The 57453-nt window shown below is 55.3% G+C and carries 55 protein-coding genes, 6 tRNA genes and 1 pseudogene (1 of these 62 only partly in view); 23 read left to right on the top strand and 39 right to left on the bottom strand.

The annotated features are described in order from the left end of the window. The 7 genes from hcp to DOU50_RS23740 all read right to left on the bottom strand — a co-directional run. Positions 1-121 carry the start of a type VI secretion system effector Hcp gene (gene hcp, locus DOU50_RS23110; RefSeq protein ID WP_023325816.1) on the bottom strand. 371 nt of this gene lie to the left of the window's left edge, so only the first 121 of its 492 coding nucleotides appear in the window; the start codon lies at positions 119-121; the stop codon falls past the left edge of the window. 4 nt (positions 122-125) lie between these two features. Beyond that, the gene (locus DOU50_RS23105) at positions 126-1850 is read right to left on the bottom strand and encodes an OmpA family protein (protein WP_148770424.1); all 1725 of its coding nucleotides are present in this window, start codon (positions 1848-1850) and stop codon (positions 126-128) included. Between the two features lie 3 nt (positions 1851-1853). Then, on the bottom strand, positions 1854-2507 hold the full coding sequence (gene tssL, locus DOU50_RS23100) for a type VI secretion system protein TssL, short form (RefSeq protein WP_048990073.1): 654 nt from the start codon (positions 2505-2507) through the stop codon (positions 1854-1856). Beyond that, entirely contained in the window at positions 2504-3841 is a 1338-nt protein-coding gene (gene tssK / locus DOU50_RS23095; protein ID WP_090420035.1) for a type VI secretion system baseplate subunit TssK, read from the bottom strand. Before tssK ends, tssL begins: the two co-directional genes overlap by 4 nt. Before the next feature lie 18 nt (positions 3842-3859). Beyond that, positions 3860-5404 carry a type VI secretion system contractile sheath large subunit gene (tssC, locus tag DOU50_RS23090; RefSeq protein WP_148770422.1) on the bottom strand — a complete coding sequence of 515 codons (1545 nt, stop codon included), beginning with the start codon at positions 5402-5404 and terminating at the stop codon, positions 3860-3862. A gap of 32 nt (positions 5405-5436) precedes the next feature. Further along, on the bottom strand, positions 5437-5934 hold the full coding sequence (gene tssB, locus DOU50_RS23085) for a type VI secretion system contractile sheath small subunit (RefSeq protein ID WP_148770420.1): 498 nt from the start codon (positions 5932-5934) through the stop codon (positions 5437-5439). A 639-nt stretch (positions 5935-6573) separates the two neighbouring features. Further along, positions 6574-6711 (bottom strand): hypothetical protein, encoded by a 138-nt coding sequence (locus tag DOU50_RS23740; protein ID WP_159427010.1) that lies wholly within the window; start codon positions 6709-6711, stop codon positions 6574-6576. A 12-nt stretch (positions 6712-6723) separates the two neighbouring features. Here DOU50_RS23740 and lpxP point away from each other — a divergent pair, with 12 nt between their 5' ends. Together lpxP and ypdK are read left to right on the top strand one after the other, a co-directional pair. Beyond that, entirely contained in the window at positions 6724-7644 is a 921-nt protein-coding gene (gene lpxP, locus DOU50_RS23080) for a kdo(2)-lipid IV(A) palmitoleoyltransferase (protein ID WP_148770492.1), read from the top strand. Positions 7645-8002: 358 nt separating this feature from the next. Continuing rightward, entirely contained in the window at positions 8003-8074 is a 72-nt protein-coding gene (gene ypdK / locus DOU50_RS23075; protein ID WP_099458937.1) for a membrane protein YpdK, read from the top strand. A 52-nt stretch (positions 8075-8126) separates the two neighbouring features. Here the strand turns inward: ypdK and alaC are convergent, their stop codons facing one another. Continuing rightward, positions 8127-9365 (bottom strand): alanine transaminase, encoded by a 1239-nt coding sequence (alaC, locus tag DOU50_RS23070; protein ID WP_023308710.1) that lies wholly within the window; start codon positions 9363-9365, stop codon positions 8127-8129. Positions 9366-9751: 386 nt separating this feature from the next. Between alaC and DOU50_RS23065 the strand changes: the two genes are divergently transcribed. Both DOU50_RS23065 and DOU50_RS23060 read left to right on the top strand, forming a co-directional pair. Beyond that, a complete protein-coding gene (locus DOU50_RS23065; RefSeq protein ID WP_024907633.1) occupies positions 9752-11458 on the top strand; it encodes a sensor histidine kinase in 1707 nt (568 codons plus the stop codon). A gap of 3 nt (positions 11459-11461) precedes the next feature. Further along, positions 11462-12193, top strand: a complete 732-nt coding sequence (locus tag DOU50_RS23060) for a LytR/AlgR family response regulator transcription factor (protein ID WP_024907632.1) — start codon at positions 11462-11464, stop codon at positions 12191-12193. 35 nt (positions 12194-12228) lie between these two features. On the opposite strand, the gene glk is transcribed toward DOU50_RS23060, so the two are convergent. Next, entirely contained in the window at positions 12229-13194 is a 966-nt protein-coding gene (glk, locus tag DOU50_RS23055; protein ID WP_048029635.1) for a glucokinase, read from the bottom strand. A gap of 205 nt (positions 13195-13399) precedes the next feature. Between glk and DOU50_RS23050 the strand changes: the two genes are divergently transcribed. Next, positions 13400-14635 carry an ion channel protein gene (locus DOU50_RS23050; RefSeq protein ID WP_048990063.1) on the top strand — a complete coding sequence of 412 codons (1236 nt, stop codon included), beginning with the start codon at positions 13400-13402 and terminating at the stop codon, positions 14633-14635. Here the strand turns inward: DOU50_RS23050 and ipdC are convergent, their stop codons facing one another. Continuing rightward, the gene (ipdC, locus tag DOU50_RS23045) at positions 14636-16294 is read right to left on the bottom strand and encodes an indolepyruvate decarboxylase (protein ID WP_148770418.1); all 1659 of its coding nucleotides are present in this window, start codon (positions 16292-16294) and stop codon (positions 14636-14638) included. A 187-nt stretch (positions 16295-16481) separates the two neighbouring features. Here ipdC and mgrA point away from each other — a divergent pair, with 187 nt between their 5' ends. Further along, positions 16482-17480, top strand: a complete 999-nt coding sequence (gene mgrA / locus DOU50_RS23040; protein ID WP_148770416.1) for an L-glyceraldehyde 3-phosphate reductase — start codon at positions 16482-16484, stop codon at positions 17478-17480. Positions 17481-17607: 127 nt separating this feature from the next. Next, positions 17608-17958, top strand: coding sequence for a DUF2502 domain-containing protein (locus DOU50_RS23035; RefSeq protein WP_024907627.1), 351 nt, complete (start codon positions 17608-17610; stop codon positions 17956-17958). Positions 17959-17991: 33 nt separating this feature from the next. On the opposite strand, the gene DOU50_RS23030 is transcribed toward DOU50_RS23035, so the two are convergent. Further along, positions 17992-19230, bottom strand: a complete 1239-nt coding sequence (locus DOU50_RS23030) for an Nramp family divalent metal transporter (protein ID WP_148770413.1) — start codon at positions 19228-19230, stop codon at positions 17992-17994. A gap of 348 nt (positions 19231-19578) precedes the next feature. Here DOU50_RS23030 and DOU50_RS23025 point away from each other — a divergent pair, with 348 nt between their 5' ends. Beyond that, a complete protein-coding gene (locus DOU50_RS23025; protein WP_024907625.1) occupies positions 19579-20766 on the top strand; it encodes a NupC/NupG family nucleoside CNT transporter in 1188 nt (395 codons plus the stop codon). Between the two features lie 45 nt (positions 20767-20811). Here DOU50_RS23025 and DOU50_RS23020 read toward each other — a convergent pair whose 3' ends face one another. The 3 genes from DOU50_RS23020 to DOU50_RS23010 form a co-directional block, all read right to left on the bottom strand. After that, positions 20812-23001, bottom strand: a complete 2190-nt coding sequence (locus DOU50_RS23020) for an EAL domain-containing protein (protein WP_148770411.1) — start codon at positions 22999-23001, stop codon at positions 20812-20814. Between the two features lie 215 nt (positions 23002-23216). After that, positions 23217-23292: transfer RNA gene (locus tag DOU50_RS23015), tRNA-Ala, on the bottom strand. A gap of 41 nt (positions 23293-23333) precedes the next feature. Further along, positions 23334-23409, bottom strand: a tRNA-Ala gene (locus tag DOU50_RS23010). Between the two features lie 217 nt (positions 23410-23626). Here DOU50_RS23010 and DOU50_RS23005 point away from each other — a divergent pair. Both DOU50_RS23005 and DOU50_RS23000 read left to right on the top strand, forming a co-directional pair. Continuing rightward, positions 23627-23989: a YfeC-like transcriptional regulator gene (locus DOU50_RS23005; protein ID WP_048992413.1), complete on the top strand. Its 363-nt coding sequence runs from the start codon at positions 23627-23629 to the stop codon at positions 23987-23989. A gap of 1 nt (position 23990) precedes the next feature. Continuing rightward, complete coding sequence (locus DOU50_RS23000) at positions 23991-24383, top strand: YfeC-like transcriptional regulator (RefSeq protein ID WP_048992414.1); 393 nt, start codon at positions 23991-23993, stop codon at positions 24381-24383. A 38-nt stretch (positions 24384-24421) separates the two neighbouring features. Here the strand turns inward: DOU50_RS23000 and gltX are convergent, their stop codons facing one another. Next, on the bottom strand, positions 24422-25837 hold the full coding sequence (gltX, locus tag DOU50_RS22995) for a glutamate--tRNA ligase (protein ID WP_024907621.1): 1416 nt from the start codon (positions 25835-25837) through the stop codon (positions 24422-24424). 258 nt (positions 25838-26095) lie between these two features. On the opposite strand from gltX, the gene DOU50_RS22990 reads away from it, so the two are divergent. The 4 genes from DOU50_RS22990 to DOU50_RS22975 all read left to right on the top strand — a co-directional run bounded on the left by DOU50_RS22990 (position 26096) and on the right by DOU50_RS22975 (position 26473). Continuing rightward, a tRNA-Val gene (locus DOU50_RS22990) sits at positions 26096-26171 on the top strand. A 41-nt stretch (positions 26172-26212) separates the two neighbouring features. Continuing rightward, positions 26213-26288 (top strand) — tRNA-Val (locus tag DOU50_RS22985). A 29-nt stretch (positions 26289-26317) separates the two neighbouring features. Beyond that, positions 26318-26393 (top strand) — tRNA-Val (locus DOU50_RS22980). A 4-nt stretch (positions 26394-26397) separates the two neighbouring features. Beyond that, a tRNA-Lys gene (locus DOU50_RS22975) sits at positions 26398-26473 on the top strand. A gap of 47 nt (positions 26474-26520) precedes the next feature. On the opposite strand, the gene DOU50_RS22970 is transcribed toward DOU50_RS22975, so the two are convergent. The 3 genes and pseudogenes from DOU50_RS22970 to xapA form a co-directional block, all read right to left on the bottom strand. Further along, complete coding sequence (locus DOU50_RS22970) at positions 26521-27411, bottom strand: LysR family transcriptional regulator (RefSeq protein ID WP_148770409.1); 891 nt, start codon at positions 27409-27411, stop codon at positions 26521-26523. A gap of 67 nt (positions 27412-27478) precedes the next feature. Continuing rightward, a pseudogene (locus DOU50_RS22965) lies at positions 27479-28735 on the bottom strand (nucleoside permease). Positions 28736-28786: 51 nt separating this feature from the next. Beyond that, entirely contained in the window at positions 28787-29611 is an 825-nt protein-coding gene (xapA, locus tag DOU50_RS22960) for a xanthosine phosphorylase (RefSeq protein WP_148770407.1), read from the bottom strand. A 206-nt stretch (positions 29612-29817) separates the two neighbouring features. Here xapA and DOU50_RS22955 point away from each other — a divergent pair, with 206 nt between their 5' ends. Next, a complete protein-coding gene (locus DOU50_RS22955) occupies positions 29818-30156 on the top strand; it encodes a FlxA-like family protein (protein ID WP_032659298.1) in 339 nt (112 codons plus the stop codon). Here DOU50_RS22955 and DOU50_RS22950 read toward each other — a convergent pair. Beyond that, complete coding sequence (locus DOU50_RS22950; RefSeq protein ID WP_148770405.1) at positions 30153-31088, bottom strand: LysR family transcriptional regulator; 936 nt, start codon at positions 31086-31088, stop codon at positions 30153-30155. The two genes, DOU50_RS22955 and DOU50_RS22950, sit on opposite strands and share 4 nt — an antisense overlap. A gap of 89 nt (positions 31089-31177) precedes the next feature. On the opposite strand from DOU50_RS22950, the gene DOU50_RS22945 reads away from it, so the two are divergent. After that, complete coding sequence (locus DOU50_RS22945; protein ID WP_024907615.1) at positions 31178-32173, top strand: bile acid:sodium symporter family protein; 996 nt, start codon at positions 31178-31180, stop codon at positions 32171-32173. Here the strand turns inward: DOU50_RS22945 and DOU50_RS22940 are convergent. The 3 genes from DOU50_RS22940 to zipA form a co-directional block, all read right to left on the bottom strand. After that, a complete protein-coding gene (locus DOU50_RS22940) occupies positions 32170-32385 on the bottom strand; it encodes a DUF3820 family protein (protein ID WP_003861328.1) in 216 nt (71 codons plus the stop codon). The genes DOU50_RS22945 and DOU50_RS22940 overlap by 4 nt on opposite strands. Before the next feature lies 1 nt (position 32386). Beyond that, positions 32387-34402 (bottom strand): NAD-dependent DNA ligase LigA, encoded by a 2016-nt coding sequence (gene ligA, locus DOU50_RS22935; RefSeq protein ID WP_061714685.1) that lies wholly within the window; start codon positions 34400-34402, stop codon positions 32387-32389. A 69-nt stretch (positions 34403-34471) separates the two neighbouring features. Further along, on the bottom strand, positions 34472-35449 hold the full coding sequence (gene zipA / locus DOU50_RS22930; RefSeq protein ID WP_032646698.1) for a cell division protein ZipA: 978 nt from the start codon (positions 35447-35449) through the stop codon (positions 34472-34474). A gap of 230 nt (positions 35450-35679) precedes the next feature. Between zipA and cysZ the strand changes: the two genes are divergently transcribed. From cysZ to crr, 5 genes are all read left to right on the top strand, one after another. Further along, positions 35680-36441 carry a sulfate transporter CysZ gene (gene cysZ, locus DOU50_RS22925; RefSeq protein WP_032646700.1) on the top strand — a complete coding sequence of 254 codons (762 nt, stop codon included), beginning with the start codon at positions 35680-35682 and terminating at the stop codon, positions 36439-36441. A 163-nt stretch (positions 36442-36604) separates the two neighbouring features. Continuing rightward, complete coding sequence (cysK, locus tag DOU50_RS22920) at positions 36605-37576, top strand: cysteine synthase A (protein ID WP_014884739.1); 972 nt, start codon at positions 36605-36607, stop codon at positions 37574-37576. A 317-nt stretch (positions 37577-37893) separates the two neighbouring features. Then, positions 37894-38151, top strand: coding sequence for a phosphocarrier protein Hpr (gene ptsH, locus DOU50_RS22910; RefSeq protein WP_000487600.1), 258 nt, complete (start codon positions 37894-37896; stop codon positions 38149-38151). Positions 38152-38195: 44 nt separating this feature from the next. Beyond that, positions 38196-39923 (top strand): phosphoenolpyruvate-protein phosphotransferase PtsI, encoded by a 1728-nt coding sequence (gene ptsI, locus DOU50_RS22905; protein WP_032646702.1) that lies wholly within the window; start codon positions 38196-38198, stop codon positions 39921-39923. 40 nt (positions 39924-39963) lie between these two features. Further along, entirely contained in the window at positions 39964-40473 is a 510-nt protein-coding gene (gene crr / locus DOU50_RS22900; RefSeq protein WP_003861316.1) for a PTS glucose transporter subunit IIA, read from the top strand. A gap of 44 nt (positions 40474-40517) precedes the next feature. Here the strand turns inward: crr and pdxK are convergent, their stop codons facing one another. The 10 genes from pdxK to DOU50_RS22850 form a co-directional block, all read right to left on the bottom strand. Continuing rightward, positions 40518-41354: a pyridoxine/pyridoxal/pyridoxamine kinase gene (gene pdxK / locus DOU50_RS22895; protein ID WP_024907610.1), complete on the bottom strand. Its 837-nt coding sequence runs from the start codon at positions 41352-41354 to the stop codon at positions 40518-40520. A gap of 5 nt (positions 41355-41359) precedes the next feature. After that, entirely contained in the window at positions 41360-42271 is a 912-nt protein-coding gene (gene cysM, locus DOU50_RS22890; RefSeq protein ID WP_032646706.1) for a cysteine synthase CysM, read from the bottom strand. A gap of 117 nt (positions 42272-42388) precedes the next feature. Then, positions 42389-43483 (bottom strand): sulfate/thiosulfate ABC transporter ATP-binding protein CysA, encoded by a 1095-nt coding sequence (gene cysA / locus DOU50_RS22885; protein ID WP_008501607.1) that lies wholly within the window; start codon positions 43481-43483, stop codon positions 42389-42391. After that, entirely contained in the window at positions 43473-44348 is an 876-nt protein-coding gene (gene cysW, locus DOU50_RS22880; protein WP_032646707.1) for a sulfate/thiosulfate ABC transporter permease CysW, read from the bottom strand. Before cysW ends, cysA begins: the two co-directional genes overlap by 11 nt. Beyond that, the gene (gene cysT, locus DOU50_RS22875) at positions 44348-45181 is read right to left on the bottom strand and encodes a sulfate/thiosulfate ABC transporter permease CysT (protein ID WP_004123378.1); all 834 of its coding nucleotides are present in this window, start codon (positions 45179-45181) and stop codon (positions 44348-44350) included. The genes cysW and cysT overlap by 1 nt, the downstream gene beginning before the upstream one ends. Beyond that, entirely contained in the window at positions 45181-46194 is a 1014-nt protein-coding gene (locus DOU50_RS22870; RefSeq protein WP_032646709.1) for a sulfate ABC transporter substrate-binding protein, read from the bottom strand. The genes cysT and DOU50_RS22870 overlap by 1 nt, the downstream gene beginning before the upstream one ends. A 173-nt stretch (positions 46195-46367) precedes the next feature. After that, a complete protein-coding gene (locus tag DOU50_RS22865) occupies positions 46368-47267 on the bottom strand; it encodes a Dyp-type peroxidase (RefSeq protein WP_148770403.1) in 900 nt (299 codons plus the stop codon). 92 nt (positions 47268-47359) lie between these two features. After that, complete coding sequence (locus DOU50_RS22860; protein WP_048989355.1) at positions 47360-47935, bottom strand: RpoE-regulated lipoprotein; 576 nt, start codon at positions 47933-47935, stop codon at positions 47360-47362. A 63-nt stretch (positions 47936-47998) separates the two neighbouring features. Further along, positions 47999-48448, bottom strand: coding sequence for a DUF2919 domain-containing protein (locus tag DOU50_RS22855; protein ID WP_148770401.1), 450 nt, complete (start codon positions 48446-48448; stop codon positions 47999-48001). Beyond that, positions 48435-48860, bottom strand: coding sequence for a GNAT family acetyltransferase (locus DOU50_RS22850; RefSeq protein ID WP_024907604.1), 426 nt, complete (start codon positions 48858-48860; stop codon positions 48435-48437). The genes DOU50_RS22855 and DOU50_RS22850 overlap by 14 nt, the downstream gene beginning before the upstream one ends. A 212-nt stretch (positions 48861-49072) precedes the next feature. On the opposite strand from DOU50_RS22850, the gene amiA reads away from it, so the two are divergent. Both amiA and hemF read left to right on the top strand, forming a co-directional pair. Beyond that, positions 49073-49948, top strand: coding sequence for an N-acetylmuramoyl-L-alanine amidase AmiA (gene amiA, locus DOU50_RS22840; RefSeq protein ID WP_024907603.1), 876 nt, complete (start codon positions 49073-49075; stop codon positions 49946-49948). Continuing rightward, positions 49948-50847 (top strand): oxygen-dependent coproporphyrinogen oxidase, encoded by a 900-nt coding sequence (hemF, locus tag DOU50_RS22835; RefSeq protein WP_148770400.1) that lies wholly within the window; start codon positions 49948-49950, stop codon positions 50845-50847. The genes amiA and hemF overlap by 1 nt, the downstream gene beginning before the upstream one ends. 108 nt (positions 50848-50955) lie before the next feature. On the opposite strand, the gene eutR is transcribed toward hemF, so the two are convergent. The 7 genes from eutR to eutH all read right to left on the bottom strand — a co-directional run. Further along, positions 50956-52008, bottom strand: coding sequence for an HTH-type transcriptional regulator EutR (gene eutR / locus DOU50_RS22830; RefSeq protein WP_148770398.1), 1053 nt, complete (start codon positions 52006-52008; stop codon positions 50956-50958). A 48-nt stretch (positions 52009-52056) separates the two neighbouring features. Continuing rightward, entirely contained in the window at positions 52057-52587 is a 531-nt protein-coding gene (gene eutK / locus DOU50_RS22825; RefSeq protein WP_148770396.1) for an ethanolamine utilization microcompartment protein EutK, read from the bottom strand. An 11-nt stretch (positions 52588-52598) separates the two neighbouring features. Then, complete coding sequence (gene eutL, locus DOU50_RS22820; RefSeq protein WP_024907599.1) at positions 52599-53258, bottom strand: ethanolamine utilization microcompartment protein EutL; 660 nt, start codon at positions 53256-53258, stop codon at positions 52599-52601. 9 nt (positions 53259-53267) lie between these two features. After that, positions 53268-54164 carry an ethanolamine ammonia-lyase subunit EutC gene (eutC, locus tag DOU50_RS22815; protein ID WP_148770394.1) on the bottom strand — a complete coding sequence of 299 codons (897 nt, stop codon included), beginning with the start codon at positions 54162-54164 and terminating at the stop codon, positions 53268-53270. 20 nt (positions 54165-54184) lie between these two features. Beyond that, complete coding sequence (gene eutB / locus DOU50_RS22810; RefSeq protein ID WP_003038029.1) at positions 54185-55546, bottom strand: ethanolamine ammonia-lyase subunit alpha; 1362 nt, start codon at positions 55544-55546, stop codon at positions 54185-54187. An 11-nt stretch (positions 55547-55557) separates the two neighbouring features. Beyond that, on the bottom strand, positions 55558-56961 hold the full coding sequence (gene eutA / locus DOU50_RS22805) for an ethanolamine ammonia-lyase reactivating factor EutA (protein ID WP_148770392.1): 1404 nt from the start codon (positions 56959-56961) through the stop codon (positions 55558-55560). Then, a partial coding sequence (gene eutH, locus DOU50_RS22800; RefSeq protein ID WP_148770390.1) for an ethanolamine utilization protein EutH occupies positions 56958-57453 on the bottom strand: 496 nt, incomplete at its 5' end. The genes eutA and eutH, both read right to left, overlap by 4 nt.

Below are 57453 nucleotides of genomic sequence, written 5' to 3'. Positions count from 1 at the left end.
TGTACAGGTTATGCTCCTGTGCAACCACTTCGATGCTGCCTTCACGATCCTGAACGTCAACAGACCCTTTGATGTCCGCGCCGCCGTCGTCCTTCAGCCAAAGATAAACAGGAATTGCCATGGAATTACTCTCCATTGTGTAGTGAAGCGCCATCATCCTGCGATGGCGCCGGGTGTTTGCCGGGTATCTGACAGGCGTTGGCCTGCGGTACCAGACTGATTTCGACACGGCGGTTGAGCGCTCGCCCTTCCAGGGTGTCGTTGGTTGCGACAGGACGGCTTTCGCCATAGCCCTGCACCGCAAAACAGCTTTCGGGCACGTCGCCCGTGTCCCGCATCCAGTTGCGCACCGCTTCGGCGCGTTTCAGAGACAGCGTCTGGTTCAGCTGCGGATTGCCGGTGTTATCGGTATGCCCGGATACGACAATCAGCCAGCCCGGTTTCGCTTTGATGCCAACCAGTGAATTCACCAGCATCCTGGTGGAACCCGCTTTCAGCACGAACTTGCCGGAATCGAACAGCGACATGCTGTCGAGGCGAATGGTTCTCGGTCCCTGGATGATTTTCTTAATGACCGGTGGAGGCGGTGGCGGAGGTGCCCAGTCGCTGAGAGCGGCCTCAACGAGCGGAACCAGGCGCAGCCCCTGATATAGTCCCAGGCGATAACGTAGTGGTTCCCCACGACGCAGCCAGTCGTCGAGCAACGCACCATCAGCCCGCAGACGCTGCTGCGCATGCAGTTTCGGTTCAACAGGCTTACCGCTCAGTTGGTGATACAGTGCAAGATGATCGCCAACGTTACGGATGAGGCGCTGGTTGTTCATCCAGGACGCCAGCATCGCCAACGCAAGGAAAATGCCCCCGAGTAGCCCGGCATAACCCCAGAATACCTTCCGACGGCTAATACCATGTCGGCGTGGTAACGCCGGCAGAAGCAGTTCAGGTAGCGGCAGTGGCTCTGTGGTCACGGCCGCATCCGGCGGCAGCGCCGTCACAGAGGTAATGTGCTGTTGCCAGAGATTGCCCGCGATACCGTTCACTCGCACCATGCACATGCCCTGCACACAGGGCTTCATCACGGGTAACTCACCCCGCCGTACCGACAACAAGTCATTCACCGCGCTCTTCTGCCAGGCAAGCAGACTGTCCAGCCACAGGATCTGACTCAGACGGGAAAAACGTCCGTCTGACCCAGTATCCCGGGCCCACTCCGTCAGTGACACATTGCCCTGACCAGGCTGATAGACCTGAATACCGCTCCGCTGGCTTACCGTGGTAAACCAGACAGGCTCGGCTTCCCCATACGCCGCCGGTGGTGACACCCAGGTTACGGTCCATAATGGAGGGAGCGTGCCGAATGCCGCGCGACACTGGACGACAGCACGCTGCCAGCCCCGAAGAGACTGGGTAAAATCATCGCTGGATATGTGCTGCTCAGGCACAACCGCCAGCATGACCGAGATTTGCGACACCAGAGCCGGGCGCACCAAACTCAGGTGCTGTGCAAAGAGCGGTAGTTGCTCTGCATCCTTTACCCACAGATACCAGCCCTGCCGGGTTTCCCGGTAACGGGTTCCGGACACAAAGAGTGGAGCGTTATCACCACAGACAAAGATAACCGCCCCCTGAAAATCTTCCGGCGGCAGGCTTTCATCCACGATCTCACGAACAGCGGTTGCCCTCGCCAGAGAACCCCGACGCTGGCACCAGAAAATAACTCCGGCCGCCAGAGCAACCAGAAGACCGAGTGCTACACGGCTGCCCGTGGACAGTGGCCAGAATCCCAGAACGAGCCACAGCGCCAGAATGGCACCCAGGGCAGTTAACAGACTTCGGTACATATCCCGCATCGCTTACCCCGGCCTGACGATCTGGCTTACCAGTTCGGTAAGCGAAGACGAAAGGAAGAACCAGAGCGCTGCCAGGGCGACAGCGGCCACAACCCAGCTCAGCCAGTACCAGCGACGGCCGCTGCGCAGACGCGATGCGCGGGCAACAATGGGGGCATCTTGTGCCAATGTGAAGGCGGGCACCCGCTCTGCGAGAGCGCGAACAATATCTTCCCTACGCTCATCATCCTGAGCGCGATACTGTCCCACGAACCCCAGTTGCAGAGCCCGGTACATACAGGTCAGGACGGCGGTATCAGGGGCTGTTTCTTTCAGCAGGTTACGGATCCTTTCCCACAGCTCTTCACCTGCGTTGAGGGTACCAAAGAAGTGTGCCTGCAGCGGGTCACGGCGCCAGGTCAGGTAGCCAGCATCGGTGGTTCCCCGGTTCATCACGCTCTCATCAAGCAGTGCACACAGGGTATACACCATATGGTCACGGCTGATGTCGCTGTAACCAGCCTCAGTGAGCGCCGCTTTCGCCTCTTGCACCAGACGGCAGGCCCTCCGGTATAGCCCTTCCCCGTCACGGACTTCCTGACCGCCCCGTATCTGGCTGGCCATCAGCCAGCCCGGGTAGAAAATACGTTCTATCTGGCTGAGTTCAGATTTATTCATGTACGCAGCACCGCAAAGAGTTCGAGATCAACATCCCCCAGCGAGCGCGGGGTATAGAAGGTGCAACAGCCCATCTCAAGCATGGCGCGAGCCGCCTCACTGCTCAGATCCAGCGAGAAATACTGATTCTCAAGGCGCAACGGGATAGCGGCCGGAACATGCGTCAAAGGCTTAATCAGCATCCCACTCAGCGCTACATTCACCACATCCGAAACATCATCAAAGCTGCCCGCTTTACACAACTGCGGGAATTTTGTCTGAAGCTCATGGTTCGGCATGGAAGAACGTACTGAGAGGTAGAAGTCCGCCCCTTCGCGCAGACGCGCGTCGTGCAGGGCACCTTTCCAGATCTGGTCCTGATGCTCGAGGTGGATTCTTACGACCCGCGACGGCAGGCTCGCTTCAAAGAGCTTGTCCAGCAATGCCAGCAAAGGCGGGAATACCCGTTCCGGTGCATCGTGCTGATAAGCAGGAATGTCCCCGGCGTCATGTTCCAGGGAGAATGTCAGCAGGCTGCCGGCAAGACGAGTCAGTTCGCGGTACAGGAGTTCCGGGTGACGATCGGGCGTCTGCAGAAGTTCCGTTAACACCGGCTCGGCGCTGTTCAGCGCATTCAGCAGCCAGAACAGGGAGACATCCGCGACAGCAAAGTCTGCCATCCGCTCATTGCTTTCACGGCGCATAGCCATCAGGCGACGGCGGCGGGCCTGCAGACGAACCAGCAGGTCACCCAGTTCGGTGGCCAGCGACGGGCTTGCAGAAAGGGAAAGCATCGGCGGAATGAAAGCCGGGTCCCGGCTCCACTGCCCCTGAGCATTACGCACCAGGCGGGTCACCGGACAGGTCAGGTATGCCGTATTTTCCTGGCTGGACAAACGCAGGGTCAGCGCATGACGCAAAATGGCCAACTCCCCGCTTTCATGACCAGCCAGTTCCTGCACCACCACACGTTCGGCTTTCCAGCGACGCGGGCGTTCACTGTCCTGTCCGTTATCGAGGTTGCCACCACTGGCGCTCAGCAGCGGCAATGCGGCAACCACCTCAACAGCCTCTGAGCCGTTTGCGGCAGACAAATCACAGACCGGCGGAATATTATCCGCCAGATCCGTATCAACAATCGTGCCATCCTGGAAACTTACGACCAGACGGATGGCATTCAGACGCGAGAGCGCAAGTGCAGCATCATCAAATTCTGCCGCAACCACGCCCCAGGGATGAGAAATACCCATCCGGGCGACCATGCTGGCAACGTGCTCACTCCAGCGGACCTGCTGCTGGAACTGTTGCGGGGCCAGAGCGGCCCCATCCTCCCAAAGTGGGCGGTAAATTTTCATCCCTGATCACCCCTCGCCTTACGATTTCGCTTTCGGCATCTGGGAAACCAGCGACAGGTTTACGTCCATCCCTTCCACCTGGAAGTGCGGGATCGCATACAACTTCACGCGGAAGAAGCCCGGGTTATCCTCAATATCTTCCACCACCACTTTTGCATCACGCAGCGGATGAGATGCCTGCAGTTCGTCGCCCGGATCGGTCATTTCGGTCACCAGACTGCGGACCCAGGTGTTCAGCTCCAGCTCCAGAAGTCGGCGATCCTTGGTGGTACCGATGTTCTCGCGCTGAATCAGCTTCAGGTAGTGGGCAATACGCGACAGCAAGAAGATGTACGGCAGGCGGGCGTTGATGCGGCTGTTGGCCGTTGCATCTGCGGTATCATACAGCGCCGGTTTCTGGGCGGAGTTGGCTGAGAAGAAGCAGGCGTAGTCGCGGTTTTTATAGTAGGACAAAGGAATAAAGCCCAGATTCGCGAACTCGAACTCACGCGTTTCAGGGATCATGACCTCAGACGGGATTTTTACCTGATTGCCGGTACCCAGGTCATAAAGATGGATAGGCAGATCCTGAACCGCACCGCCGGCCTGTGGGCCACGGATTTGTACGCACCAGCCATTATTGATAAAGCTACGCACCATGTTGGACGCGAAGGCAAACGACGCATTCGTCCACAGGTATTTGTCGTGATCCGGACCTTTGACTTCTTCAACATAGTTAAAGCTGCGAACCGGAACGGTATCCGGGCCGTACGGTAAACGTCCCAGTACGCGCGGCATCACCAGACCGATGTAGCGAGCGTCGTCCGTATCGCGGAACGATTTCCACTTGATGTACTCTGCGCGGTCAAAATAGTTACCAATATCTTTAATCGCCGCGACGTCTTCCATTGAATCCTTGAGGAAGAATTTTGGGCCTGCCGAACCGATAAACGGCATATGTGCAGCTGCGGATACTTTAGAGATGTTGCGCAGCAGAGCGACATCCTGAGCTGAAGCATCGAACTCATAAGCGGAAATCAGCGCAGCAATCGGCTCGCCGCCCGGGGTATCATATTCATCAATATAGGCGTGTTTATAGAGACCACTCTGGATGATTTCCGGGCTGTCTTCAAAGTCCTGGCGCAGGTCTTCTTTAGACATGCTCAGAAGCTCAATTTTCACGTTCTGGCGAAAATCCGTTTTATCAACCAGCGACTTTACGCCGCGCCACAGGCTCTCAACCGCCTGAAAATCTTCATGGTGCATAACGGCGTCGAGCTGGCGGCTTATCTGGTAATCGAGCTCAGCGATGTGGTGATCGATCAGGCTTTTATCCAGTTTTTCGACCTTCGAGCCTGCCTTGGTCAGGCATTCCAGAAAGACTTGCATACCTGCGGTGAGACGCTCGTCAGCGGTCGCATCCGACATCGCCTGCGCATCTTGCCAGATATCCAGCGCGCTCAGCTCGGAGACAGGGTTCAGATTGATTTTCTCAAACAGTGAGGCGTATACCCCACCCACACCAGGGCGTTCCAGCACCACGCTTTCCCCGCCAGCAGTATTATTTTGTACAGACATGAGCATTCCTTGATTAATCCGTTAAAACAGCATGATGGTTAAGGTTTTTTTGAAGCCAGTGCGGATAGTTCATTTCGCAACTCAGCACTAAGTGACTGGTCAAGAACGATTTTCTCCAGTTCTTTTCGGAAAGTCTGGTTATCCAGCAGGTTGGCTTTCAGATCGCGGAGCAAGTTGCGCATCGCCAGCATCGCCTTCAGCTGTGGAATTTGGGCTGCCACCTGCTCTGGCGTGAAATCTTTCATGCTCTGGAAAGTCAGCTGAATGTTGTCCTCACCACCATCGTCAGACAGCGTATTTTTAACGGCCAGGTTAACTTTTGGGGAATATTCGGAAAGAACGCTGTCAAAATTATTTTTGGTGATGTTAATCTTTTCGCGCTCAGATATTGTCGCAGATTCCTTCCCATTACTGAAATCACCTGCAACAAGCAATTTCAAGGGTAATTCCATTTTCTTGCTTGCTCCGCCAGTATGCAGGTCAAGCTTCAGGTTAATACGTGCCTTAGGCACCTCATTCTGAAAACTGTCAGCCATCTAATCATCCCTCTTTGTTTTGCTATGCCAACTTCACGGTATCGTTCTTGATGCGCAATAATAGAATAATGATCGGAACAAAATCAAATACACAGATCATTAATCCGATTCAAGAATTTTCTTAAGAATTTTCCACTAAGACATTATCGTAAATAGGCCAATCAAATCAGGAAAAGAAACTGCTCTTTTCGCACAAATCGAATATTTGTATCGCAGAAGGGGTTGTAGCCAGAGAGATGTTTATAAAAACATCTTGTTTTGATTTGCATCACAGCATTACGTCAAAAAGCGAGAAAGAACGACAATATCTTATTGCGGCACGATTAAAAGAAGACAGGAATGGATGAAAGCAGATGACTATTCCATTGATGGTATGAATAACGCTTAAGAATTTTCACGAAGAAAATTCTTATTTATTATGCGGAGGAATAAATAAAGGTGTAAATGTTTAATTTGGCGCAAATCAACTATGCCGTTTTTTTCTTTACGCCTTCCCTCTGAGCGCTAACGCTTTTACCTTTCGCTCAGGCAGGAAAGGCGCTTTCATGCGACTGCCTATAAAATCTGTAAAATCAAGCACCTTCCAAACTGCCGCTTTTTTAATCAATAACGAGTAATAGCACATATCGTATAACGGTGCTACATTACGCCGCCCGCCCAAATCAGCAGTGGCCAGGCAACGCCGTAAAGTTCGGTAAAGCCTGCAACCATCACCTTGAAGAACGGTCTTATCGGCACGTCGTATCGCAAACTCTGCGCTACCTTTACAGGCTTCACATAGGTTTTACTATTTTGTCTCAATCCAAATTTCAACGCGCGTTTTTACACCCGCGTTACTGGTTTACATGGTTTGGTCTTGGCGTACTCTGGCTGCTGGTTCAACTTCCGTACCCTGTTCTGCGCTTGCTGGGATCGAAACTGGGCAGCGCTTCCCGCGTTTTCCTGAAACGTCGCGAATCCATCGCGCGCAAAAATCTTGAGCTTTGTTTTCCGCAGTACAATGCTGATGAGCGCGAGAAACTCATCGCTGAAAACTTCAAATCCATCGGCATGGCGCTGCTTGAAACCGGCATGGCCTGGTTCTGGCCGGATGAGCGTGTCCGCAAGTGGTTTGATGTAGAAGGACTGGATAACCTTAAACGCGCGCAGATGCAAAAACGCGGCGTGATGGTCGTCGGCGTTCACTTTATGTCGCTGGAACTGGGTGGCCGCGTGATGGGCCTTTGCCAGCCAATGATGGCGACCTATCGACCCCACAACAGTGCGCTGATGGAGTGGGTCCAGACGCGTGGCCGCATGCGTTCCAATAAGGCGATGATCAGCCGTAATAACCTGCGCGGTATGGTCGGTGCTCTGAAGAAAGGTGAAGCCGTCTGGTTTGCACCCGATCAGGATTATGGACGTAAAGGCAGCAGCTTTGCGCCCTTCTTTGCGGTGAAAGACGTTGCGACGACTAACGGCACCTTTGTCATTTCGCGTCTGTCGGGCGCCTCCATGCTGACCGTAACGATGGTGAGAAAAGCAGATAAGTCAGGCTATCGTCTGCACATCTCCCCTGAAATGGCTAACTATCCGGAAAACGAGTGCGAAGCCGCAGCGTTTATCAATAAAGTCATCGAAACTGAAATCATGCGTGCGCCAGAGCAGTATCTGTGGATGCATCGCCGTTTCAAAACCCGCCCTCTTGGCGAAGCCTCTCTCTATATTTAAGTCTTTCAGGAAGGTTAGTTTCGCTAAGAAACTAACCTTTTCAATCACCTGTCATCCCGTTGAGAAGCCCTCTTACGTTGCGTCGCCCAAAGTGAATTTATTGCGATGCGAAATCAAACTGTCGCCGTTCCACGACACTCGTAAGTGACGGAAATTATTTAAAAAAATGCCTCTTGTCACCCCTCATTTTTAGGCGTACATTAGCGCCGTCTGGCAACAGGAAAGCACAGAATTCTGAACTGGAGTTAACGGCGTAACGGGAAAATTCTCATTTCCGTTTTGACCGGATTTCAGTTCTCTATAATCAGGTGGACTCTGTTTTTAAATGCGTACCACAAGATACGCGGAGCGATGAAACGTGAAATATTTCTTTATGGGCATTTCGGTGATTGTTTTAGTCTGGGCCGGAACCTTTGCCCTGATGATCTAGTGAAGAACATGCAGTCAAAAAAACAGGAGCCATCGGCTCCTGTTTTTTTATGTCATGACGACGCGGGATGTTCAGCGACGCTCTTTGAAGTGAGAAGACCGTCGGCCCGGAACATACTCTTGATGCCCCTCACCGCCTGACGGATACGATCGCTGTTTTCAATCAGGGCAAATCGCACATGGGTGTCGCCGTAATCACCAAAGCCAATGCCCGGTGACACACACACCTTCGCATCCTGCAGCAGCTTTTTGGCAAACTCCAGCGATCCCATCGCCGCGTACGGCTCCGGAATTTTCGCCCAGACGTACATGGACGCCTTCGGCATTTCCACCATCCAGCCCGCTTCATGCAAGCCCTTTACCAGCACGTCACGGCGGCGCTTATACTGGGCGGCAATCTCGTGAACGCACTGCTGGTCGCCTTCCAGGGCAGCGATAGCCGCGACCTGTAGCGGCGTGAAGGTACCGTAGTCGTGGTAACTCTTAATGCGCGCCAGGGCACTCACCAGCGTTTTGTTACCCACCATAAAGCCAATACGCCAGCCCGCCATGTTGTAGCTTTTTGACAGCGTAAAGAACTCTACCGCCACGTCACGCGCCCCCGGGACCTGCATAATGGAAGGGGCTTTCCAGCCGTCATAGACGATGTCAGCGTAGGCTAAATCGTGAACCACCAGCACGTCATAACGTTTAGCCAGGGCGACGACTTTCTCGAAGAAATCGAGCTCCACGCACTGGGCCGTTGGGTTCGACGGGAAACCGAGGATCATCATCTTCGGTTTCGGATAACTTTCGCGAATCGCACGCTCCAGTTCGTTAAAGAAATCGACACCTTCCACCAGCGGAACGGAACGAACCTGCGCCCCGGCAATCACCGCGCCGTAGATGTGGATCGGATAGCTTGGATTAGGCACCAGCACCGTATCGCCATGATCCAGCGTGGCCAGCATCAGGTGTGCCAGCCCCTCTTTCGAGCCGATGGTGACAATCGCTTCACTTTCCGGATCGATATCAACCTGATAGCGATCCTGATACCAGCGCGAGATCGCGCGACGTAATCTGGGAATACCGCGAGAGGTTGAGTAGCCGTGCGTATCCGGACGCTGGGCAACCGTGCAGAGCTTTTCAACGATATGCGGCGGCGTTGGGCCGTCAGGGTTACCCATGCTGAAATCAATAATATCTTCGCCGCGCCGACGCGCAGCCATTTTCAGTTCAGCAGTGATATTGAAAACATAAGGGGGGAGACGATCGATACGCGTAAAACGGCGTTCAGGACTGAATTCAGCCATAGATTCCTCAGATTAACGTTAGCGCCCGGACCGTCCGAGCGACGCTGCCACCGATGTGGCATGCTTAGAAAATAACCTGAAAAAAATCATGCTGTCGAGAGGGAAATGAAAAAAAAGCGATCGCCTGAAAACCGGAACCCGGCAGTGCCAAAAAGCGGAAGCCCCTGTTTCAGGGTTGGCTTTCTGATAGCCGTTATTTAACAGGATGATATCAAAACAGTTACCTGACGATGCGCTGGCTATAAAAAATAAGGCCGTGTCCGTTACCGCCGGACAATCCCCTTTAAGAATTATGGTTTTTCCTCATTTGATAAACCTGACGGATAGCTGGTCAATACGCGCCAGGTTTTTTATCATGGTTCTTTCCCGTTTTCCCAGGTCTACTCGTGCACGAAATATTCACTATGCTGCTGGCGGTTTTTGACCGTGCGGCATTAATGCTGATTTGCCTGTTCTTCCTCATCCGCATTCGCCTGTTTCGCGAGCTGTTGCACAAATCCGCCCACTCGCCAAAAGAGCTGCTGGCCGTTACCGCCATCTTTTCGCTGTTCGCCCTGTTCAGCACCTGGTCAGGCGTGCCGGTAGAGGGGTCGCTGGTTAACGTGCGCATTATCGCCGTGATGTCCGGCGGAATTTTGTTTGGCCCGTGGGTGGGCGTTATCACCGGCGTGATTGCCGGAACCCATCGCTACCTGATTGATATCGGCGGCGTAACGGCGGTGCCCTGCTTTATTACCAGCATTATCGCCGGGGTGCTCTCCGGCTGGATCAGCCGCAAAATCCCGAAAAAACAGCGCTGGCGCGCCGGGATCGTCGCAGGCATGGTGTGCGAAACGCTGACTATGATCCTGGTCGTCGTCTGGGCCCCCACCACCGCGCTGGGGCTGGATATCGTCTCGAAAATCGGGATTCCGATGATCCTGGGCAGCGTGTGCATCGGTTTTATCGTGCTGCTGGTGCAAAGCGTTGAAGGGGAAAAAGAAGCCAGCGCCGCCCGTCAGGCCAAGCTGGCGCTGGATATCGCCAACAAAACGCTGCCGCTTTTCCGCCACGTTAATGCGGAATCGTTGCGTCAGGTCTGCGAGATTATCCGCCACGACATCCACGCAGACGCCGTCGCCATCACCAATATTGACCACGTGCTGGCCTATGTTGGCGTCGGGGAACACAACTATCGCGATAATGATGACACCATCAGCCCGACCACCAGACAGGCGATCAATTACGGTAAAATCATTATTAAAAACAATGACGAAGCCCACAGAACGCCGGAAATCCACTCCATGCTGGTTATTCCGCTGTGGGAGAAAGGCGTCGTGACGGGCACGCTGAAAATTTATTACTGTCACGCGCATCAGATCACCTCCTCCCTGCAGGAGATGGCGATTGGCCTGTCGCAGATTATCTCCACTCAGCTGGAAGTCTCCCGTGCAGAACAGCTGCGTGAGATGGCAAATAAGGCAGAGCTGCGCGCGCTGCAGAGCAAAATCAATCCCCATTTCCTGTTTAACGCGCTGAACGCGATCTCCTCGTCCATTCGTCTTAATCCGGACACCGCGCGCCAGCTGATTTTTAACCTGTCCCGCTATCTGCGCTACAACATCGAGCTGAAAGATGACGAGCAGATCGACATCAAAAAAGAGCTGTATCAGATCAAGGATTACATCGCCATTGAACAGGCGCGCTTTGGTGACAAGCTCACGGTCATTTACGATATTGATGAAGAGGTCAACTGCGTGATTCCGAGCCTGCTTATCCAGCCGCTGGTCGAAAACGCGATTGTTCACGGCATTCAGCCCTGTAAAGGCAAAGGGGTGGTCACCATCAGCATCACCGAAAGCGGTAACCGGGTACGCATTGCCGTGCGCGATACCGGCCACGGGATTGACCCAAAAGTCATTGAGCGCGTGGAGTCTAACGAGATGCCCGGGAATAAAATCGGCCTGCTGAACGTGCACCACCGGGTCAAGCTGCTTTACGGCGACGGACTGCATATTCAGCGTCTTGAGCCGGGCACCGAAATTGCTTTTTACGTCCCGAATGAGCGTTCTCCCGTTCATTCGACAACATCACTGTTGCCCCAGGTGGAGTAACCCATGAAAGTTATCATCGTAGAAGATGAATTCCTGGCTCAACAGGAGCTCACCTGGCTTATCAACACCCACAGCCAGATGGAGATTGTGGGTACGTTTGATGATGGTCTGGACGTGCTGAAGTTTTTGCAGCATAACCGGGTCGACGCCATCTTCCTGGATATCAACATTCCTTCGCTGGATGGCGTATTGCTGGCGCAAAACATCAATCAGTTTGCCCATAAGCCGTTTATCGTTTTCGTTACCGCCTGGAAAGAGCACGCCGTTGAGGCCTTCGAGCTGGAGGCGTTTGACTATATCCTTAAGCCTTACCAGGAGTCGCGGATTGTCAGCATGCTGCAAAAGCTGGAGGCCGCATGGCAGCAGCAGACCGCCCCCGCTAGCGCCACCCCAACGGTACGGGAAAACGACACCATTAATCTGGTCAAAGATGAGCGCATCATCGTGACGCCGGTCAATGATATCTACTATGCCGAAGCCCATGAAAAGATGACGTTTGTCTATACGCGGCGGGAATCTTACGTGATGGCGATGAACATCACCGAGTTTTGCAGCAAGCTGCCTGCGTCGCACTTTTTCCGCTGCCACCGCTCGTTCTGCGTGAATTTAAACAAGATCCGCGAAATCGAACCCTGGTTTAACAACACCTACATTTTGCGCCTGAAGGATCTGGATTTTCAGGTGCCGGTGAGCCGCAGCAAGGTGAAAGAGTTCCGCCAGCTGATGCACCTGTAAAGAAAAAGCCCTCTCCAGCGGGAGAGGGCTCTACGTCACAGGATTTGACCGAGAACCTGACGCAGATGGGCACCCGAACCCAGCAGGCCAGGGTTATCATGCACGATCAGATAAACCGGAATGTCCTGCACGTAGCTTCTGAAACGCCCTTTATCCTCAAACCCGCCGCGGAAGCCGGAGGCTTTGAAGAAGTCGAGGAAGCGCGGCACAATTCCGCCTGCGATATAAACGCCCCCGAAGGTGCCCAGCGTCAGCGCCAGGTTGCCGCCGAAGCGTCCCATAATCACGCAGAATAGCGACAGGGCACGACGGCAGTCAATGCAGCTGTCCGCCAGCGCTCGTTCGGTGACGTCTTTCGGCTGCAGGTTTTCCGGCAGACGACCGTCAGATTTCACAATCGCACGGTACAGGTTCACCAGCCCCGGCCCCGAAAGGACGCGCTCGGCGGAGACGTGGCCGATCTCAGCGCGTAATTCTTCAAGGATAATGCCCTCTTCTTCGCTGTTTGGCGCAAAGTCTACGTGGCCGCCTTCACCCGGCAGGCTCACCCAGCGCTGAGCAACGTGCACCAGATGTGAAACGCCCAGGCCGGTACCGGCCCCGTAAACCGCAATCGGCTTACCTTCGACAGGTTCAGCGCCGCCAAACTGGATCAGATGCTCCGGCTTCAGCATCGGGATCGCCATGGACACCGCGGTGAAGTCATTGATGATCTCAAGATGCGCAAAGCCGAGGTTTTTTTTCATCTCGGCGATGGAGAATGCCCAGGTATGGTTGGTCATGGCGACCCAGTCGCCGGTTATCGGGCAGGCAATGGCGATGCAGCCATCTTCGACGCTAACCTGATGCTCGTCCAGATAGACGCGGACAACGGCCTCAAGGCTTGGATAATCCAGCCCTGAGTAGGTTTTCGCCCGGGAAATTTCACCGCTACTTACATCGCATAATGCGAGGCGCGCGTTCGTGCCGCCCACATCACCTACCAAAGCATACTTTGTCATTCTTCTACTGCTCCGCTAAAGTCAGAATAAATCTTTGGGACACTGTAAATTCAAGGCGTGATAACAACAACGGCCGTAAGGTGAATGCCCATGGATTATCGATCTTCGTCACAGAATAACTTTACCGTTTCAGCACCTTTTGCACTATTGCCATAAAGCTTAATGTGCAAAGTAACGTAATACCGTTTTGTACAAGGAAATCATCATGCTCCACCCGCGAGCCAGAACCATGCTGTTGCTGGCCATTCCGGCGCTAATCATTGGCGTGGTTTCAAGCCTGGTGCTCATTGTCGTGATGAAAGTCGCGTCGGTGCTGCAAACACTATTATGGAACGCACTTCCTGCAGGACTGGGCGTCACCGCTGACTCCCCTGCCTGGATCGTTGTGATGCTGACGTTGACCGGTATTGCGGTGGGCCTGGTGATCCGTTTCAGTCCTGGCCATGCTGGACCAGACCCGGCACAGGAACCGCTGATTGGTGCCCCGGTTTCTCCTTCGGCACTGCCGGGGCTGATTATCGCGTTGATTCTCGGTCTGGCCGGTGGCGTCAGCCTGGGACCAGAGCATCCGATTATGGCGGTCAACATTGGCCTGGCGGTTTTCCTCGGTTCACGCATTTTGCCCCGCGTCGGTGCGCTGGACTGGACCATTCTCGCCTCCGCAGGCACCATCGGAGCGCTTTTCGGTACACCCGTCGCTGCCGCACTGATCTTTTCGCAGACGCTCAGCAGCAATAACGACGTCCCCCTCTGGGATAAACTCTTTGCGCCGCTGATGGCCGCCGCCGCCGGGGCGTTGACCACCAGCCTGTTTTTCCATCCTCATTTTTCCCTCTCACTCCCCCACTACGGCCAGATGCAAATCGCCGATATTTTCAGCGGCGCCATCGTCGTTGCTATCGCCATCGCGCTGGGGATGGTGGCGGTATGGTGCCTTCCACGTCTGCACCGGCTAATGCATAGACTCAAACACCCGGTGTTAATTCTGGGGGCTGGCGGTTTGATCCTCGGTATTTTAGGGGCAATCGGTGGGCCGGTGACGCTGTTTAAAGGTCTGGACGAGATGCAGCAGCTGGCCTTCAGCCAGGTATTTAGCGTCTCCGACTATCTGCTGTTTGCCGTAATCAAGCTGGCAGCGCTGGTGGTGGCGGCCGCCTGCGGTTTCCGCGGTGGACGCATCTTCCCGGCGGTCTTTGTTGGCGTCGCGCTGGGGCTGATGCTGCACGAACATGTCGATGCGGTGCCGGCGGCGATTACCGTCTCATGCTCTATTCTGGGACTGGTTCTGGTGGTCACGCGCGACGCGTGGCTCAGCCTGTTCATGGCGGCGGTAGTCGTACCGGATTCGACGCTTTTCCCTCTGCTTTGTATCGTGATGTTGCCCGCCTGGCTCCTGCTGGCGGGCAAACCGATGATGATGGCCTGGCGAAACGACAAGTAGTCAGGCGTTATTGCGCGCTTCCAGCGCTTTGGTAAGCGCCCCCAGCAGCGGTGGGATATCTGCTTTCGGCAGCATCACCTCAATCAGCGAGAGCCGCTCGTGGTGCGCTACTTTTTCAAGGACGTCCGCCAGCTGCTCCGCTTCACTGACCCGCCAGCACTGGGCCTGAGGATCAAGGCTCAGTGCCTGCGGGATTTGCGTCCAGTTCCATAGCGCAATGTCGTTATACCGCTGCTCAGGCCCGTGGATCGCCCTTTCTACCGTGTACCCTTCGTTGTTCAGAACCAGAATGATGGGGTGCTGTTTATCCCGCAGCATCGAGCCTAGCTCCTGAATAGTGAGCTGCGCCGCGCCATCCCCCGTCAGCACAATCACGCGCCGGTTCGGGCAGGCCGTTTGCGCGCCAAATGCCGCCGCCAGCGTATAGCCGATCGATCCCCACAGCGGCTGGACGATAAAATTCACGTCAGCCGGCAGACGAAGGTCGATCGCGCCGAAGGCCGAGGTGCCCTGATCCGCAAGAATGATGTCCCCCGGGCGGATAAACGTCTGCAACGTTTGCCAGAAATTCGCCTGCGTCAGCGAGCCATCCGGCTGCGGGTAGGCCATCGAGCTTTGAGAGGCCGGTACCGGCGTATCGTGTACGTGCTGTTTACACAGCTCCACCAGCGTTTCGATTGCCTGGAGCATGGGGATGCCGGTAAACCAGATATCACCGACGCGTGAGGCGTGAGGCTGAATTTCTATCGTTTGAGCCGGGGTAAGCTGATGCGTGAAGCCGGCGGTCAGGGTATCGGTAAATCGCGTGCCGATGCACAGCACGGTATCCGCCCCTTCAATCGCCTCTTTTACCGCGCCAGCGCTCGCCGAACCGCTGTACGTGCCGTAAAAACCGGCGTGACGCTCGTCGAATATCCCTTTGCCCATCAGCATGGTGGCGTGTGCCATCGGCACGTCTTTTACCCATTTCTGTAGCGCATGCTTCAGGCCATGGCGCAGGACAAGGAAATCGGCCAGCAGCGCAGTACGCTTGCTCCTGGCAAGCCTGTTCTCTGCGGCATCCCGGAACGCTTTCAGGCAGGCGCTATCGGCATGCGCGTGCCGGAGCGTGAGAGCGTTTACAGGCGGTGTGGCGGCCTTTTTAGCCACGTCGGCGGGCAGCATCAGATAGCCGGGACGACGTTCCCGAAGCATGGTCGTTAATACCCGGTCGATTTCATAACAGGCGTTTTGTTCGGTCAGGATCGCCTGTGCAGCGGTGATCGGTTCGCTCATATGGTAAAAATGACGAAACTCACCGTCGCCCAGCGTATGGTGCAGCAGTTCCCCTCTTTGCTGTGACGCCGTACCCGGCGCGCCCACAATATGCAGTACCGGAACGTGCTCGGCGTAGCTGCCCGCAATGCCGTTCATGGCGCTTAACTCTCCTACGCCAAATGTCGTCAGCAGCGCGGCGAAGCCCTTACATCTGGCATATCCGTCAGCGGCGTAAGAGGCGTTTAATTCGTTGGCACAGCCCACCCAACAGATATCCGGGCTGTCTATCACATGGTCGAGAAACTGCAGGTTATAGTCGCCCGGCACGCCAAACAGATGATCGGCTCCACAATCTGTAAGACGGTCCAGCAGGTAATCGGCGACGCAGTATGGGGTACGCATAAACAGGTATCCTTCTAATGTTTTGACCTCACCTTGAGTATTAAATAAGCGTGATGGCTGTCCAGAATTGGCGATAAGAAGACCATGGAAAGAATGCTTTACAAAAAAGGCTGCGCTATGCTGCTTTTTTTCACGTAAATGTAAACGCATACACTGATTTTTTACTTCAGCGCCAGAGGTTACGAAAATGGGTTATCAGCCGGATAAAAATCGTTACGGGACAATGGAGTATCGCCGCTGCGGGCAAAGCGGGCTCAGGTTGCCCGCCATCTCGCTTGGGCTGTGGCATAACTTTGGTGACACCACCCTTATCGAAAACAGCCGTCAACTTTTACAGCGTGCGTTCGATCTGGGCATTACGCATTTCGACCTTGCCAACAACTATGGCCCGCCTCCCGGATCGGCCGAACGTAATTTCGGCCGTATTTTGCAGGAGGATTTCCTGCCCTGGCGCGATGAGCTGATCGTCTCTACCAAAGCGGGTTATACCATGTGGGAGGGGCCTTACGGCGACTGGGGATCACGCAAATATCTGCTGGCAAGCCTCGATCAAAGCCTGAAGCGCATGGGGCTGGAGTATGTGGATATCTTCTATCATCACCGGCCAGATCCGGAAACGCCGCTGCAGGAAACCATGAAAGCGCTTGACCATGTGGTGCGCCAGGGAAAAGCCCTGTATGTCGGGTTATCCAACTACCCGGCTGTTCTGGCTCGCCAGGCGATTGATATCCTTAATGACCTCGGTACGCCCTGCCTGATCCACCAGCCGAAATACTCCCTCTTTGAACGTGCGCCGGAAGCGGGACTGCTGAACGTGCTGCAGGAAAAAGGGGTTGGCTGTATTCCCTTCTCGCCCCTGGCCGGCGGGCAACTGACCAACCGCTATCTGAACGGCATTCCGGCAGACTCACGCGCGGCAAGCGGCAGTAAGTTCCTTAACCCTGACCAGATAACCGAAGAGAAGCTGGAGAAGGTTAGAAAGCTGAACGCCATGGCGGAAGAGCGTGGCCAGAAGCTGTCCCAGATGGCGCTGGCCTGGGTATTACGCCATGAGAATGTGACGTCAGTACTGATTGGGGCAAGTAAAGCGTCGCAGATTGATGACGCCGTGGGCATGCTGGCAAACCGCCATTTCTCTGCGGAAGAACTGTCCCGTATAGAAGGCATTCTGAACAGCTCAAAATAGAACCACTTTTAGCAAAAAGTGCTCTCCCTCAGGAATTCGGAGTTGAGGCGATGAAACGAGGCTTTACCAACTCGTAAAATTGCGTTAACAGGCCCCACAAAGGCCCCGATCGTGAAGGAGAAAGAGTATGTTCAGGTCACTGATTCTTGCAGCGGTATTACTGGCTTCAGCCCCGCTGATCGCCACTGCGGGCGAAATCACCCTGTTGCCATCAGTAAAATTACAAATTGGCGATCGTGATGACTACGGCAGATACTGGGACGGTGGCTACTGGCGCGACCGTGACTACTGGAACCGTCACTATGAGTGGCGCGGAGACCGCTGGTGGAAACATGATAACGGCAGACACCGCGGCTGGTATAAAGACAGCGCCTACGAGCGCGGCTACCGTGAAGGGTGGAACGATCGTGATGACCGTCGCGGCGGCTGGGGTCGCGGCAAAGGTCACGGACATGGCCACCACGGTCATGACGATTAACAGCAAAAAGGAGCCTCACGGCTCCTTTTTCTTTTAGAGTCCCAACGCTGTACCAATCAGCAGCCACAGGTTCAGCGCCACCACCACCACCACGATGGCCCACCCGGTCCGTTTCACCAGGGTTGAGTTGACCAGTTCGCCCATCAGTTTTTTGTCGCTGGTAAAGATCAGCAGCGGCACCAGCGCCAGTGCGATACCAAAGCTCAGCAGCACCTGGCTCATGACCAGAATTCGCGTGGGGTCGAGCCCCATCAGAATCACCACAAATGACGGCAGCATGGTGACGGATCGACGCACCCACAGCGGAATATGGAACCGGACAAACCCCTGCATCACCACCTGGCCTGCCAGCGTGCCCACCACCGTAGAAGAAAGACCGGCAGCCACCAGGCTAAGACCAAATATCGTGGCGGCAGCATGGCTCAGTAGCGGCTCCAGCGTGAGATACGCCTGGTCGAGATCGGCAATACCGGTGTGACCGTTAAAGTGAAAAGCGGCAGCTGCGGTAGCCATCATCGCCAGATTGACAAACCCGGCGATGGTCATGGCGATCGCCACGTCCCATTTGGTGGCGGAGTAACGCTCTTTGCGCGTCCCACCGTGGAGATGCTGCGTCAGCGAGGAGTGCAGGTAAATCACATGCGGCATGATGGTCGCCCCTAATACCCCGGCGGCCAGGAACACCGCTTCCGAGGTTGGCAGGCTTGGGATCGCCATCCCTTTAGCGAGCTGCGCCAGATTCGGCTGTGAGAAAATCAGCTCGACGATATAGGCCGCCGCCACAAACAGCAGCAGACCGCCAATGACCTTCTCCAGCGGCTTTTGACCCCGACGCTGTAGCATCAGGATCAGGAACGTGGCAATCCCGGTGAGTACCGCCCCCTGCAACAGCGACACGCCGAGAATCAGCTTAAAGCCGATCGCTGCGCCGATAAACTCAGCGAGGTCAGTGGCCATAGCGATGATTTCCGCCTGGATCCAGTAGAGCCAGACGGCCGGACGCGGATAATGGTCGCGAATTTGCTCCGCCAGGTTTTTGCCCGTGGCAATCCCCAGCTTTGCAGAGAGTATCTGAATCAGCATCGCCATCAGGTTAGCCCAGACGACCACCCACAGCAGCTTATAGCCGAAGCTGGCCCCGGCCTGAATATTGGTCGCAAAGTTACCTGGATCGATATAGCCAATGGCAGCGATGAACGCAGGTCCCATTAATGCGAACCGCAACTTGCGCGCGGCTCTGCCACTGCTACCCTCTACGCGACTGTTTGTCATTTCTGCCTCTGAAATATAGCCTTTGCTATGTTTAATGCTATCAAAATGAGAATGATTATCAAGTTCATTTGTGAAGTTTACAGTGATTTCTCTGATAGCTTTGAACGATAGACGGGCGGGTAAGTGGGGCGATCTAACAGAAACTGAAATCGCGCGCGCTTTTGTGAAGACTAGCACACAAACTTAACTTTTCACTCATTTACCTAACATAACAAAAATGTATTGTGGATCACTATTTTTGAGACTCGTCACAGGATGTAACTATAGTGTGTCCTCGATCTCGTTTTCTTTTCCCTTGTTACATAGAATGTGCACGAAAATTAAACCTGCCTCATATTTGGAGCAAATATGGACCGCGTCCTTCATTTTGTCCTGGCACTTGTTGTCGTTACTGCACTCGCATTGCTGGTCAGCACAGACCGCAAAAAAATTCGTATCCGTTATGTTGTCCAGCTGCTGGTCATTGAAGTTTTACTTGCGTGGTTCTTCCTGAACTCCAACGTAGGCCTCGGCTTCGTAAAAGGCTTCTCCGAAATGTTCGAAAAACTGCTCGGATTCGCCAATGAAGGGACCAACTTTGTCTTCGGAAAAATGAACGACGAAGGCCTGGCGTTCTTCTTCCTGAAGGTTCTCTGCCCAATCGTCTTCATCTCCGCACTGATCGGTATTCTGCAGCACATCCGCGTTCTGCCGTTCATTATTCGTGGAATTGGCTTCCTGTTATCCAAAGTGAACGGCATGGGCAAGCTGGAATCCTTTAACGCCGTCAGTTCCCTGATCCTCGGTCAGTCTGAGAACTTCATCGCGTATAAAGATATTCTCGGCAAAATGTCCCGCAACCGCATGTACACCATGGCGGCAACCGCAATGTCTACCGTTTCCATGTCTATCGTGGGCGCGTATATGACCATGCTGGAGCCAAAGTATGTTGTTGCGGCGCTGGTTCTGAACATGTTCAGCACCTTTATCGTTCTGTCGCTGATCAACCCGTACCGCGTTGACGCCAGCGAAGAGAACATCCAGATGTCAAACCTGCACGAAGGCCAGAGCTTCTTCGAAATGCTGGGTGAATACATTCTGGCTGGTTTCAAAGTTGCGATTATCGTTGCCGCCATGCTGATCGGCTTCATTGCGCTGATTTCTGGCCTGAACGCCCTGTTCGCCGCGGTGCTGGGTATCTCCTTCCAGGGGATTCTGGGCTACATCTTCTACCCTGTTGCATGGGTGATGGGTGTTCCTGCGCACGAAGCGCTGCAGGTGGGCAGTATCATGGCAACCAAGCTGGTATCTAACGAATTCGTTGCGATGATGGATCTGCAGAAAATTGCCAGCACGCTTTCTCCGCGCGCGGAGGGCATTCTCTCCGTGTTCCTGGTCTCCTTCGCGAACTTCTCGTCCATCGGGATTATCGCGGGCGCGATTAAAGGTCTGAACGAAGAACAGGGTAACGTGGTTTCTCGCTTTGGCCTGAAGCTGGTTTACGGCTCTACGCTGGTGAGCGTCCTGTCGGCTTCCATCGCGGCGCTGGTACTCTAACGTTTTACCGTTAAACAAAAAACCGGGAGCTGGCTCCCGGTTTTTTTATGCCCGCAATTCATCCAACGGTTTAGGTTTGCCTATCAGGTAGCCCTGCAGGTAATCCACGCCGAAGCGAAGCAGCATCTCCCGCTGCTCGGGTGTTTCTACATATTCCGCTACAACGCACAGCGATTTCGTCTTCGCCAGATTACACATCGACTGCACGATCATCGCATCCATATCGTCGGTACAAATGTCTTTAACAAAACAGCCGTCAATTTTAATGATATCTGCCTGCAGACGTCTGAGACGCTCGTAGTTGGCGTAGCCAGTACCAAAATCATCAATGGCAATCCGGAAACCGTAATCCCGCAGCTGCTGAATATTGTGGATGCTGCAGCCAGAGTTTGAGAAGGCCTGCTCTTCGGTGATCTCAATCACGACGGCCTGCGGCGCAACGCCGTAGCGTTCAAAGAGCGCGCAAATCTCGTTCGCCACCTCTTTTTGCATCAGCGTGAGCGGCATCAGATTGACGGAAAAACGGGCGCCGGCCTGCGTTGCAGGGTGATCGCGCAGCCACACCAGTAATTTTTCCATGACGCACATATCAAACCGATGGCTGAGGTTGAACTGGGCAATCAGCGGAATAAAGCGGTCAGGGGTAAAGATCTCGCCCTCGCTCTCCATACGCGCCAGGATTTCGTAATACCCGCTCCCGTCCGCCTTCTGGATCGGTTGCGCGTATAAATGGAACTGCCCCGCCTCAAGGGCATGCTTAATTCGCGCCAGCATCAGGACACGCTCTGTCGTTTGGCCTGATGCCGCCTCAAGGCTATTCGTGAGCGCGAGAACGTTTTGCTCTCCGCAGGCCTGCTCTGCCAGCCAGCTCAGCTGTCCCAGCGTGTGATGCAGCTTTTCGCCGTTTTCGACCATTCCCCAGGACGCGCCAAATTCAATATCGAGCCCGGTGTTGTTCCAGAAAATCTTACGGCTGTTCAGCCGATCGACCATGTGCTGGAGACGCTCGGCGGTTCCCGGCCCCAGTAATACCAGCACCAGTTCGCTTCCCGGAAGCTGGAAGAGCGTCTCATCTTTCTGCAAAAGCGGCTGTAGCGACGTGGCGATCGTACGTTTGCAGTGGACCCGCATGATAATCCCGTAGTGGCGGCTCAAAAACTCCAGGTTATCCATACGCAGAATGCACACTTTGGCATCCGGATGAATCTCGAGGTAATCCTCCAGCGCACGAATATTGGGCAAACCGGTCAGCGGATCGGTCAGCGCCCTGCCCTGCCAGCCCCGTTTCAGCCACTCGCTGCGCTGGTAAATTCGTGACATGTAAAGCAGACAGATAGCAAAAGAGATAAGCACGGACAGGATAAAAGAGAGCGAATGGCCCGATTCCACCCCGTTAAGGAAGTTGTAGTTGTAGGTCAACAGCAGGAGCGCGGATGCAGCCCACAGCAGAGAGATAAGCGCATAGCTCAGGCGGCTTATCGCTAAGGTAAAAAGAATAAAAATCAGCGGCATCAAGTAGCCCGCAATGACCGGTGATTCAAAAGGACCACATAAAATGACGAGAATGAAGCCTAAAAGCATCAGCCAGACAAAAATAAATAATAGATTCTTGTGATTAAACACGGGCTTCACGCTTCGCCGCCAGAAGGTCATGGCATAACGAGGATTAATTATCATTCTTAATGGGTAATAGAACATCATGGTAAAAATCAATGCCGCACATATCAGGCTTTGTATATCCACAACGTTATAAATTACCGTTCCTTCGCCGAAAAAGGTGGAAATAGTCACCGGAAAATCAAACAAATAGCCTGCCATATACATCGACAGTTTAATACCTAATGGCACAATAAAACCGAGCCAGAATATACGTAGCCCGATGTGCTTGTTAGGGATGCTGTGACGCCAGCGCTTGCCCAGCATGAGGCGCAGCAGGCCGCACGCCGCAAACAGCGCAAAGGTCTGACAGAACAGTAAAACTGAATATTGTAGCGGTGCTAAATTAACATAAAATAAATTAGTGACAGTAAAACCTAACACAATGGGAAGAATTGCCCTGCGCCCAAATAGCAGAATTACTGCCAGCATAACGCTTAGCGGTAGCCATGCTAAATAAACGTCGTGACCATTAACCATTGCGCGGGGGGAGAGATAACGGGAGACAGGTACCGCAATCAGACAAAGTGTCAGGGCAATTATAAATATCTTTACATTATTGTACGTTTTTCTATTCATTAAGCTGATGAGTATATTATCCGTTCGAATCATTGACCGGGTGGATAATAGGTTTATTAATTGCACGAATCAAGTTCAAGTCTATTTATAGACTGCTTTATTGATGTCGATTGAGGTGAGGTACGAGAATACCTTCTTTTTGATAACAAAATACGGGAGAGGGTGTTACAAACACATAAAAAAAACCCTCGTCTTTTGACGAGGGTTTACAATTTTGGTGGAGCTAAGCGGGATCGAACCGCTGACCTCTTGCATGCCATGCAAGCGCTCTCCCAGCTGAGCTATAGCCCCACATGTTACTTTACTAACCGCACTCTGTTGGGTTCAGAGTTTGGTGGAGCTAAGCGGGATCGAACCGCTGACCTCTTGCATGCCATGCAAGCGCTCTCCCAGCTGAGCTATAGCCCCATCGTAAAGCTGTCATGTTGACGGGCGGCATAATATGAATTCCGCTGCGGAGTGTCAACGGCAAAATCAATGACCGTCGTTCGATCGCCGAAAAATCATGCAAATGAATCACTTTGCGAGCGTGCTCGTAATCAGGAGTTAAGCCTGTCACGTTTTCACGTAAAACGGTGCTATAAAATGAGCCGTTAATTAACCCTACAGATATTCAGGAAATTGCATGATCAAGGAACGAATGACGCCAGAAGAGTTAGCCCTGCTCACTGGCTATAGCCGCCAGACCATCAATAAATGGGTACGCAAAGAGGGTTGGATTACATCACCAAAGCCAGGCGTCCAGGGCGGGAAAGCGCGCCTGGTGCATGTGAACGAAAAAGTCCGTGACTTTATCCGCAGCGCACGTCGGGCAAGTGAAACGTCCGAACTGCCGGAAGGCACCAGCCATGACGGTTCGCTTCACACCCTACTCCTGACGCTGGCCAATGAAATGACGCCGGAAGAGCAGAAGCAGATGACATCGCTGTTAATGCGGGAAGGGATTACCGGATTGTTGCAACGTTTAGGGATTCGCGATCAGAACTGATATGAAAAAATTACGTAGCAAAATGACCACGGAAGAGCTGGCGGAGTGTTTAGGCGTTGCCAGACAAACGGTTAATCGCTGGATACGCCAGCAGGGGTGGAAAACGGAAGGACTCAACGGCGTAAAGGGGGGTCGGGCTCGGCTCATTCATGTTGATGCGCGCGTGAAGGAACATATTATAAGCCTTCCGGCGATCCGTAACCGTCAGGCGGTTTACCATCTCGCTGAGGCCACGTCTGCCTATAATGGACCCTCTTCAAACCTGTCTCCGGGCATTATTGAGACGCTGGAGAGTATGACTCCGTCAGAGCAGAAGCGTCTGGACGCTTTATTGAAACGCGAGGGTATACACGGTTTTCTTACACGTCTGGATATCGCGGAAAAAGAGGCATAAAAAAACGGCAGGTTACCCTGCCGTTTTTGTAGACGTGATTACTGCTGATTTTCACGTTCAGCGATGAAGTCCAGCGCCTTGTTAATGCGCGCCACGCTGCGCGACTTGCCGATGGCATGAACCGTTACGTCCAGCGCCGGAGACTGACCCGCACCGGTCACCGCGACGCGCAGTGGCATACCGACTTTACCCATGCCGACTTCCAGCTCGTCTGCCGTCGCCTGAATGGCGTGATGCACATTCTCAGCGGTCCACTCGGTGAGGGCAGCCAGCTTATCACGCACCACTTCCAGCGGCTGACGCGCAACCGGACGGAGGTGTTTCTTAGCGGCGTCCGCGTCGAACGCATCAAACTCTTCATAGAAGTAGCGGCAGCTTTCGGCAATCTCTTTCAGGGTTTTGCAGCGCTCGCCGAGCAGTTTCACCAGATCCGCCAGCTCAGGGCCAGTGCGGGTATCAATATTTGCCTGCTCAATGTGCCACTGCAGATACGTCGCCACATATTCTGGCGGCATGGTATTGATGTAGTGATGGTTCAGCCACAGGAGCTTGTCGGTATTAAATGCGCTCGCTGATTTGCTCACAGAGCTCAGAGAGAACAGTTCGATCATCTCTTCGCGGCTGAAGATCTCCTGATCACCGTGGGCCCAGCCCAGGCGCACCAGATAGTTCAGCAGCGCTTCCGGCAGATAACCGTCGTCACGATACTGCATGACGCTCACCGCACCGTGACGTTTAGACAGTTTTTTGCCGTCATCACCGTTGATCATGGAGACGTGCGCATAAACAGGCACCGGCGCGTTCAGCGCCTTCAGGATGTTGATCTGACGTGGCGTGTTGTTGATGTGGTCTTCACCGCGCACAACGTGGGTAATTTCCATATCCCAGTCGTCAACCACAACACAGAAGTTGTAGGTTGGGGAACCATCGGTGCGACGGATGATCAGATCGTCCAGCTCCTGGTTGCTGAATTCGATCGGGCCACGGATCTGGTCGTCAAAGATCACCGAGCCATCCTGCGGGTTAGCAAAACGCACGACGCAAGGCTCATCAGCAGCATGCTCGCTGTGGTCGTGGCGGCAGCGGCCGTCATAACGCGGCTTCTCACCGTTCGCCATCTGCTCTTCGCGCAGCGCATCCAGACGCTCTTTTGAGCAGTAGCACTTATACGCCGTGCCCGCGACCAGCATCTCATCAATGACGGCGTTATAGCGGTCAAAGCGTTTGGTCTGGAAATACGGGCCTTCGTCCCATTCCAGATTCAGCCAGTTCATCCCATCCATAATGGCTTCAATTGCTTCCGGCGTGGAGCGCTCAAGATCGGTGTCTTCAATACGCAGCACGAACTCACCTTTGTTGTGGCGTGCGAAAAGCCAGGAATAGAGAGCGGTACGTGCACCACCGACGTGCAGATAGCCTGTCGGGCTCGGCGCGAAGCGAGTTTTGATTTTCATGAAATGGCCTTACGTTATAAAGATGCCGGCAATCGGCAAATCCTGGGGAAAAAACGATGGGCAATATTCTATCACTGTGGGGGGAATCCTCAATGTTGATCCCTTTATCATGACCGGGTTTGCGATTTTTGTTTAGAAATCATGCGCCACAGCCCGTTTCGCGATCGTTTTGTTTAATTTTACGACGAACGAATAAAAACTTTAGAAAATGCGTTGACTCATTTTCAACTCTCCCTATAATGCGACTCCACACAGCGGGGGTGATTAGCTCAGTTGGTAGAGCATCTCCTTTACACGGAGGGGGTCGGCGGTTCGAGCCCGTCATCACCCACCATCTACTTCGGTAGACTCGCAGTGTAGATAAGAATTGAGATTGGGCGATTAGCTCAGTTGGTAGAGCATCTCCTTTACACGGAGGGGGTCGGCGGTTCGAGCCCGTCATCGCCCACCATTCTCACCTTATCGCAGCAGTTCCGAAATGGGCGATTAGCTCAGTTGGTAGAGCATCTCCTTTACACGGAGGGGGTCGGCGGTTCGAGCCCGTCATCGCCCACCATTTCGGGTCGTTAGCTCAGTTGGTAGAGCAGTTGACTTTTAATCAATTGGTCGCAGGTTCGAATCCTGCACGACCCACCAATGTAAAAAAGCGCCCTAAAGGCGCTTTTTTGCTATCTGCGATTTGTCTACTTCCCAGCCGTCAACGTCGCAATTAACGTCTTCACCGCTGGCGTCGCCTGCTTCTCGTCATACACCACATATAAATCTGCCGGTATCCGCTCTTTCAGCGGACGGAACACCACGCCCGGCCACTGCATTTGCGCGTAGCTGTCTGCGGCGAGCGTAATCCCCATGCCCATGCTGATCATCGCCAGCACCGTTTGCGGTTCAACGGCTTCGCGCACAATCATCGGCGAAAAACCGGCCTGCTGGCAGACGCGATATAAAAATGCCCAGTCAGAATGGGCCGACGGCATCGTGACAAAATACTCGTCCTGCAATTCTGCGAGCGCAATTGAAGGTTCCCTGACCAGCCGGTGATCTTCCGGCATCGCCACCAGAAAAGCCGCCTCACGTAACCGCACGCTGGTAAACCCCGTGGTAGGTTCCGTTGCCATTCGCCAGATCCCAACATCCAGCTCCCGGCGCTCAAGCAGCGCCATCTGCATGACCGGGGATTTCTCGCGGAATACGACATCTACATTCGGGTGCGATTTCAAAAAAGCGCGCATCACCGTGCGCACCTCACTCCACATGGCGGTGCCCACAATCCCCAGCTCAATGCGCCCTGCTTCCCCTCGGCCAATTTGCTCGACGCGAGCCAGGGCCTGGTTTGCGCTGGCGAGCAGCCGTCGTGACTCTTCCATCAGCACTTTACCGGCATGCGTCAACGCGACGCTCCGCGAGTGGCGAATAAACAGTAACGTGCCCAGCTGGCTTTCCAGCTCTTTAATATGCAGGCTTAACGGCGGCTGAGACATATTGAGACGGGCCGCAGCCCGTCCAAAATGCAGTTCCTCCGCCACGGCCAGAAAATAGCGCAGCAGCTTGAGATCGGTCCGATAGACGCGTTCCATCAAAACATATCCTGGCGATAACACTTATGCGCCTACCTTAAAGCCTTTCCGCGTCAGGAGGGGAAATTTAGTGCGCAACTGTGCGCATCCCGCTGTTTTTACAGGTGTGGTGGTAGTTAAAGCTGAAGTAAAATACCACCGCGAGCACCAGGGCATAGGCCGCAAACACCAGCCAGATCGTCTGCCAGTCCTTCACCCCGTCCACCGAGAAATAATCAACGGCCATACCGCTCAATACCGAACCGAAATACGCCCCGATACCGTTAACGGTCGTCATAAACAACCCTTGCGCGCTGGCGCGGATATCGGCGCTGACCTCCTGTTCAACAAATACCGAGCCGGAAATATTGAAGAAGTCGAACGCGCAGCCGTAGACAATCATTGAGAGCATGAGCAGCACGAAGCCCGTCGCGGACGGATCGCCAAAGGCAAATAAACCGAACCGCAGCATCCAGGCCACCATGCTCATCAGCATGACGGCTTTAATGCCAAAGCGTCCGAGGAAGTACGGAATGGTCAGAATGAAGAACACCTCAGACATTTGCGAAACGGAGAGCAGGATGGACGGATAGTTGACGATAAAGCTATCGGCATACGCCGGATTACGCGCAAAATCATGCAGGAAGGGGCTGCCAAACGTGTTGGTTATCTGCAGCACGGCGCCCAGCAGCATCGCGAATAAAAAGAACACCGCCATGCGGGGCTGTTTAAACAGGATAAACGCATTGAGGCCCAGCTTGCTGGCCAGCGACGTAGACGTTTTTGTTTTCGCCACCGGAATGGCTGGCAATGTCAAAGAATAGAGCGCCAGCAGCAGGGACGCGGCAGCCGCAATATAGAGCTGCACGTTGCTCAGCTCCGCCCCCATCAGGCTTATGGCCCACATCGCGGCAATAAAGCCCACGGTGCCATACACCCGTACTCACGGAAAATGGCTCACCGTATCCAGCCCTGCCTGTTCAAGACAGGAGTAAGAAATCGTATTCGACAGCGCAATCGTGGGCATGAAGGCCATCGCATTCACCAGCATGACCCAGAACATCAGGCCAGGCTCATTGACCTGTGCGGCATAGCAGAGCGCGACGGCGCAGACGAGGTGGCAAATCACGTAAGCACGGTCTGCCCGCAGCCATTTGTCGGCAATAATTCCCACCAGCGAGGGCATAACAATCGCGGCAAGTCCTTTGGAGCTGTACACCATGCCCACGTCGGAGCCGGTAAAGTGTAGGGTGTTAATCATGTAAGCGCCGAGAGTTACCAGCCAGCTCCCCCAGATAAAATATTGCATAAAGGACATCAGCTTTAAGCGAGTCGTGATGTTCATAACCCATTCCTTATAGCAGTGTGGCCCTGACGGGCCACTTTATTGTTTTACTCAGGCAATATGGCGAAGAAAACCGCAGATAAGATTGATAAAGTTCTGGCGGGAGAGCTCGGCGGCAGCGAGGGTTTGTTCATGCGAGAGTTTGACCTCCCCCAACCCTTCGGCGAGATTGGTAATTGCAGAAACGGCCACGACCTTCAGGCCGCAGTGGCGCGCGGAAATCACTTCCGGCACCACGGACATCCCCACCACATCGCCGCCGATAATTTGCATCATGCGGATCTCGGCCGCCGTCTCAAAGTTCGGGCCGGGATAAGAGACAAACACCCCTTCATGCAGCGGGAAGCCTTCTTTCGTTGCCACGGTTTGCAGAACGGCACGGTAATCCGCGTCGTAAGCATTGGCCAGAGAGAAGAAACGATCGCCAAAGCGCTCATCGTTCAGCCCCACCATCGGCGTGCCCGGCATGGTGTTGATATGGTCGCTCAGGGCAACCAGGCTTCCTGGCTGAACCTCCGGGCGCAGTGAGCCCGCCGCATTGGTGCTAAACAGCAGCTCGCACCCCAGCAGCGTAAAGGTGCGGATCGCATCGGTCATGATGGTCATCCCGCGCCCTTCATAGAAATGGCCGCGCCCCTTCATGCAGGCAACCGGCACCCCGGCCAGATGCCCGAGCACCAGCTCGCCGGCATGGCCATTCACGGTGCTCACCGGGAAGCCCGGCAGCTTTTCGTAGCTCAGGGAAACGGCGTCATCAATCTGGTCGGCAAGTGCGCCCAGGCCAGAGCCGAGAATAAACGCCACGCGAGGCGTGAAGTTCGGCTTAGCGGCGCGAATGATATCGGCGCAGTACCACGGATTATTCGAGAGGGTCATAGAGGCTCCTTAAGGATGAAGATCGCGATGCGGGGATCGCATGACTTACGTCTTATATCCGCAGCCTGCCGGTGACCTCCAATACACTTTCACCGCACCATCAATACTGATTGTGTATCGATGCAACTCCCTGCCAGATATGGCAGTTTTGCTCAAGCTAATCCCGTAGGTGCCGATACCTCTGTTTTATAACGCGAGGAAAAAGTATGACGACCATTCAGGCTTCAACCCAACAGATTCAAACCAGCGGCGCGAGTGGCACTTCGAGCAGTAACGATATCTCTGCGCAAATCACCCGCATTCTCGACAAGATCAAAAAGCTGACCCAGCAGTTAAAAGAGCTGGCGAACAGCCCCGTCAGCACGGATGAGAAGAAGAAGCAGCAGGAACTTATTCAGACCCAGATCAAAGTGCTGCAGGCGCAGCTCGCCGCACTGCAGCGCCAGCAGGCTGAAGAGGCCCAGAAGAAGCAGGATCAAAAGCTGGGCAAAGTGGAAGGGGTGAACAGCCCGTCAGACAATAATCAGATCGATATCTACATCTAATCTTCTGATGCGTTAAACAGTGGGTCGCGTATGCGGGCTTCGGTTAATCGTTGTGCCTGGATACGCACCACTTCCCAGATAGCCTGCGCCGCCCCCGAGAGTGAACGATTTTTTCGCCGCACCAGCATCAGCTTTCGCTCGACAACGGGTGTTAATCGCTTGACGGCCAGCCGGCTTCCCTGCGGCAGGGGAAGCGCCAGGGCTGGCAACACGCTGATGCCAATCCCGGCTTCCACCATCGGAAACAGCGTCGCCGGGTGACCAATCTCCTGGACAATCGTTGCCTTTACGCCCTGATTCACCAGCGCGGAATCAATCAGCGGACGGCTGCCCGAGGCATAATCCTGTAAAACCAGGTTCGCGCCCTGCAGGGACTGCCAGCTGACTTCCGGCAATGTGGCCAGCGGATCGTCGTCACGACAGAGCAGCAAAAAGGGCTCCGAAAGTATGCTTTCGCACGTCAGATCGCTCACCTGACCGGGATCGATAACAATACCAAAATCCACATCTCCCTGACGGATGCTCTCCAGCACCCACTGTTGCGGCCTGTCATGCAGGACAAAATCAATGTCCGGGTAGCGATGACTGCCCTCGGCTATACACTGCGGAATAAGGTGCGCAGAGATCGTCTGGCTGGCCGCGACCCGCACGGTACCCGAAAGCTGCTGCCCCAGCCTCCCCACGTCTCTGAGCGTGCTGTTCAGCTCATCCAGCAGCCGCTCGAGGCGCAGGGCCAGCTGCTGACCTGCTTCGGTCAACACCACTTCGCGCGTGGTACGGTCAAGCAACTTCACCCCGGTCTGATTCTCCAGCTCTTTCACGCTGTGGCTGACCGCCGACTGGCTCAGGCCAATCATCTCCCCTGCCCGGCTAAAACTACGAGCCTGCGCCACGGTGACAAAAACACGAAGCTGACGTAATGAATAATTCATCTATTTAATTCATGAATGGATGCAATAAATCAATTTTATTTCTCAAACGGAAGAAAGCACAATAGCGACATCTGTTTTCAGGAGAGATTATGAAACTTTTTCGTATCCTTGATCCGTTCACGCTTACCCTGGTGGTTACCGTTTTACTGGCCTCATTTTTCCCGGCTCGCGGCGGTTTCGTCCCATTCTTTGAAGGGCTGACCACGGCGGCCATCGCCCTGCTGTTCTTTATGCACGGTGCCAAACTCTCCCGCGAAGCCATTATCGCAGGCGGCGGACACTGGCGACTGCATCTGTGGGTGATGTGTAGCACCTTTATTCTGTTCCCGATCCTCGGGGTGCTGTTTGCCTGGTGGGCACCGGTTAATGTTGACCCGGCACTCTACACTGGCTTCCTGTATCTCTGTATTCTGCCGGCCACCGTGCAGTCCGCCATCGCTTTTACCTCGCTGGCAGGCGGCAACGTGGCGGCCGCGGTCTGCTCGGCATCCGCATCCAGCCTGTTAGGGATTTTCGTCTCTCCGCTGCTGGTGGGCCTGCTGATGAACATGCACGGTGCGGAAGGTAACCTTGAGCAGGTGGGCAAAATCTGTCTGCAGCTGCTGCTGCCGTTTGTCCTGGGCCATCTCTCCCGTCCGTGGACCGGCGCATTTGTGGCGAAGCATAAAAAGTGGATCTCAAAAACCGACCAGACCTCGATTCTGCTGGTGGTTTACTCTGCCTTCAGCGAAGCGGTCGTGAACGGGATCTGGCACAAGGTGGGGGCAGGCTCGCTGCTGTTTATCGTGGTGGTCAGCATTGTCCTGCTGGCGATTGTAATAGCGGTGAACGTCTTTGTGGCACGCAAGTGCGGCTTCAACAAAGCGGATGAAATTACGATTGTGTTCTGCGGTTCGAAGAAGAGTCTGGCTAACGGTATCCCGATGGCCAACATTCTGTTCCCGACCTCGGTGATTGGAATGATGGTGCTGCCGCTGATGATTTTCCATCAGATCCAGCTGATGGTCTGCGCGGTGCTGGCGCGTCGCTACAAACGCCAGACCGAAAAGCTGGCGCAGGAAGAGACCCGCGCCGCGAAGGCTTAAGGACGTTTCAGGGGCTGCACCAGCTGGGTCAGCCCCTCGGTTTTGATCAGTAACGTGATAGCCATCAGCTCGCCCAGTCGCCCTGCCGGGAATTCATCCTTGCGGGCAAACCACAGCAGATACTCCTCCGGCAAATCGATCAGCCTGCGGCCCTTGTATTTACCGAACGGCATCTCGGTATTGGCGATCTCAACGAGCTGCTCTTTCTCCACGTTACTCTCCTAACAGACGCATCATTTCCGCTTCGTCGATAACCTCAATGCCGAGCTCCTGGGCTTTCGCCAGCTTCGAACCCGCCGCTTCCCCGGCGATCACCAGGTCGGTTTTCTTCGACACGCTGCCCGCCACTTTTGCCCCCAGCGCCACCAGACGCGCTTTTGCATCGTCGCGTGAAAGCTGGCTCAGGCTGCCGGTCAGCACCACCGTTTTACCGGCGAACGGGCTGTCGATCTCTTCGGCGTTGACCACTACCGGTGCAGGCCACCTGATGCCCTCTTCCAGCAGTTTGCCGATGACTTCGCGGTTGCTCTCTTCGGCGAAGAAGTTAAAGACGTGCGTGGCGACAACGATGCCGACATCCGGAACTTTCTGCAGCTCCTCGATGCTCGCCTTTTCCAGCGCCTCCAGCGTACCAAAGTATGCTGCCAGACCTGCTGCGGTTGCTTCACCCACTTCACGAATGCCCAGCGCGTACAGGAAACGGGCGAAGGTGGTCTCTTTGGCGGCTTCCAGCGCGTTAACCACGTTCTGGGCTGACTTCGGCCCCATGCGGTCCAGACCAGTCAGTTTGCCCGCCGTCAGTTTGAAGAGATCCGCTGGCGTGTGGACATACTCTTTCTCAACCAGCTGATCGATAATTTTATCGCCCATGCCGTCGACGTCCATCGCCCGACGGGAGACGAAGTGCTTCAGTGACTCTTTACGCTGTGCGCCACAGATTAAGCCCCCCGTACAGCGCGTCACCGCTTCACCTTCCACACGCTCTACGTCAGATCCGCACACCGGGCAATGGGTCGGGAAGACAATTTCGCGCGTATCATCAGGACGTTCTGACTCCACAACGTTAACCACCTGCGGGATCACGTCGCCCGCGCGGCGAATCACCACTTTGTCACCAATGCGCAGGCCCAGGCGTTCGATTTCATCGGCGTTATGCAGCGTGGCATTACTCACCAGCACGCCCGCAACCTGCACAGGCTCCAGACGGGCAACCGGGGTAATGGCGCCCGTACGGCCGACCTGGAACTCCACGTCGCGGACGAAGGTCATCTGCTCCTGAGCCGGGAACTTAAACGCCACCGCCCAGCGCGGCGCGCGCGCCACAAAGCCCAGCTGCTCCTGCAGCGCCAGTGAGTTCACCTTGATGACCACGCCATCAATATCAAACCCGAGCGTCGGACGGTCCTCTTCCACTTTGTGGTAGAACGCCAGTACCGCTTCCGGCGAGTCGCAGAGCTGAACGCGGTTGCTCACCGGGAGGCCCCACGCTTTAAACTGCAGCAGACGCCCGAGATGGGTATCCGGCAGCTCGCCGCCCTCCAGAATACCGACGCCGTAGCAGAAGAAAGTAAGCGGTCGCTTCGCGGTGATACGCGGGTCAAGCTGGCGCAGAGAGCCCGCCGCCGCATTACGCGGGTTAGCAAACACCTTCCCACCGGTGCGACGCGCCTCTTCGTTAATTTTCTCGAAGCCCGCCTGGGGCAGGAACACTTCGCCGCGCACTTCCAGACGCGCAGGAATGTTGTCGCCCTGCAGCTTCAGCGGGATCGCTCGGATGGTACGCACGTTGGTGGTGATGTCTTCACCCGTCGTGCCGTCGCCACGCGTCGCGGCGCGTACCAGCACGCCGTTTTCGTAGAGAAGGCTGACGGCCAGGCCATCCAGCTTCAGCTCGCAGCACCAGGTGAGGGAGTCGCTGCTTTTCAGGCGATCCTGCACGCGCTTGTTAAACGCGAGGAAGCTCTCTTCATCGAAGACGTTATCCAGCGACAGCATCGGCACTTCATGACGCACCTGGCTAAAAGCCCCCAGCGGCTCAGCGCCGACGCGCTGGGTGGGGGAATCCGGTGTGATGAGGTCAGGATGCTGCGCCTCTAATTCGCGCAGCTCGCGCATCAGGCGGTCATACTCCGCATCCGGAACTTCCGGTGCGTCCATAACATGATAGAGGTATTCATGATGGCGAAGCGTGGTTCGCAGTTCAGTGAGTTGTTGTTCGATTGAGTCCATATCGCACCATCAATGAGAAAAAACCCCCGACAGGCGGGGGTTGAGGAGGAGTTGAAGTCAACGCGGCGATTACGCGTTGGCTTCCTTAACTTCGCGGATGCGGTCCTGATACTCGCGCAGTTTCTGCGGGGTCATCATTCGACGCTGATCGTCGAGCACCACACCGCCGACTTCGTCAGCGATATGCTGGGCAGACTGCAGCATCAGCTTAAAGTTTTGCAGTTCGTCGCCGTAGGACGGCACCTGCATAAAGATAGTCACACCCGGGGTCACGAAATCACCGGTCATTTCCGGATCAAAGGTGCCAGGGTTAACCATGTTGGCCAGGCTGAACAGCGCCGGGCCGCTACCGTCAGGACTCAGGTGGCGATGGAAAATGTTCATATCGCCAAACTTGAAGCCTGCCTGTTGAATACTGTTAAGCAGCACGTCACCGTTGAGATGGCTACCGTGATGCGCGGCCACGTTCATAATGATCACCGCCTCTTTACGCTGCGGTTTTTCAACAACCGGCTCTGGCTCTACAACGGGCTCAGGCTCAACGTGCGGTGCCGGAGCGGGCTGAGGCGCAGGCTGTACATGAACAGGCTGCTGCGGTTGTTGTACCGGCTGAGCAGGCTGTTGTTGCACGGGCTGCTGCACCGGTTGCTGTTGAACCGGCTGGGCAGGCTGCTGATAGACAGGCTGTTGCGGCGGCTGGCGCACCGGCTCTTCCACAGGCTGCTGCGCTGGCTGGCGCGGCTGTGCGGAAGCATACGGCGGTTGATACTGGTGCTGCGAAGGACGAGGTGCTTCTTGCTCCCCATGGCCTGCGCCGGGCGCAGTATTGACCCGATGAACACGAACTTCACCCACGCCGTCGTCGTCGCTGCCGTCGATGTCATCTTCACTGTCATCGTCATCACGACTGGACTTCATGCGCTTCAGTGGGCGATCGCGAAACATCGAGGAACGCTCTTTACGGCTGGTCCAGAAACCATGTACCAGTAAAGCGATTATGGCGATCGCGCCAACAATGATTAATATCAGACGCAAATCCTGCATCATTATATTCTCTGTTGTTCTAACACCTTGCCACCACGGCAAACATTTACTCACTAAGAGTATTTGCCGTTTACGTCAAGTGCAAGTGTGTGCAGAGCATTCACAGCATAAAGATGAAGGAAATCGTGCTTTTTGCTGGTTTTTCGAACATTTCCGAACTGGTCATTGCTCCGTAAGTGGATAATATAGGCGGGCAATTCCACTGGTTGTGTAAAAAGGAGTACAGCCTGGCTATGGTTTCAACATCTTCTTCTCCCCCGCGCAGCGGCGTCTGGTATTTTTCTCAGGGCTGGAAACTGGTCTCCCTGCCGGGGATTCGACGCTTCGTCATTCTCCCACTGTTGATCAACATTATTCTGATGGGCGGCGCGTTCTGGTGGCTGTTCACCAAGCTGGAGAGCTGGATCCCGTCGCTGATGAGCTACGTGCCAGACTGGCTGCAGTGGCTTAACTACCTGCTCTGGCCGGTGGCGGTGATTTCCGTGCTGCTGGTGTTTGGCTACTTCTTCTCGACGATTGCAAACTGGATAGCCGCACCGTTTAACGGTCTGCTGGCGGAACAGCTGGAAGCGCGGCTTACCGGCGCGACGCCGCCGGACACGGGCATATGGGGGATCATGAAAGACCTCCCTCGCATTATGAAGCGTGAATGGCAGAAGTTTGCCTGGTACCTGCCCCGCGCGGTTGTGCTGCTTATCCTCTATTTTGTGCCCGGCATTGGCCAGACGGTGGCACCCGTGCTGTGGTTCCTGTTCAGCGCCTGGATGCTGGCCATCCAGTACTGCGATTATCCGTTCGATAACCACAAGGTGCCGTTTAAAACGATGCGCACCGCCCTGCGCAGCCAGAAGGTCGCCAATATGCAGTTTGGCGCGCTGACCAGCCTGTTCACCATGATTCCGTTCCTGAATCTGTTCATCATGCCCGTCGCCGTCTGCGGCGCGACGGCGATGTGGGTGGACTGCTACCGTGCTAAGCACGCGTTATGGAAATAATGCAAAAATGTGTAAAGCAGGGGTGGCTTATGCCGCCCCTTATTCCATACTGATCCCCATTATTTCCTTGCAGTATATAGATATGCGAATTCCTTACTTCCCCCTACCTGCTTAGCAGGTATGCTGGGTCGGTATCCCAATTTCATACAGTTAAGGACAGGCCATGAGTAAGATTTATGAAGACAACTCGCTGACTATCGGTCATACGCCCCTGGTTCGACTGAACCGTATCGGTAATGGACGCATTCTGGCGAAGGTCGAATCACGTAACCCGAGCTTCAGCGTAAAATGCCGTATCGGTGCAAACATGATTTGGGATGCTGAAAAACGTGGCGTACTGAAGCCAGGCGTTGAGCTGGTGGAACCGACCAGCGGCAATACCGGTATCGCCCTGGCCTATGTGGCTGCCGCGCGCGGCTACAAGCTGACGCTGACCATGCCAGAAACCATGAGCATCGAGCGTCGTAAGCTGCTCAAAGCGCTTGGCGCGAACCTGGTGCTGACCGAAGGCGCGAAGGGCATGAAGGGCGCCATTCAGAAAGCCGAAGAGATTGTGGCCAGCGATCCGGCGAAATATCTCCTGCTGCAGCAGTTCAGCAACCCGGCTAACCCGGAAATTCACGAGAAGACCACCGGTCCGGAAATCTGGGAAGATACCGACGGCCAGGTTGACGTCTTTATCTCCGGCGTGGGTACCGGCGGTACGCTGACCGGCGTGTCGCGCTATATTAAAGGCACAAAGGGTAAAAAAGACCTGATCACCGTTGCCGTTGAGCCAACCGACTCACCGGTTATCACCCAGGCACTGGCGGGTGAAGAGCTCAAACCCGGCCCACACAAAATTCAGGGTATTGGTGCAGGCTTCATTCCGGGCAACCTGGATCTGAAGCTGATCGATAAAGTGGTTACCATCACTAACGAAGAAGCCATCTCTACCGCGCGTCGCCTGATGGATGAAGAAGGCATTCTGGCGGGTATCTCTTCCGGTGCGGCCGTTGCGGCAGCGCTCAAGCTTCAGGAAGATGAAGCCTTTACCAATAAGAATATTGTGGTTATCCTTCCGTCCTCGGGTGAGCGTTACTTGAGCACCGCACTGTTTGCCGATCTGTTTACCGAAAAAGAGCTGCAACAGTAGTGCCAGCATGTTAATAACGCGTAAAAAAGCACCTTTTCAGGTGCTTTTTTGTGGCCTGCTTCAAACTTTTACCCCTCCTGGCATTGCTTCACCCCGAAGGGTCTGGTATTTAAACCAGCAATTATTTTGATGCGTGAAATTAATCGGCAAACGAAATAGCCTTGCTGAATCGATTTTATGATTTGGTTCAAGTCTTGCTTTCGCTGCATAATGTTTAATGACGATCGAAACGTCAGCGCTAACAATACAGGCTAAAGTTCAGTCGCCAGGCTAGACTTTAGTTCCACAACACTAAACCTATAAGTTGGGGAAATACAATGTTCCAGCAAGAAGTTACCATTACCGCTCCGAACGGTCTGCACACCCGCCCTGCTGCTCAGTTTGTTAAAGAAGCAAAAGGCTTCACTTCTGAAATCACTGTGACTTCCAACGGCAAAAGCGCGAGCGCAAAAAGCCTGTTCAAACTGCAGACTCTGGGCCTGACTCAGGGCACCGTTGTCACCATCTCTGCAGAAGGTGAAGACGAGCAGAAAGCAGTTGAGCATCTGGTTAAACTGATGGCTGAGCTCGAGTAAGTTTCCGGGTTCTTTTAAATATCAGTCACAAGTAAGGTAGGGTTATGATTTCAGGCATTTTAGCATCCCCGGGTATCGCTTTCGGCAAGGCACTGCTGCTGAAAGAAGACGAGATCGTCATCGACCGGAAAAAAATTTCTGCCGACAAGGTTGATCAGGAAGTTGAACGTTTTCTGAGCGGTCGTGCCAAGGCATCTGCGCAACTGGAAGCAATCAAAACTAAAGCTGGCGAAACTTTCGGTGAAGAAAAAGAAGCCATCTTCGAAGGGCACATCATGCTGCTCGAAGATGAGGAGCTGGAGCAGGAAATCATAGCCCTGATTAAAGATAAAGGCATGACGGCCGACGCGGCTGCGCATGAAGTTATCGAAGGTCAGGCAACTGCCCTGGAAGAACTGGATGATGAATACCTGAAAGAGCGTGCGGCTGACGTACGTGATATCGGTAAGCGCCTGCTGCGCAACATCCTGGGCCTGGCCATCATCGACCTGAGCGCGATTCAGGATGAAGTGATCCTGGTTGCCGCTGACCTCACCCCGTCTGAAACCGCACAGCTGAACCTGAAAAAGGTCCTCGGTTTCATCACCGACGCGGGCGGCCGTACCTCCCACACCTCTATCATGGCGCGTTCTCTGGAACTGCCTGCCATCGTGGGTACCGGTAGCGTCACCTCTCAGGTGAAAAATGGCGACTATCTGATTCTGGATGCCGTAAACAATCTGGTTTACGTCAACCCAACCAATGAAGAGATCGACAAACTGCGCGCGGTTCAGGAGCAGGTTGCGACTGAAAAAGCGGAACTCGCTAAGCTGAAAGACCTGCCAGCCATCACCCTGGACGGCCATCAGGTTGAAGTGTGCGCAAACATCGGTACCGTCCGCGACGTTGATGGCGCTGAGCGCAACGGTGCGGAAGGTGTCGGTCTCTATCGTACAGAATTCCTGTTCATGGACCGCGACGCGCTGCCAACGGAAGAAGAGCAGTTTGCTGCTTACAAAGCCGTGGCTGAAGCGTGTGGCTCTCAGGCGGTTATCGTCCGTACCATGGACATCGGTGGCGACAAAGAGCTGCCGTACATGAACTTCCCGAAAGAAGAGAACCCGTTCCTGGGCTGGCGTGCCGTACGTATCGCGATGGATCGTAAAGAGATCCTGCGTGACCAGGTTCGTGCGATCCTGCGCGCCTCTGCTTTCGGTAAACTGCGCATCATGTTCCCGATGATCATCTCTGTTGAAGAAGTGCGTGCACTGAAGAAAGAGATCGAAATCTACAAACAGGAACTGCGTGACGAAGGTAAAGCGTTTGACGAGTCAATCGAGATCGGCGTGATGGTGGAAACACCGGCGGCGGCGACCATTGCGCGTCATTTAGCCAAAGAAGTTGATTTCTTTAGTATCGGTACCAATGATTTAACGCAGTACACCCTGGCAGTTGACCGTGGTAATGATATGATTTCACATCTCTACCAGCCAATGTCACCGTCCGTACTGAACTTGATCAAGCAAGTTATTGATGCTTCTCATGCAGAAGGTAAATGGACTGGCATGTGTGGTGAGCTTGCAGGCGACGAACGTGCTACACTTCTGTTGCTGGGTATGGGTCTGGACGAATTCTCTATGAGCGCCATTTCCATCCCGCGCATTAAGAAGATTATCCGTAACACGAACTTCGAAGATGCGAAGGTATTAGCAGAGCAGGCTCTTGCTCAACCGACAACGGACGAGTTAATGACGCTGGTTAACAAGTTCATTGAAGAAAAAACAATCTGCTAATCCACGAGATGCGGCCCAATTTACTGCTTAGGAGAAGATCATGGGTTTGTTCGATAAACTGAAATCTCTGGTTTCTGATGATAAAAAAGACTCCGGAACTATTGAGATTGTTGCTCCGCTCTCCGGCGAGATCGTCAACATCGAAGACGTGCCGGATGTAGTGTTTGCTGAGAAAATCGTTGGTGATGGCATTGCTATCAAACCAACTGGCAACAAAATGGTTGCTCCAGTTGACGGCACCATCGGTAAAATTTTTGAAACCAACCATGCGTTCTCTATCGAATCTGATAGCGGTATCGAACTGTTCGTTCACTTCGGTATCGACACCGTTGAACTGAAAGGCGAAGGCTTCAAACGTATCGCGGAAGAAGGCCAGCGTGTGAAAGTTGGCGACCCGGTGATTGAATTCGATCTGCCACTGCTGGAAGAAAAAGCCAAGTCTACCCTGACGCCGGTTGTTATCTCCAACATGGACGAAATCAAAGAACTGATCAAACTGTCTGGCAGCGTCACCGTGGGTGAAACCCCGGTTATCCGCATCAAGAAGTAATTCTTGCCGCACAGAAAAATGGCGCCTTCGGGCGCCATTTTTGTTTATGCGGGAAGAATGAGCTCGTCGTAGCCTTTCGACTGGGTATAAAGCATCACGTCCGTCACCCGATCGCCGGCCATGCGAATGGCATCGGCAACGGTTTTCCCCTCAACAATGCCGCTCACCAGCTCTGAACAGAACAGGTCTCCCGTCCCTTTCAGATCGGTTTCTACCCGCGGATGCGCGCTGACGGTCACGCCTTCATTCGTCACCAGCACCACGTGGATGTTTTGCGGGTCGTCAGCGACCGGCGCGCTGGTGATCGCCACCCATTTCAGGCTATCAGAGAGCAGTCCCTGTGCCGCCGCGATGGCGCTTTCCGGCGTGCGGCACGGTTTGCCGCTTAACACTTCCAGTTCATAGACGTTTGGCGTGATCCCCTGCGCCAGCGGCAGCAGGTGCTCCCGATACGCTTCGGGGATCTCGGGCTTCACGTACATTCCGCTGTCGATATCGCCGATGACCGGGTCGACCAGCACCAGCAGGTCAGGATGCTGCGCTTTGACCCCCTTCAGCCACTGCGCCAGCAGGACGATCTGGCTGGCACTGCCCATATAGCCGGTGGTGACCGCTTTAAGCTCGCGCAGGATCTCGCGCTCTTCCAGCGCCTTAAGGTAGCCGCTGAACCACTCGTCGGGGATCACTCCACCATAAAATGTGTCGTAGTGCGGCGTGTTGCTAAACAGTACCGTCGGCACGGCGGTAACGTTCAGCCTGTGGGTTCGAATATTCGGTACCGCAATGCTGTTCCCCACGCTGCCGTAAACCACCTGCGACTGCACGGCGACAATATCGGTTTGCTGCGCCCGGGTATTATCCCGGAATAGAATCATCTCCATGACGCTTAAATCCCCGCCCCCTGCGAATAACTCTCTTCACCAAAGACGCCGGTAGACAGATAGCGATCGCCGCGATCGCAAATAATCGCCACCACCACCGCGCCCGGATTTGCCTTTGCTACCCGAATCGCACCCGCTACCGCGCCGCCCGAGCTGACGCCGCAGAAGATGCCTTCGCGCACGGCCAGCTCACGCATGGTATTTTCCGCCTCGCGCTGGTGAAGATCCAGCACCTGGTCCACAAGCTGCGCATTAAAGATGCCGGGCATATACTCCGCAGGCCAGCGGCGAATGCCCGGAATGCTGCTCCCCTCTTCCGGCTGCAGGCCGACAATGGTGACGGCTTTATCCTGCTCGCGCAGAAAACGCGATACCCCGGTAATGGTGCCGGTAGTGCCCATGCTGGAGACAAAATGGGTGATACGCCCGTCGGTTTGCTGCCAGATTTCCGGGCCGGTGGTGGTGTAGTGCGCGTACGGGTTGTCCGGGTTATTAAACTGATCGAGCAGTTTACCTTCGCCGCGCTCGGCCATTTCTAACGCCAGGTCGCGCGCGCCTTCCATCCCCTGCTCTTTGGTCACCAGAATCAGCTCGGCTCCGTAGGCACGCATCGCGGCGCGGCGCTCCTGGCTCATGTTGTCCGGCATCAGCAGCTTCATGCGATAGCCTTTCAGCGCCGCAATCATCGCCAGCGCGATACCGGTGTTGCCGCTGGTGGCTTCAATCAGCACGTCGCCCGGCTTAATCTCGCCGCGCTTTTCGGCCTGGACAATCATCGACAGCGCCGCGCGGTCTTTCACCGACCCCGCCGGGTTATTGCCTTCGAGTTTGACCCAGATTTCGCTGCCGTTGTCTGGCCCCATGCGCTGAAGCTTGACCAGAGGCGTGTTGCCGATGGTGTTTTCGAGTGTATTCACGTTTTTTACTCAATAAAAAAGCCGGGCGCGCGCAGCGATCCCGGCCTACAAGACGCAGTGATAACTGTAGGCCCGGTAAGCGCAGCGCCACCGGGCGATAAACATCCTAATAACCTATCAGGCTGACTCCGCCAGAGCAATATCCTCGCGCGTCTCGATGCGCTCCTTGCCGTGATAGATACGGGCGTGCTGCAGACCGACAAACAGGCGCTCTCCCCGGTGCGGCGGCACGTCGTCGCGCATGACCACCGTCAGCGGCTCGGTATACCAGCCCAGGGGCTGTACCACCAATTGGGTGTAGTGACCTTTAGGGCTAGCTTCCAGCACCTGCACCGGCAGCGGTGAATCCAGGCTGGTTCGGCGGCTCACGTCCACTTCCCACGGACGCAGGAACAGATCGACCGGTCCCTGATGCGCGGAGGTGTAGCCCAGCGGCCAGCGGTGCGCGCCCACGTGGAACTGCCCACCGCGAATAGTACCCTGAAGACGGTTTACCTCGCCCATAAACTCCAGCACGAAGCGGGTTGCCGGTTCGCGCCAGAGCTGCTCCGGCTCGTCAACCTGCTCAATGTTACCCTGGCTCATGACCACCACGCGATCCGCGACTTCCATCGCCTCTTCCTGGTCATGGGTCACGAAGACGCTGGTGAACTTCAGCTCTTCATGGAGCTGACGCAGCCAGCGGCGCAGCTCTTTACGCACCTGTGCATCCAGCGCGCCGAAAGGTTCATCCAGCAGCAGAATTTGCGGCTCAACGGCCAGCGCACGCGCCAGCGCCACACGCTGTTTCTGCCCACCGGACAGCTGGGCCGGGAAACGGTCCGCCAGATGAGCCAGCTGCACCATCTCCAGCAGTTTGGTCACCTTCGCCTTAATGGTTGCCGCATCCGGGCGCTCGCGACGCGGCAGCACGGTCAGGCCAAACGCGATGTTGTCGAACACGGTCATGTGGCGGAACAGTGCGTAATGCTGGAACACAAAACCTACTTTACGATCGCGGGCATGCAGGCGGCTCACGTCGGTGCCGTGAAAGCGGATATGCCCGCTGGTCTGATGCTCAAGCCCGGCGATAATACGCAGCAGCGTAGTTTTACCCGAGCCAGACGGCCCCAGCAGCGCCACCATTTGTCCGGAAGGGATATCCAGCGAGATATCATTCAGCACCTGGGTGCGACCAAAAGACTTCTTAATATTGGCAATCTCAATGCTCATGATTTCCCTCCTGATGCTGACGTTTTTCCTGATTTTCTAAACGCCACTGCACCACACTCTTCAAAAACAGGGTCAAAATCGCCATCAGCGTCAGCAACGCTGCGGCAGTAAACGCGCCGATGGTGTTGTAGTCCTGCTGCAGCAGTTCAATCTGTAGCGGCAGCGACAGGGTTTCACCGCGAATCGACCCGGAGACAACGGAAACGGCACCGAACTCACCAATCGCGCGGGCGTTGGTCAGCACCACGCCGTAAAGCAGCGCCCAGCGAATGTTCGGCAGCGTCACGCGACGGAACATCTGCCAGCCCGACGCGCCCAGCAGCACCGCCGCTTCGTCTTCGTTGCTCCCCTGGCTTAACATCACCGGCACCAGCTCGCGCACCACAAACGGACAGGTCACGAAGATGGTGACCAGCACCATACCCGGCCAGGCGAACATGATCTGCAGGTTATGCGCATCCAGCCAGCCGCCCAGCGGGCCGTTGGAGCCGTAAAAGAGCAGGTACACCAGACCCGCCACCACCGGCGATACGGCGAAAGGAATATCCAGCAGGGTCAGCAGCAGCTGACGTCCCGGGAAGTTAAAGCGCGTCACCAGCCAGGCCAGCAGAGTCCCGAATACGAGGTTCACCGGCACGGTGATCAACGCAATCATTACGGTCAACCAGATGGCATGCAGCATATCCGGGTCTGCCAGGTTTTCCAGCGCGGGCATCAGGCCCTTGCTGAACGCCTGAACGAAGATATAAACCGTCGGCACGACGAGAATGAGGGCGGAAACCAGCACGCCCGCCCCAATCAGAAACCATTTACCCCAGTTGATGCGGGGTGCATCGTATCGCTTCAATTGCGTAACTTCCGCCATCAGTGACCTACCACACGTCGACCAAAGCGACTTTGCAGAGTGTTAATTGAGTACAGCAGCAGCAGCGAGGCTGCGAGGATCACCGAGGCAATTGCGCTCGCCGCCGGATAATCAAACTCCTGCAAACGGATGAAAATCATCAGCGAGGTCACTTCCGTTTTCCAGGCGATGTTCCCGGCGATAAAAATCACGGCGCCGAACTCGCCGAGGCTGCGGGTAAACGACAGCGCGACGCCCGCCATCAGCGCCGGAGAGAGCTCCGGCAGCACCACCTTGCGGAAGCTCTGCCAGCGCGTGGCGCCCAGCGTTTCCGCCGCTTCTTCGTATTCCGGCCCCAGCTCTTCCAGCACCGGCTGCACGGTACGGACCACAAACGGGATGCTGGTAAAGGCCATCGCCACCGCGATACCGAGCCAGGTATAGGTCACCTTGATGTCAAATTTCGCCAGCCACTCGCCGTACAGCCCGTTCACGGAGAAGAGCGACGCGAGGGTTAAGCCCGCCACCGCCGTCGGCAGCGCAAACGGCAGATCCATCAGGGCGTCAAGCAGCGTACGGCCCGGGAAGCGATAGCGGGTTAAAATCCACGCCATCAGCAGGCCAAACACGCCGTTAAAAATGGAGGCGACAAACGCCGACAGCAGCGTCACCTTATAGGCCGCCACCACCTGCGGGTTGGTGACCACGTCCCAGTACTGCGCCCAGCTCATCTGCGCAAGCTGCATCACCAGTGCGCTGAGCGGCAACAGCAGGATCAGGCAGACGAACAGCAGGCTGGTCCCGAGGCTTAAGGTAAAGCCCGGCAGCACGCGTTTTGTCGATACTGCAAACATTACTTATGCCCCGCCGCCAGCAATTTATCTAACTCACCGCCGCTGGCAAAATGCGTTTTCATCACGTCTGGCCAGGAGCCAAAATGATCTTCCACGCGGAACAGCGCGGTCTGCGGGAATTTATCTTTCAGTTTGTTCATTACGTCCGGGTTGTTCACGCGGTAGTAGTAATCGGTAATGATGGTCTGCGCCTGAGGGCTGTACAGGTAGTTGAGATAGGCTTTTGCCGCTTTCTCGGTACCGTTTGCCTGCACGTTTTTATCCACCCATGCGACCGGGAATTCGGCCAGAATGTTGGTTTTCGGGATAACCACCTCGAAGCCCTGCGCTTCGTACTGTTTGCGGATGTTATTCACTTCCGATTCAAAGCTGATCAGCACATCGCCGAGACCGCGTTCTGCGAAAGTCGTGGTCGCCCCACGGCCGCCGGTATCAAACACTTCGACATTTTTCAGGAACTGGGTCATGAACTGCTCGGTTTTGGCTTTATCGTTACCGTCAGCCTTGTCCGCCGCGCCCCACGCGGCTAAATAGGTATAACGCGCGTTACCGGAGGTTTTTGGGTTTGGGAAAATCAGCTTCACGTCGGAACGGACCAGGTCGCTCCAGTCGTGGATATTCTTCGGGTTGCCCTTACGCACCAGGAAGCCCATGGTGGAGTAGAACGGCGAGCTGTTGTTCGGCAGACGGCTCTGCCAGTCCGCCGGAAGCAGCTTGCCTTTGTCGTGCAGGATCTGCACGTCAGTGACCTGATTGTAGGTCACCACATCCGCTTTCAGGCCCTGCAAAATCGCCAGCGCCTGCTTGGACGACCCGGCATGGGACTGCTTGATGGTCAGCTTATCGCCGTTATTGTCTTTCGCCCACTGCTGTTCGAACGGTGGGTTAAGGGCGGCAAACAGCTCGCGGGAGACGTCATACGAACTGTTTAACAGTTCAGTCGCCTGCGCCTGTGCCACCAGCAGTAAACCTGCCAGCGCCAGAGTTCCTTTTTTTAGTACAGTAACGGCCATTGCGCACCCTTATAAATGTGATGACTATCTTATAGTCATAATATTTATAACGGGGATGAAAGGAGTAACGGTTTTATATACCGTTTGGTGATTTAGAAGCAGAAAAGGGAATAAGGAGTGCGGCCTGATGCCCTCACCCCAGCCCTCTCCCACAGGGAGAGGGAGAAAGGCTATTACAGCGCCAGCAGACGCTCAACGGACGGCGCAAAGTAGTAGCCGCCGGTCACCGGTTTGGTGAAGCGCAGCATGGCGTCGCGCTTACCGTCGGTATCGCCGAACATGCTCAGCAGCTGCTGCTCAATGTTATACAGGCGCGCGCAGTAGGCGCAGAAGTAGAGGCCGTGCGTGCCGCTTGCGGTACCGTACGGCAGGCTCTGGCGAACAATCTTCAGCCCTTTGCCGTCTTCCTTGAGATCAACGCGGGTCAGGTGAGAGGTAACGGGACGGTCGTCGCCGTCGATCTCTTCGTTGGCTTCTTTAGTACGACCAATCATCATCTCCTGGTCGTGCACGCTCATACGGTTAAGCTGCTTGAGGTTGTGCTCCCAGCGCTGCACGAACACGTAGCTGCCGCCCGCGTCCACGCCGTCTTTAATCACCGCCACGTCGCGACGAACCTCTTCACCCGCCGGGTTTTCCGTCCCGTCGACGAAGCCGCTCAGATCGCGCTCTTCGACCCAGCGGAAGCCGTGAACCTCTTCCTGCACCTCAATGCTGTCGTCAAAGGCCGCCACAGCGGCCTGGGCAACGGAGAAGTTCACGTCGTGACGCAGGGAGAGAATGTGGATCAGCACGTCGTACTGAGTCGCAGGTGCCAGACCTTTGCCGTAAGGGATGAAGTCTTTCAGCTCTTCCGCCCCTTCGCCACCGCTCAGCTGACGCCAGACGTTATTGCCAAAGGCAACAACGGCGCCGAGGTGGGCTTCCGGGAATTTGGCCTGGAAGGTGGCCAGCTTATCAACAAACGCTTTACTGGCCGCACGCAGGGCATCCACGTCCCCTTTAACATTGGCTTCAATCCAAATCGCCGCGCGGCAATGTTCTGGCAAAATGCCACTCTGAACCTGAGACATCGCTCCTCCTGAAATAAAGATGCCACGTCAGCGTGGCATTGATGGCGGGTATTATACCCGGATTTCAGCGAGGCGGTTTGTTCAGGCGCAAATTACTGCTTCCAGAGTATTTTGCTCACTTTCCAGCTCTTGAGCGTGTCGTCAGAGGGCATCAGTCCCTCCGGTCCGCTCCAGGTTCCGGTGAAGACATAGCTGATGTGCTGGCTGCCTTCCGCCTTACATTCCACCGCGACCTTATCGTCAGACGGCAAGCTGGTGCAATTGCCAAAAGCCTGCTTATAAAGATCGCTAAACGGGGTCCCTACTTTCACGCCGCTAGCGGTCGGAATATCTTCATCCATCACCGCAATTCGGTTTACCGTGCCTTTGTCACCGTTGATCACCAGCGCCAGCTTGTCGCCCTTCAGCGCTTCGTAATAGCGAACAATATTGCCGTTCTCCGTTTTCATGCCGCTGCGCAGACGGTAATCGCTGCTGAGCGCATCCTGAATAGCATTCTGATCCAGCGCCGTCGCGGCGGTAATTTTCCCCACGCCCTGCTCGGTCACTTCCGTTGCTGAGCCAAACCAGTTCCACGGATACGCGGCGGACCAGTTAATAGAGGAGAGCGTCGAACAGCCGGTCAACGCCAGCGGGAGAGCGCATAAAAGTAAACGCAGCGATTTCATTGAAACGTCCTTTCTAATTAAATCAACGCTTGTTGGAGTGCGACATCGGCAAAAAGTGCCGGATTAATCATCCTGAGGCGCAAAACAGGCGCGAAGACGCGGATTCGTCAGCAGCCACAGCAGCGCCACAATATCGGCAACCACCAGCGCAATACCGATGCCCGTCAGCGGTTCACCGTACCACCAGAGTACCGGCTGCCAGAGGAGCAGCGCAATCTGGGCAAGGATCAGCAGCCCGCGAAGCGCGCGCCACATACGCGGGATCGCCTGCCGCCGGCCGCTGCACAAAAACGCCACCACCGCCGGTACGCCCGGCAGTAGTCCGAGCCAGAAGGCGTCGTGATCGGGATAAAAGAGATTCAGCAGCGTGTCGCCCTGCCCGCGCGACGCGGCGGCCATCACAAACAGCACCCAGGTCCGGGCCTGGAGCAGCAGAACGCACCAGAATAAAAAGGGCAGCCTGACGCGGCCCTGCGCGTCATAGTCAGCCGGATGGATCTCAGTACTCTTCATCTTCGATCAGACGCTTGCCCAAAGTCAGCACGTCAGCATGTTCATAGCCCAGACGCTCATACATGCCCAGCACGACGTCGTTATCTTCCCGCACCATGATCTGGATTTTTGGGCAGCCGCGGGCGATCAGCTTCTTCTCGAGTCGGTTCAGCAGCGCATTGGCAATGCCGCGGCCACGGTATTCCGGGTGAACGCCCAGATAATAGGCCGAGCCGCGGTGGCCGTCGTAACCGCCCATTACCGTCCCCACAACCTCGCCATTAACTTCCGCGACCAGAAACAGACTGACGTCGTGATTCACCTTACGTTCGATATCCATTTCCGGATCGTTCCACGGACGCAGCAGATCGCAGCGCTCCCAAAGGGTGATCACCTCTTCGAAATCTTCCTGGCGAAAAACGCGTATCTCCATGGTATTAACCGCCTTTTCGGGTTTAAAAACAGTGATTATGGCGCGAAGCACGCCTTTAGCCAATAACCGGGGAAAATCTCGCCAAAATTTGGCATAATGTCACTTTGTCACGTATTGAAATGAAAAGTAAAACAATTCTCAATATGGACTGTCGTAACGGGAAACACGATACGATATAACACCAGGACCCCATTTTTTAGTATTCAGGCCGCATGAGCACATTCAAACCATTAAAAGCACTCACATCGCGTCGTCAGGTTCTCAAAGCGGGGCTGGCGGCCTTAACGTTAACGGGCATCGCAAAGCAGGCTCAGGCGAAAGACGAGAGCACGCTCAAAACCAGTAACGGACACAGCAAACCGAAAGCCAAAAAGCCGGGCGCCAAGCGTCTGGTGATGCTCGACCCAGGGCACGGCGGCATTGATACCGGCGCCATCGGCAAAAACGGGTCGAAAGAAAAACACGTCGTGCTGGCAATTGCAAAAAATGTGCGCGCAATTTTACGCAGTAACGGCATTGACGCCCGTCTGACGCGCTCTGGCGATACCTTTATTCCGCTGTATGACCGCGTAGAGATCGCCCACCAGCACGGGGCGGATCTGTTTATGTCGATCCACGCCGACGGCTTTACCAACCCTTCTGCGGCCGGTGCCTCGGTGTTTGCGCTTTCCAACCGTGGCGCCAGTAGCGCCATGGCGAAATACCTCTCCGACCGCGAAAATCGGGCGGATGAAGTCGCCGGGAAGAAAGCCACCGACAAAGACCACCTGCTACAGCAGGTGCTGTTCGACCTCGTGCAGACGGATACGATCAAAAACAGCCTGACGCTCGGCTCGCATATTCTGAAGAAGATTAAGCCAGTGCATCGTCTGCACAGTAAAGGCACCGAGCAGGCAGCGTTCGTGGTGCTGAAATCACCGTCCATCCCGTCCGTGCTGGTGGAAACCTCCTTCATTACCAACCCGGAAGAGGAGCGACTCCTCGGCACCACGGCGTTTCGTCAGAAGATCGCCAACGCCATCGCCTCCGGCATTATCAGTTACTTCAACTGGTTCGATAACCAAAAAGCGCACTCCAGGAAACGTTAATGAAACCCGATGCTCAACTGGTCAAAACCTTCCTGCTGCAGCTGCAGGATGAGATCTGCCAGAAACTGGCCGCCGCAGACGGCGGTGAATTTCAGGAAGATACCTGGCAGCGCGAAGCCGGAGGCGGCGGGCGCAGCCGCGTGCTGCGAAACGGCGGCATCTTCGAACAGGCGGGCGTGAATTTTTCCCACGTTCACGGCGACGCCATGCCTGCGTCTGCGACGGCACATCGTCCCGAGCTCGCAGGCCGCAGCTTCGAGGCGATGGGCGTCTCGCTGGTGGTGCATCCGCACAACCCGTTTGTGCCCACCAGCCACGCCAACGTGCGCTTTTTCATTGCGGAAAAAACGGGCGCCGACCCGGTCTGGTGGTTCGGCGGCGGTTTCGACTTAACGCCCTATTACGGCTTCGAAGAGGATGCCGTGCACTGGCACACCACCGCGCGGGATCTTTGCCTGCCGTTTGGCGAAGACGTCTACCCGAAATTTAAAAAGTGGTGCGACGACTACTTTTACCTGAAGCACCGCGACGAGCAGCGCGGCATCGGCGGGCTGTTCTTTGACGATCTCAACACGCCGGATTTTGATACCGCGTTCAGCTTTATGCGCGCGGTGGGTGAAGGCTATACCGACGCGTACCTGCCGATTGTCGAACGCCGTAAAAACACCAACTATGGCGTGCGCGAACGTGAGTTCCAGCTCTACCGTCGGGGGCGCTACGTGGAATTTAATCTGGTGTGGGATCGCGGGACGCTGTTCGGCCTGCAGACCGGCGGACGCACGGAGTCGATTTTAATGTCGATGCCGCCGCTGGTGCGCTGGGAATATGACTGGCAGCCGGAAGCGAACAGCCCGGAAGCCGCCCTTAGCGAGTTTATTCAGATCCGCGACTGGGTGTAGTTTACCTGACCTGATGACGGCTAGCGCCTTATCAGGCCTGCAACGACTGAGGCACCGCCCCGCAGGCTGGATAAGGCGCAAAGCGTCGTACCCGGCACAATAATGTTATCACGCCCACTGGCGCATACGCTGATGCAGCGTCAACGACGGTTTCTCCGCAAACAATTTCTGATAGTCAGTGGCAAACTGCCCCAGATGCCAGAATCCCCAGTGCATGGCGGCGTCTTTTACCGTCACGCTTTGCGACCACGGGCTTATCAGCTCGCGACGCACGGCGTTCAGACGAATACGTTTTAACCAGGCATTCGGACCAATTCCGAGTATCGTGTGAAAGGCGTTTTGCAGCGTCCGACGGCTGACGTGCAACTGATTACACAGGTCAAGTACGGTCAGCGGCTCTGACATATTTTCCAGCACATATTCGCGCGCACGCGACAGCAGGCGACGATAGCTCTGATGGCTGATACTCTCGGACGTGATTATCGGCTGTGCTTCTTCCAGCATTGTGCCCATCGCCAGCAGCAGGTTATCGCCCAGCACTTTGCGTACCGCAGGTTGATGGAGGTTTACCGGATTCTCGCTAAATGTCGCCAGCGCCTGCTGCACAAAGCCCCATAGAGCAGCTTTGTGTTGTTCTTTCACTTCCAGCGCCGACTGGTTACGCAGCATATGCATCACCCTTTCCGGGTTATGCAGGAAGTTGGCCTGACGGGCAATCGCCTCTTCCGAAATAACGACGCCCAGAATGGTGTAATCATCCGGCGTACTCAGTTCAAACTCCGTCCCGCCCGGGCGGGTGGCAATTTCAGCGTTACCCAGACACTGGGTGCCAATAAATCCCTGTTCGCAGCGCGTGGCCGGAATACCAAACCAGAACGAGTTCGGCCAGACAAGACATGACTGACGCAGCGCCAGTCCGGTGTATTCACGGAACACCTGAATATCGTCGAGCAGGATTTCCGTGAACTCGCCATGAAATTTTCCCGGATGTAGCTGGTCGTAGATTTGCTGCCAGGCGGTAATCGTCAGCGCATGCTCATACACATCCGTTGTGCGCCGCTGATGAACGTTGTCCACCTCCACTTTCGGCGTAAGTTTAACGTCTTCGGGTAATGCTTCATGATAAAGATGGTGCAGGTTTGCAGTTCGGGTCTTTTTCATGATCTTTTAAGCCGGAAGCCTCCACGAAGCCCCCGGCCCTCCGACAGGTTAATTTTTTAAGCGATAGCGACTACTGCGTTTACGCAACGCTCCGTGAGAAAAGAGCTGTTCCAGCGCCTTTCTGGCTTCATCAAGTGACCAGCCAAAGTGGGCAGCCACTTCCCCTGCCGTCATTCCTTGACGGACCGATGCCAACAGCGTCAGAAGTTGCTCAGAGGATTCAGACGTCAACGGGGCATCCTGCGTCTTCTGCGGATTTACCTCTGTTTTTACTTCTGGCTTCTGTTCTGGTTTCTTCGGCTGGTGCGTAAAACCGCCGATCAGCCACTGGGTGTCATCGTCCGGCCGGCCTATTTCCTTACGGCTGATAACACGGCCTGTACGCGCTGCGGCAGCGCTGCCGGCATCCAGCGCTGCGCGGCACGCAGCCAGATCGCCTTCCACCACCAGCGTCAGCCGGCCAGGATCGAGCACTTCGTGGCTCAACAGACGCACGTTAGCGGCTTTCAACATGGCATCTGCAGCGTCGACGGCAGCCACCATGCCATCCACTTCCAGTAATCCCAGTGCATTGATCATCACTCCCTCTCTTACGCGCGCTGGACTGGATTACGGGCAATATCCAGCACGGCATCGGCAAAGGCGTTACAGGCGGCTTTACAGGCAGCCTGGCTACCTGTCAAAAACGCGGCCGAATAGTTGGTTTCTGACGGTGGCGGCACATAGGTGACAATCTGCACATCAGCAGATTTCAGCGCAGCATCAATACCCAACGTCGCCTCCAGCGGCGGCGCCACCAGATACGCCATTGGATCGCCAGGTCGGCATCCTGCGGTCGCCGAGAGATACGACCCGGTACGCGAAACCACATGCGCCAGGAAAGCGGTATCTTCTGCGTCATTTGCCCACTGGAAAGCCGCACCACTTTCAATATTGGCCACCATCGCGTCCAGACCTGCGCGAACTTCGGCCGGGTTTGGCCCTCCGAGCATAATCAGCACTTCGCCCGAGGTTGGAGAGGGGCTGTGCGCCGCGCCGGCATACAGCGAGCGGCCATAAACCACTTCGACCATTGCCTGTTTTGTCGCTTCGTCTGCGGCAATATACGCCACGTCATCAGAATCTGCTGTGATGAGTCCAAGGCTACGTATATGTGGCGGTAATTTAAGTTCGCGGGCAAAACCGTCATTTACCGAGGCAATCACGCGCATTGCGGTGACTGAAGGTCTAATCAAATCTAATGCTGGCATGATGCCTCCTTAACGGGTCATATTGATGCCGGATGCTTTTTGCTCCAGCATGCGCCTGGCCAAATCCACAATCACCGCCGCCGCTTCAACCGGTGGCGTACCGCCCTGGTGAATATTCGAGATACAGGTACGGTCAGCTTCAACGGTCGTCGCCACGCGCGGCGAATAGACGGCATAGCAGGAAAGGCTTTCAGACTGGCCAAGGCCCGGACGTTCCCCAACCAGCAGGATCACCGCTTTCGCACCAAGCAGTTCGCCGATCTGATCTTCGATTTTCACGCGACCATAGCGAACAAAGAACGGCGTCCCAACCTTCAATCCGGCCTGCTTTAAGCCCGACAACAGCGGCGGCAGGATCTCTTCGTAGTTGGCGGTGATGGCGTCGGTAGACAGGCCATCAGAGATAATCACCTGCACATCCGGGTTCATTACACACTGTGATTTCAGCGCTTCAATGGCTTCCGCACTCAGACGACGCCCCAGATCCGGGCGCGTCAGGTACAGGTTTTTGTCACTGATTTCCGAGCGTACTTCCAGCAGCCCCTGGGCTTTTACCCACTCTTCGGGCACTTCTTTCAACACCGTGTCTTTTGAACGCGAGTGATCGGCCAGGAAACGCAGCAGCGCCTGAGTGCGCGGGCGTGGACCGGCACGGCCGGTACATACACGCGCGGCGGTGCTGCGGCGCAGCTCGGTCAACACCTCTGCGCGGTGCGGGTTCTCAACGCCAATCCACGCTTTGGCCTCGGCTGAGCCTAAATCCATTGCACAGCTTTCACCCGTTGGTGCAGCACACTGCGCGGTGCTACATTTCTCTTCAGGTGACAACGCTCGCGCCTGCGGCTGCGACTCTCCCATTGACGCCATAACGCTGCGTACAATTTCTTCAATCTGTTTTTGATCCATCGTGTGTCATCCCCGCGTCATCAGAAGAACAGTGACGGATCGCCCGCCCGTTTGGTCAGGCGACCGTTTGCCATAATGCCCATGGTTTCCAGCCAGCGTTCAAACTCCGGCGACGGCCGTAAATTCAGCAACTGACGGACGGTGGCGGTATCGTGAAAGGCGGTGGTCTGATAGTTGAGCATGATGTCGTCACCGAGCGGCATGCCCATGATGTAGTTGCAGCCAGCAGTGGCGAGCAGAATCATCAGGTTTTCGTTGAGGTTCTGGTCAGCATCAGCATGGTTGGTGTAGCAGCAGTCGCAGCCCATTGAGATGCCACTCAGCTTGCCCATAAAGTGATCTTCCAGACCCGCGCGAATAATCTGACGATCGTTGTACAAATACTCCGGCCCGATAAAGCCCACCACGGTGTTCACCAGAAACGGATCGTAGTGACGCGCCAGCCCGTAGTTACGCGCTTCCATCGTCACCTGATCGGCACCGAAGTTAGCGCCTGCGGAGAGCGCAGACCCTTGTCCGGTTTCGAAGTACAGGCAGTTTTCACCGGCGATGCGGTTGAACTCCGCGCCCACTGCGCGTGCTTCATCCAGCATGGCCAGCTCAACGCCGAACTCTTTTAAGCCTTTCTCGCTGCCGCAGATACTCTGGAAAATCAGCCCGCCCGGCGCGCCGCGACGGATCGCTTCGATCTGGGTGGTAACGTGTGCCAGTACGCAGCCCTGGGTCGGGATGTTGAATTTATCGATAACGCCGTACACGGTATCCAGTACGCGGCTTAAGTTTTCCACATCATCCGTTACCGGGTTTACGCCAATTACCGCATCGCCCGCACCGAAGGAGAGTCCCTCGTAGATTTGTGCCGCAATACTCTGCACGTCATCACGGGTGTCGTTCGGCTGTAAACGGCAGCTGAAAGTGCCAGGAAGACCAATAGTGGTGTTGGCCTTTTTGATCACCGGCATTTTCTTACCGCCGTAGATCAGGTCCGCGTTAGAGCAGATTTTTGCTACCGCGGCGACCACTTCCGACGTTAACCCTTTACGCGTAAACGCAATGTCATCAACGGAGGTTTCATCGCTCAGCACGTACTCGCGCAGTTCGCTGATGCTCCAGTTTTTGATGCGGTTATAGGCCGTTTCGTTGACGTCATCCTGAATCAGACGCGTGACGCAGTCCTCTTCATAGGAAATCACCGGGTTATTGCGGATATCCGCCACCGTCATTTCTGACAGCACCTGCTTGGCCGCCACGCGCTCCTGCGAACTGGTTGCAGCTACCCCTGCCAGCACATCCCCCGAACGCAGTTCGTTGGCTTTTGCCAGCACCTCTTTCACATCCTTAAACTGATAAACATTGCCGAACAATGTGGTCTTTAGTTTCATAAGTCGTTCCCTCAGGAAGGAAATGCGAGTGATTTCACCGTCACCGGCACAACCGATCCGCCAAAAAGAGGCGTACCAATGTCGATATAGTCCCCCGCCCGGACAACCACCTCATCGATGACCGCCAGCGGGTGTTGCTGTAACTGTGGGCGTAACAGCATGCCCAGGGCTTTACCAAAATCCTGCTCGGCTACCACCAGCAGGGGATGCGGATTCGGATAGCGCGCGACGAAGGCCAGCAGCGCATCAATCACCGTTAATAGCGCGGCGTAGCGCACCGGCAGCGAACCGGGCAGCGCCAGCACGTAGGCGTCCGTTTGCGGATCCAGATCGAGTTGCATCAGCGCTTGCTGCCAGGCGGCAACCAGATCAGCCTCATCAACCGGAATCGCCACCGGCAGATTGCGCAGCGGAAGCGCCACGCCTTCCAGCCAGATAGTGCTGCCCGAAAGCGACAGCGTATGCGCACCGGCACCAATCACCGTGGCACGCACGGTCTGCGCCGGGAACTGCACGTTCATCTCACGCAGACGCGGATGTTCATGCAGCGCCGTGGCGAGGAGCGGCCCGATATCGGAAAAACAGAACGGATCGGCAGGTTGGTTGCGGTAGCATTCGCCCACTCCCCCTGAAAGCGTAATCACATCCGGTTTCACACCCGCAGGCAGTAAACCGGTTTGCATCATCGCCTGCGCCAGCGGTGAAAGCGTGCCGTCAATCACCTCCACAATCAGCGCCGCCATCCGTCTGGCCACCTGAACAAGCTGCCCCGCATTGAGGGTTCGGGCGTCAAAGCCCGGACCAAATACGTCATCAACAATCATCTGCCCCGGTTGATGCGCATGCACCACTCGCCCCTGACCGTCCGTTTCCAGAAGCCTTCCTCCAACGTTCAGGCAGGCCGAACCGCTGACCTTTCCGGCATCGAACAGGACGTAGTTCGACGTCCCGCCGCCGATGTCGATATTCAGTACCCGGCACATTTTTTGCTCGGACAGGGTTTGCACTCCCGCGCCTTGACCGGCAATCACCGATTCCAGATGCGGGCCGGCGCTGGCAACCACAAAGTCCCCCAGCGACTGGGAGAGCGCCATCACTGCGGGTCGTGCGTTGCGGGTTTTGGCGCTTTCTCCGGTAATGATGATCGCACCGGAATCGACGACCTCAGGCTTGATGCCCGCCGCCTGATACTGGGCGAGGATCAGCGCCTTAAGTTCGGCCTCTTTCAACCCGCCCTGTTTATCAACCGGGGTAAAGAACACCGGGCTTTGCCAGCTAATTTCGCGTTTGATGAATTCGTAGCGCGGCACCTGCGACACTGCCGCACGGTTGACCAGCTCAAGGCGCGAGAAGATCACCTGAGTGGTGGTGGTGCCGATATCGATACCGACGCTGAGTAGCTGGCGAATATTCACGATTGCGCCTCCGGATGAGTGTCTGCTGGTGCCGGAACATCTTCGTCTTTCGGTACTAACAGCATAGCCACGCCAATCGCCGTCACACCGCCGATCAACTTGCCGACAATCATTGGGAAGATCATCGCGTTCATGTTGGCAGCGGCGAAGCCTAAGTGGTCCCCCAGAGCAAAGGCCGCAGAGACCGCAAAGGCGCAGTTGATCACTTTGCCGCGGGTATCCATATTCTTCATCATGCCGAACATCGGGATGTTGTTCGCCAGCGTCGCGACCATCCCCGCAGCCGCAATGTTATTAACGTTTAACAGGTTGCCGACGCTCATCAGCGGTTTTTCAAACCAGCGGGTCAACAGCAGCACCATCGGGTAGGCGCCCAGCAGCACACAGGAGATAGAACCGATAACTTCGATGGCGCGCATCACTTCACCCGGCCTGTCTCCCGGTGCCATGAAGATAGGATCAAGACCCGGAATCAGCTCCCAGCCGAGCAGG

This window comes from Enterobacter sp. C6, from assembly GCF_008122455.1.
Lineage (GTDB): Bacteria > Pseudomonadota > Gammaproteobacteria > Enterobacterales > Enterobacteriaceae > Enterobacter > Enterobacter pseudoroggenkampii.
The sequence above is the reverse complement of the archived record's forward strand: the minus strand, read 5'-3'. Positions and strand labels throughout refer to the sequence as shown.

Excerpts from the sequence above, each read along its gene's own strand:
- DOU50_RS23020 (WP_148770411.1), bottom strand. The coding sequence starts at position 23,001 with ATGAATAGAAAAACGTACAATAATGTAAAGATATTTATAATTGCCCTG.
- DOU50_RS23030 (WP_148770413.1), bottom strand. The coding sequence starts at position 19,230 with ATGACAAACAGTCGCGTAGAGGGTAGCAGTGGCAGAGCCGCGCGCAAG.
- DOU50_RS22970 (WP_148770409.1), bottom strand. The coding sequence starts at position 27,411 with ATGGAACGCGTCTATCGGACCGATCTCAAGCTGCTGCGCTATTTTCTG.
- eutC (WP_148770394.1), bottom strand. The coding sequence starts at position 54,164 with ATGGATCAAAAACAGATTGAAGAAATTGTACGCAGCGTTATGGCGTCA.
- DOU50_RS22870 (WP_032646709.1), bottom strand. The coding sequence starts at position 46,194 with ATGGCCGTTACTGTACTAAAAAAAGGAACTCTGGCGCTGGCAGGTTTA.
- eutB (WP_003038029.1), bottom strand. The coding sequence starts at position 55,546 with ATGAAACTAAAGACCACATTGTTCGGCAATGTTTATCAGTTTAAGGAT.
- DOU50_RS22860 (WP_048989355.1), bottom strand. The coding sequence starts at position 47,935 with ATGAAATCGCTGCGTTTACTTTTATGCGCTCTCCCGCTGGCGTTGACC.
- crr (WP_003861316.1), top strand. The coding sequence starts at position 39,964 with ATGGGTTTGTTCGATAAACTGAAATCTCTGGTTTCTGATGATAAAAAA.
- tssC (WP_148770422.1), bottom strand. The coding sequence starts at position 5,404 with ATGCTCATGTCTGTACAAAATAATACTGCTGGCGGGGAAAGCGTGGTG.
- DOU50_RS23035 (WP_024907627.1), top strand. The coding sequence starts at position 17,608 with ATGTTCAGGTCACTGATTCTTGCAGCGGTATTACTGGCTTCAGCCCCG.
- DOU50_RS22865 (WP_148770403.1), bottom strand. The coding sequence starts at position 47,267 with ATGTCTCAGGTTCAGAGTGGCATTTTGCCAGAACATTGCCGCGCGGCG.
- tssB (WP_148770420.1), bottom strand. The coding sequence starts at position 5,934 with ATGGCTGACAGTTTTCAGAATGAGGTGCCTAAGGCACGTATTAACCTG.
- DOU50_RS22850 (WP_024907604.1), bottom strand. The coding sequence starts at position 48,860 with ATGGAGATACGCGTTTTTCGCCAGGAAGATTTCGAAGAGGTGATCACC.
- amiA (WP_024907603.1), top strand. The coding sequence starts at position 49,073 with ATGAGCACATTCAAACCATTAAAAGCACTCACATCGCGTCGTCAGGTT.
- pdxK (WP_024907610.1), bottom strand. The coding sequence starts at position 41,354 with ATGGAGATGATTCTATTCCGGGATAATACCCGGGCGCAGCAAACCGAT.
- cysZ (WP_032646700.1), top strand. The coding sequence starts at position 35,680 with ATGGTTTCAACATCTTCTTCTCCCCCGCGCAGCGGCGTCTGGTATTTT.
- ptsI (WP_032646702.1), top strand. The coding sequence starts at position 38,196 with ATGATTTCAGGCATTTTAGCATCCCCGGGTATCGCTTTCGGCAAGGCA.
- eutR (WP_148770398.1), bottom strand. The coding sequence starts at position 52,008 with ATGAAAAAGACCCGAACTGCAAACCTGCACCATCTTTATCATGAAGCA.
- DOU50_RS22950 (WP_148770405.1), bottom strand. The coding sequence starts at position 31,088 with ATGAATTATTCATTACGTCAGCTTCGTGTTTTTGTCACCGTGGCGCAG.
- DOU50_RS23050 (WP_048990063.1), top strand. The coding sequence starts at position 13,400 with ATGCTCCACCCGCGAGCCAGAACCATGCTGTTGCTGGCCATTCCGGCG.
- ipdC (WP_148770418.1), bottom strand. The coding sequence starts at position 16,294 with ATGCGTACCCCATACTGCGTCGCCGATTACCTGCTGGACCGTCTTACA.
- DOU50_RS22945 (WP_024907615.1), top strand. The coding sequence starts at position 31,178 with ATGAAACTTTTTCGTATCCTTGATCCGTTCACGCTTACCCTGGTGGTT.
- DOU50_RS22955 (WP_032659298.1), top strand. The coding sequence starts at position 29,818 with ATGACGACCATTCAGGCTTCAACCCAACAGATTCAAACCAGCGGCGCG.
- cysA (WP_008501607.1), bottom strand. The coding sequence starts at position 43,483 with ATGAGCATTGAGATTGCCAATATTAAGAAGTCTTTTGGTCGCACCCAG.
- xapA (WP_148770407.1), bottom strand. The coding sequence starts at position 29,611 with ATGACCCTCTCGAATAATCCGTGGTACTGCGCCGATATCATTCGCGCC.
- cysT (WP_004123378.1), bottom strand. The coding sequence starts at position 45,181 with ATGTTTGCAGTATCGACAAAACGCGTGCTGCCGGGCTTTACCTTAAGC.
- eutL (WP_024907599.1), bottom strand. The coding sequence starts at position 53,258 with ATGCCAGCATTAGATTTGATTAGACCTTCAGTCACCGCAATGCGCGTG.
- DOU50_RS23025 (WP_024907625.1), top strand. The coding sequence starts at position 19,579 with ATGGACCGCGTCCTTCATTTTGTCCTGGCACTTGTTGTCGTTACTGCA.
- glk (WP_048029635.1), bottom strand. The coding sequence starts at position 13,194 with ATGACAAAGTATGCTTTGGTAGGTGATGTGGGCGGCACGAACGCGCGC.
- tssL (WP_048990073.1), bottom strand. The coding sequence starts at position 2,507 with ATGAATAAATCTGAACTCAGCCAGATAGAACGTATTTTCTACCCGGGC.
- hemF (WP_148770400.1), top strand. The coding sequence starts at position 49,948 with ATGAAACCCGATGCTCAACTGGTCAAAACCTTCCTGCTGCAGCTGCAG.
- tssK (WP_090420035.1), bottom strand. The coding sequence starts at position 3,841 with ATGAAAATTTACCGCCCACTTTGGGAGGATGGGGCCGCTCTGGCCCCG.
- zipA (WP_032646698.1), bottom strand. The coding sequence starts at position 35,449 with ATGATGCAGGATTTGCGTCTGATATTAATCATTGTTGGCGCGATCGCC.
- cysK (WP_014884739.1), top strand. The coding sequence starts at position 36,605 with ATGAGTAAGATTTATGAAGACAACTCGCTGACTATCGGTCATACGCCC.
- gltX (WP_024907621.1), bottom strand. The coding sequence starts at position 25,837 with ATGAAAATCAAAACTCGCTTCGCGCCGAGCCCGACAGGCTATCTGCAC.
- ligA (WP_061714685.1), bottom strand. The coding sequence starts at position 34,402 with ATGGACTCAATCGAACAACAACTCACTGAACTGCGAACCACGCTTCGC.
- alaC (WP_023308710.1), bottom strand. The coding sequence starts at position 9,365 with ATGGCTGAATTCAGTCCTGAACGCCGTTTTACGCGTATCGATCGTCTC.
- DOU50_RS23005 (WP_048992413.1), top strand. The coding sequence starts at position 23,627 with ATGATCAAGGAACGAATGACGCCAGAAGAGTTAGCCCTGCTCACTGGC.
- eutK (WP_148770396.1), bottom strand. The coding sequence starts at position 52,587 with ATGATCAATGCACTGGGATTACTGGAAGTGGATGGCATGGTGGCTGCC.
- DOU50_RS22855 (WP_148770401.1), bottom strand. The coding sequence starts at position 48,448 with ATGAAGAGTACTGAGATCCATCCGGCTGACTATGACGCGCAGGGCCGC.
- ptsH (WP_000487600.1), top strand. The coding sequence starts at position 37,894 with ATGTTCCAGCAAGAAGTTACCATTACCGCTCCGAACGGTCTGCACACC.
- DOU50_RS23105 (WP_148770424.1), bottom strand. The coding sequence starts at position 1,850 with ATGCGGGATATGTACCGAAGTCTGTTAACTGCCCTGGGTGCCATTCTG.
- mgrA (WP_148770416.1), top strand. The coding sequence starts at position 16,482 with ATGGGTTATCAGCCGGATAAAAATCGTTACGGGACAATGGAGTATCGC.
- DOU50_RS23000 (WP_048992414.1), top strand. The coding sequence starts at position 23,991 with ATGAAAAAATTACGTAGCAAAATGACCACGGAAGAGCTGGCGGAGTGT.
- DOU50_RS23060 (WP_024907632.1), top strand. The coding sequence starts at position 11,462 with ATGAAAGTTATCATCGTAGAAGATGAATTCCTGGCTCAACAGGAGCTC.
- cysW (WP_032646707.1), bottom strand. The coding sequence starts at position 44,348 with ATGGCGGAAGTTACGCAATTGAAGCGATACGATGCACCCCGCATCAAC.